This is a genomic window from Acinetobacter sp. YH01020 (genome assembly GCF_013420275.1).
GTDB classification, from domain to species: Bacteria; Pseudomonadota; Gammaproteobacteria; order Pseudomonadales; family Moraxellaceae; genus Acinetobacter; species Acinetobacter amyesii.
The window spans coordinates 1-42466 of record NZ_VOYN01000030.1 but is presented as its reverse complement, the minus strand read 5'-3'; the positions used below and the strand labels follow the sequence as shown (position 1 = coordinate 42466).

Sequence of the window (42466 nt, the reverse complement as noted above, 5' to 3'; positions counted from 1 at the left end):
CTGATGCTAGTTGGTCTAACACCTTGCAATGTTTGTCTTTTATACGTAATTTAAGGGTTTTCATGTACTTATATTAACAATCAAAACTCAAGGAAAATAGTCCTTAGTTAAATCAAACGACACTTCAGGTCGTGTCGCTTATATCTCTGACCTGAAGGACAGAGTTTTAAGCTCCATTTGATAAAATTTAACGGTTGTCTTTAAAGAGAAAACTCCATAATATTTTTATAAAATTATTTTTATTTTTTTCAATTTTATAAAAACTTTTATTAAATCAATATTTATAAGACACTTTAAAGATGAAACAGATCTTCATCCTGCTCACTTTAGCCTTAAGCTCTCAGAGTTTTGCCCAACTGGTTCAACTCAATACCAGCCAATTTGAAATAGAATTTAACCTCTTACAGAAACAAAAAGGCTATAACAGCCAGATTAAGAGTAATGGCTACATCCACGAAAAATTTTTAGTCACTGGCAAATCGATCATTGATGAACGTGAGTCGTTCAAGATGACAGGCTATTACAAAGCAGATGATGGCCGTGATAACATGTATTCAATTTCAGAATATCGTGTGTATTGTGATGACCAAAGCTTTGGTTTTGCACTCATGGACTTTGAAGCAGACGGTCAAAGACTGTACTAACCAATGAGAGTGATTATGCCTTTGACTATGAAGATCCCACTCCACGAGACCGTGAGTTTAGTAAAGTCCTCAAAAATGCCTGCAAACACGCCTCACTTAAATGATCAGAGCCATGCAGCATTGGATCAGTTAAGCACTGCGAAACACGAAATAGACACATCCAAAAAGGCATAAACCTGCCCACAAATAGTCCAACTTAAAGGGTTGTTTAAAAAGGAAAATCATAAATGGAACGAAGACCAATAGCGTCACGACTTCTTGTGTGATTTTCATTTGACCCAAAGACCACCCATGTTTGGCCAACAGTCGCGTTGCTGGGATCATAAAACTATATTCGAGTAATGCTATAGCCCATCCAAATAAAATCGCTTGCCAGAGCGGCGCATCATGTAGAAATTTCAGATGTCCATACCAGGCCAAAGTCATAAAACAGTTGGAGATAATCAATAAAAATAGGGCAAGTGACATAAGCAATCAAGATCGCAAAAAATTGCGCTTATTGTACGTTTTTCATCATGATTTCGCGCCTATTTTCCGTGTTTTTATCCTCAAGAAAATTGCGTACATTTGATCAGTTACGTGCTCAATCTTTTTGCACGATCTCATACAAAAAAATCTATCTTTTCGCTAAGACCCTTGCTATGGTTGCTCTCAAATGAAATTAACCTTTTCAACCAAATCTATAATGACAACACCACAATAACAAAGTGATGTGTCGATAAAAGCAGTGGAGTTAGAACGAATGCATCTGCATATCTTGGGTATTTGTGGCACCTTTATGGGTTCATTGGCGCTCTTGGCGCGTGATTTAGGACATAAGGTGACGGGTTCAGACCAAAACGTTTACCCACCAATGTCTACCCAATTGGAAAATGCAGGCATTACCTTAATGCAAGGCTATGACCGTAGCCACCTTCAACCACACCCAGATCTCGTGATTGTCGGCAATGCAATGAAACGTGGCATTGATGCAGTGGAATACATGCTGAACGAAGGCCTGCCTTATATTTCTGGCCCACAGTTCCTTGCAGACCACGTGCTACAAGGTAAACATGTCTTAGGTGTTGCAGGCACCCATGGTAAAACGACAACAACGACCATGCTCGCTTGGGTCCTCGATCAAGCAGGTTTAGAACCAGGCTTTTTGATTGGCGGTGTGCCATTGGGTTTCACTGAGAGTGCACGTTTAGGCGGTGGAAAATACTTCTGTGTAGAAGCCGATGAATACGATTCTGCATTCTTCGACAAACGTTCGAAGTTCGTGCATTATCATCCAAAAACTGCGATTTTAAATAACCTTGAATTTGACCATGCCGATATCTTCGACAACTTGGCGGCGATTCAAAAACAATTCCATCATCTAGTGCGTACTATTCCAAGTGAAGGCCGTATCATTGCGCCCATCACAGAGACAAATATTGATGAAGTCTTGGAAATGGGCTGCTGGACACCTGTAGTGCGTACATCTTTAGATGCCAATGAAAAGTCTGAACTGTACGCAGAACAACTATCGAACGATGGTTCTCACTTCAAAGTATTACAACACGGTGTGGTAAAAGGCGAAGTCAAATGGAATATGACTGGGCAACACAGTGTAGCCAATGCTTTGGCAACCATTGCTGCGGCTGAACATGTCGGTGTTTCGATTGAAACGGCGTGCGAAGCACTTTCAAACTTTGGCGGTGTAAAACGTCGTATGGAGCTTTTGGGCACAATCCGTGGCATTGAAGTGTATGACGACTTTGCACATCACCCAACGGCGATTGATACCACGTTAGAAGGTGCGCGTAAGCGTCTGGGTCAACGTAAGCTTTGGGCGGTAATCGAACCACGTTCTAACACCATGCGCATGGGTAGCCATAAAGATGGCCTTGCACATTCTGCACGCTTAGCGGATGAAGTGATTTGGTATCAACCTGAAGGTTTGGATTGGGATCTACAGCCTGTGATTGAAGCTGCTACGAATAAAGCTGTGGTGGCTCGTTCACTGGATGACATCATTCAAACCATCGTAAGCGAGGCAGGCGAGGGCGATGCTGTGGTGATTATGTCGAATGGCGGTTTTGGTGGTTTACATCAGAAGTTGATCAGTGCATTAAAAGCCTAAACCCACTAGATAAAATAAAAAAAAGCCCGCTGCGCGGGCTTTTTTTTATTCACACTCAGCTTAAAAATAATGCTGATAGCCTCGGTTTTTATAGCCTAAATCCAGCTTAACCGGCTGTTCAACATTCTCTAATCTTAACAATGTCGTTAAAAACGCCTGAATTTGTTCTAGATTGAGCACGTCGGGTTGAAAGCTTGAATATCCAAAGCGCTGAAACAAACTAGCAATTTCACTATGTCGGTTGACATATTTCATCGACCATTTTGAAAAATCGATTTGATCAATATTTTGATCAGGATAACGCACAATATCCCTATGGCGAGTATCTTTCGCAATATGCTGAAAAAGCTGTTCGAGAGCCGCTTGCTCACCTTGCAGGCATTGGAAGAACCGGCCTTCGGCATAGTACAGCACGCCAAAAATACGCTGTTCGTTATTGAAGCTGCGGGCTCTTACCAAAATATCACTTAAATCTTGTATTAAATCAAATTGTTGTTCTACACGTGTACTGGCATAACAGAGTTGTATCATTGTGTTTATTCTTAAAGTATTTGCACGATTTTAACGTAGAAAGCGCTACAGGATGAGTAAATATTTGTATATTTTTTAATCAAATGTGCTTTTTAACTTACAACACAAAACCAAGATCACGTATACCGATATCACCTTCATTTTTTTAAACTTATACATATTAAAACAATGAAATTATTTCCATTTGAAGATGAATAAAGAGGCCGACCATGCTTAAAAATTTACTCATTTTTTTATCGATCACTTGTGTATATTTTGCTGCCTTGATCATACTGAATAATTTTGGCGTTTCAGATTTTTTTAATGTCGTTATTTGCTCATTTATTTTAGGAATAACACTGCGCACCGTGATTCCTCACTATCTTATTTATTTACTAATGATGATGACCATTGGCAGTATTTATTTCGTGCTGAATGATTTTGCTTTATTAAATATCATGTGTTTAAGCTTGGTTTTAGGAATATTGATCTGCTCGATTTTGTTACAATTGTGGCCACATATCGTCAAAACACCATCAACGGTGTTGAAACTCAAGCTCAATTGAGCACAAAGCAGTTTTTAAATTTTCATACTGATAAAACGCCCGCATCGCGGGCTTTTTTAGGCTTGAACATCGGCTAATGTCTTGTCTCGGCGAAACATCACCTCTACATAAGAACAGGTTGGAATAATTATTAAGTGTTTCTCACGAGCGAATTCCACCAAATGATCCAATAGTACACGAGCAACCCCTTGCCCACGTAAGGAATCATCTACCCACGTGTGATTTGCCACAATGGTATGTTCATCACGCCATAGATAACTCATTTCTGCAAGGCGTACACCCTCAGCATTTAACTGAAAAAATTCACCTTTTTGACCATTATCTTGATGTTGCATAGTCACTGTTTTTTCTTCCTTTTTATGAAAAAATACACCGTGTAACAAACGAGAAAGTGATTGGTACAGAACTTAAACGACCTATATTCAACTGTAGGTGATAATAAATCCGTACACCTTTCACATTAATTAAAAAACAATTAAATCACATTTGCCGGATATTTTTATTATGGACCTTTATATCATCGCCATCTTTGTATTACTGATTGCTGCAGCATGCTTGGTTGTATCGCTGTATAAATCACGATCTTAATTCAACTTCACAACTAGATTTCAAATAAAAACAGCCTGATTGCAATACCATCAGGCTGTTTTTATTTATCCAAATGATTAATCCACATCACGCTGAACAATTTAGCGTAGAACATCACGAATCGATTCATCTTTATCAAATACAGATTTTGCAAAAGGGCAGAGTGGAATAATTTTCACGTTCTTTTCCCGAGCAAAATTCACTGCTGCATCGAGGAGATGTCGTCCAACACCTTGGCCTCGCAAGCTATCACTGACATCGGTATGATCAATAATAAATTTATCATCGCCTGCCCATGAGTAAGTCATCTCTGCCAAACGCTCCCCATCTTGCTCAACAAAGAAAGCTCCTTTTTTTTGATCATCATCTTGTTGTACAAACATCTTAAATTTCCTCCATTTTTTTATAAATTGGCATGTAATGCAGGTCAACTCTGTTGTTTTTGTATTAATTTAAACCGCATGTACAGGGCTTAAATCGGTTCCTGCTTGTGTATAGAGCATAGTAAAATATGCCACTTTTTTTATTTGAAGACACTCATGTCTGCCTCTCCCTCCGAAACGGCTTCTTCTGGCTCTTGGACGGCTGTGATTGCTTTGGCTTTCGCAGCATTTATTTTTAATACCACTGAATTTGTACCTGTCGCATTGCTCAGCGATATTGGCAAAACCTTTAATTTAGCCGCGACCGATGTCGGCATCATGATTACGCTCTATGCATGGGTGGTTGCGCCGATTTCTTTGCCGATCATGTTATTGACCAAAAATATTGAACGTCGCTCGCTCCTGATTTGCTTATTTATGGTGTTTATTGTCAGCCATATTCTGTCGTATTTCGCATGGAGCTTTAATACTTTATTGCTCAGTCGAATTGGCATTGCTTTCTCGCATGCACTTTTTTGGTCCATTACTACGTCGCTGGCAGTTCGTGTTGCGCCGAAAGGCAAAGAATTTCAGGCCTTGGGTCTTTTGGCCACAGGCACAGCTTTGGCAATGGTTCTCGGTATTCCGTTTGGGCGGATGGTTGGAGAAGCCTATGGTTGGCGAAATACCTTTGCTCTGATTGGCATTGGCGCCAGTATCGTTTGCCTGATTTTAGCCAAAACGCTGCCAATACTGCCGAGTTTGAACTCTGGCTCGCTGAGCAGCCTAAAACAGTTTATTCGCCGTCCAAGCTTAATGATGGTCTTTGCATTAACCATTATCGTCATTAGCGCGCAATTTACCGCATATAGCTATATCGAACCGTTCTCACTCAACATTGCTGCATTCAGTTCCATGCAAACCACCACGTTGCTATTAATCTTTGGTGCAGCAGGCTTTCTAGGTTCTTATCTGTTCGGGAAATTTGGTGGAAAATATCCTAAAGTTACGATTCCTTTGAGTACAGCCACACTGGCTTTATCCATGCTGCTGTTGCTTCCTGTTTCTTTGAGCTTTGCAGGTGTAAGTGCAGTGTGCTTATTGTGGGGCATGAGTATCATTGGATTTAGTCTCGCATTACAGTCAAAGACACTACATCTCGCATCCGACGCCACCGATGTCGCCATGGCTATCTATTCAGGACTTTATAATGTCGGGATTGGCGGTGGTGCACTCTTGGGCGGTATCGTCAGCGTTCATTTCGGTTTGAGTTATATTGGTGTGATCGGAGGAATCATCGCCGTGATCGGCACACTTTTAGCCTTAGCGTTAGTACACCGTGGTGATTTTAACCCTCCTGTGGCACATTAAATGAATTCACAAATTGCCGATTGCACTTTGTACTAAAAACTGTCATGCTTTGCCGCATATTTGGACAGTGTCCAAAACAAAATTTGAACAAGGGGAGTAGCCTCCTCCAAACGTAAACCTTGTTTTACGTGTCAGAATATCGTCATTACACTTTGCAAAAAGTCGGTATCTGAGCATCGCTGCTGCAAATCATTACAGTACGATGTAGGCAAGACCTTGATCATGTTGTCTCAGGCGTTTTATTTCGTCTGGCAACTGGTCGAGGTTTTTTTATGGCTGGTTGTTAGATGTGGAGAATACACATGGAAACGATTGGCTCATTATGGCTATATCTGGCATTTTTCGGTTTAGTCACCATCATGCTACTCATCGACTTTTTAGGCTTTAAAAATAACAAAGGCCAAAAAATCAAAGTCAAAACCGCTGCCTATTGGAGTATTGCATGGGTCTCTGTGGCTACCTTATTCGGTGGTGCACTGTGGCTCTACTTACAGCAAACCGCTGGTGTCGCTGTTGCAAACACCAAAGTCATGGAATATTTCGCTGGTTATCTGCTCGAAAAATCACTCGCAATTGATAACGTTTTTGTCTGGCTCATGATCTTTGCTGCCTTTGCCATTCCACCTGCTTTGCAGCGTAAACTGTTACTCTACGGTGTCCTTGGTGCAATTGTGCTGCGTACCATCTTTATTTTTATTGGGGCATGGTTCGTTCAAGAATTCTCTTGGGTGCTGTACTTCTTCGGTGCGTTCTTGGTGTATACCGGCTTTAAATTCCTTAAGGGTTCAGACGAAGACGACAAAGATATCGAAGATATGGCAATTTTGAAGTGGCTACGTAAACACATGCGTATTACCCCTCAAATGCATGAAGATAAATTCTTCGTTCGTCAAAATGGTGTCTTGTGGGCAACGCCGCTCTTTTTAGTGTTGATCTTGGTTGAAGCATCGGACGTGATTTTTGCGGTGGACTCAATCCCAGCAATCTTTGCGGTTACCTCTGACCCGTTCATTGTACTGACGGCAAACTTGATGGCGATTTTGGGTCTACGTGCTATGTTCTTCCTCTTGTCTGGTGCTGCATCGAAAATGCATTACTTACCGTATGGTCTGGGCATTATCCTCGTGTTTATTGGCGCTAAAATGCTGTTGCTCGATGTGTTCCACATGCCAATTTGGATTTCACTCGGCTTTATTGTAGTGACCTTAGCCATCACTGCGTGGTTATCGATCCGACACAGCAAGAAGTACCATGAAACCACACTATAAAACGCTTAGATAAATAAAAGCCTTCTTTTCGAGAAGGCTTTTTATTCTGACACGAAGCCATGAACTAAGCTTTAGGCGTCATCAAGAGTTTGAGTTTCGGCCAGCGTTGTAAAAATTTTTTTTGCTGCACACGCTGCAAAAAAGTCGCCTGACTGACTAAACGTGGGTTCCAGCGGACATTTAACTCAAATAAATCATCTAAACCCAAAGGAGCAATCAGCTGTATTTGTTGTTGATGTCGCTGTGACCAAATCAAATTACGAACCACGCCTGCAGCCAAATAAGCCTGTGTATCTATGGCATACAGGGCATGTAAAATCTGCATGATGCCTTGATGCTGAAATAGGTCATGTTTTAATTGGTCTGAATAGCTCATGTTCACTAAAGGGTTCATTATCGTTTTTTAAAGGGCGCTCTTGAGATCAATATAGCAAGCGTTGCGACTCATGGTCTTTATTCATTCATCGATGCAATGTATACAGCTCAATGCTTTTGTATTATTCAAATCAAATACAATGAACAAAAAAACAGAATCACTTATAAACAACTGTTCTATTTTTTAGAACACATTTTCACAAATACTCTAACGGTATTTTGAACCAAATTGGGCTACAATCAACCGAAAAAATTCTAAACTGCAGGTATGTCATGTCTTCTGTTATCGCATCTACAGCGATCCGTGGTCGCTTTCTAGATATTCAGAATACAGTTGCCCAAGCACGTGAAATTCACGACCAAGTGCGCTATTTCGAAGATGGTTTGCTAATTACGCAAGCCGGAAAAATTCAATGGTTCGGTCCATGGTCTGAGGGCCAACACCATCTCCCAGATCAGGTTGAAGTACAGCATTATCCTGATCAATTGATTGTTCCGGGTTTCATCGATACCCATATTCATTATCCACAAACGGAAATGATGGGGGCTTATGGTGAACAGCTATTGGAATGGCTCGATACCTATACCTTTCCAACTGAAATCCAATTTGAAGATCCGGCTTATGCAGAGCAAATTGCACAGTTCTTTGTAAACGAGTTACTCAAAAACGGAACTACAACAGCTCTTGTTTTTTGTACCGTTCATCCACAATCGGTCGATGCTTTATTTAAAGCTGCAGAACAGCATCAGATGCGCTTAATTGCCGGTAAGGTCATGATGGATCGACATGCCCCTGAAGCATTATGTGACACTGCAGAGAGTGGCTATAACGACTCCAAAGCACTCATCAAAAAGTGGCATGGCAAGGGCCGTAACCTGTATGCCATCACGCCTCGCTTTGCCCCAACCTCAACGCCTGAACAATTGGCACGGGCAGGGGAGCTAAAAGCCGAGTATCCTGATGTCTATGTACATACGCATTTAAGTGAAAATAAAAATGAAATCGCGTGGGTCAAATCATTATTCCCTGAGCAAAACGGCTATTTGGACGTTTATCATCATTATGGTCTGACCGGATCACGTTCCGTGTTTGCGCACTGCGTGCATTTGGAAGATGCCGAGTGGGAGTGTATGCATCAGACCAACTCTGCAATCGCGTTTTGTCCAACCTCGAACTTGTTCCTAGGCAGTGGTTTATTTCCATTAAAGAAAACATGGGAAAAACAGGTGAAAGTCGGCTTAGGCACAGACATTGGCGCAGGCACCTCATTTAACCAACTACAAACCATCAATGAAGCCTACAAAGTTCAACAACTTCAAGGCGATAAACTGTCCGCATTTGAAGCGCTGTACCATGCCACTTTAGGGGGAGCAAAAGCCTTAGATCTAGAGGACAAACTTGGAAACTTTGATTTGGGCAAAGAAGCAGATTTTGTGGTGCTCGATTTAAATGCCACGGCTTTACAAGCCTTACGTCAACAACGTGCCAAAAATCTGGAAGATGCTTTATTTGCCCTCATGCTGATGGGTGATGATCGTAATATCCATGCCACCTATGTGTTTGGACAATGTGCGTATGTCAAAGCATAAAACGGCTCGACCGAGACGAAAAACAGCGTTGAAAATTGGACTGATTACCGTCGCTTGTCTGTGCTTACTCAAGCGTGACAGCACTTCCAAGAAAAACTGATTACATTTTCAACGGCAAAAAAGATGCATCTGCGAGCCAGATGTATTAAAATTGGTTCATCTTTAGAGGTGTTGCAAGTCAACACCTTTTTTATTTTTTTGATTTGCTTTTTTAGGTATCTACCCATGTCTGTTCAAATGAGCGTACTGATTTCCACTGAAGAAATTCAAGCTAAAGTGAAAGAGCTTGGCGCAAAAATTGATGCACACTATGCTAACAGCGACAAAGAGTTGGTGTTAATCGGTCTTTTACGCGGTTCTGTTATTTTTATGGCTGACCTTTGCCGCGCAATTTCAAAACCGCATGAACTCGACTTCATGACCGTTTCAAGTTATGGCGGTGGGACCGTATCTACTCGTGATGTAAAAATCTTAAAAGACTTAGACGGCGACATTAAAGATAAAGATGTCTTGGTGGTTGAAGATATTATCGATTCAGGAAATACCTTAAGCAAAGTTTTAGAAATTTTACAGACGCGCAATCCAAATTCAATCGAGCTTTGTACTTTGGTTAGCAAGCCTTCACGTCGTGAGATTGAACTCGAAGTGAAATTTTTAGGTTTTGAAGTCGAAGATAAATTTATCGTAGGTTATGGTCTGGACTATGATCAAAAATATCGTCACATTCCATTTATTGGCGAAATTGGTCTCTAAGCAAGATCAGATACTTAAGAGTGGCCTAAGGCCACTTTTTTTTTACTTTTCTGGCTATTTCAGAACAAAAAAACAACAGTTTTTTGCATGTTTAGGCTGTAGCTCAGCTTAGTTTTGATTAAAGATAAAGATTGAACATGTCGTAAAAAACAAATACATGATAACAAAAGGAGAGTTACTATGTGGTCACTCATTGTTGCGATTGTTGTTGGTTTTATTGCTGGTTTAATTGCACGTGCGATCCATCCTGGAGATGACAAAGCGGGTTTCATTATGACCACCCTTCTCGGGATAGCAGGTTCCTTACTTGCGACCTATGGCGGACGTTTATTAGGTCTATATGGAGAAAATTCTGCCGCTGGATTTATCGCATCCGTTATTGGTGCGATTATCGTGTTGTTTATCTATAATCTCGTTACGAAAAAAACCCGTGTCTAGTTTTTTTTATAACGCCATTAAAATACCCGCCTATAGACGGGTATTTTTTTAATTGTACTTTATTCATCGTACAGCTTGAAATTATTTAATCTCTTTTAAAATTGATTCTAATTCAGCAGTCGGGTATGCACCTGTTAAAATCGAACCATTAGCAAACACAATTCCCGGTGTACCATTTAATTTTAAGCTTTTTGCTAATTTTAAATTTCGCTCAATCGGGTTTGCACAGCTTTTCGCTGACTTCGGTTGAATTCCCTTATTGATTAAATTATTCCAGGCCATAGCAGGGTTTGACTCACAAAAAATCTGCTTCGATGGCGCCAACGACTGTGGTTTTATCGCTGTGACAAAAGTATAAATGGTCACATCATTGAGTTTTGCCAGTTCTACTTCAAGCTTCTTACAATATGGGCAATTTGGGTCAGAAAAGATCGCGATTTGGCGCTTCCCATTCCCCCTGACTGTTTTAATCGCATCTTGTAATGGAAGTTTATTCCACTCAGTTTTTTGCTGACTGAGGATCAATTGTTTGGTCAGATTTTTTTGATCTTTTAAACGAATCATAGAACCTGCGATCACATAATCCGCATTTTCACTCAAATACAAAACTTGATCTTCAACAAAGCCACTATATATGCCCGGCATTTCGGTACTTTGAATATTCTCAATTTTTAAACCGGGGTGCTTTTCTGCCAAGAGCTTTTGAACGTGTGCCGCATCTGCCAAAGCAAAAGTCGAAAGGGTGGTACTCAACGCCAACGCACATATTTTTTTCAACATAGACCGAACTTCAACATTTAATTGATTCAGCATTCTAAGCCTTAACACGTGAAAGTCTTGGGCTTTTTTCAGTTCATTACGCAATAGCTACATGCCGTTTCACGTGGAACATATTAAGCTGCATCAGGTGAATTAATTTCAACAGACACATGTACAATTTCTTCATGAATCGACAGCGCTTGACGCACTTCATCTGCGCTCAATGCCTGACTGGTTTCTAAAGCCACAATACATGAAAACTGACCTTTACCCACTTTCCACACATGTAAATCGGTCACATCGACGTCGACAGGCAATTGCATTAAAACCTCTCGGATCTCATCAACGACAGGGTGATCCATTTCCGCATCCAGTAATGTTTGTCCTGTTTCTTTCATCAAGCCAATGGCCCACTTACCGACCAGCACTGCACCAACAATCCCCAATAGCGCATCTAAAAATCCCCAACCCATCCATTTTCCGGCAAATAAAGCCACAATCGCCAATACCGAAGTCACCGCATCAGCAACCACATGCATGAAGGCTGCTTTCTGATTGAGATCGTGATGATGATCATGCTGCTCCTCATGGCTATGCTCATGATGGTGATGGTGATGGTGATGGTGATGGTGATGGTCATCATGCAATAACCAAGCACAGATCAAGTTCACCACCAGACCTAAAATCGCAATAGGGATTGCTTCGTTATAATGAATTTGGACCGGGTTGAATAAGCGTTCCACCGAATGAAAAGCCATAAATGCAGCAACAACCATCAATAATATCGCGCTGCTATAGCCCGCTAAAATTTCAATTTTCCAAGTTCCAAAGCTAAAACGAGCGTCTTGAGCATAGTGGCGTGCCGCACGATAGGCAAAATAGGCCAAGCCTAATGCCAACATATGTGAACTCATATGCCAGCCATCTGCCAATAATGCCATCGAATTAAAAATCCAACCGCCAATGACTTCTAACAACATCATGACTGCCGTTAAAATAGTGGCAATTAAGATCCGTTTTTGTGCGAGTGGATTACCTTCATCAAATTGATGATGATGAATTCGGATGGATGGGGAAGTTTTCATTAGGTTCTATGCTTAAATATACTCCCCCATAGTATATTTATTTTCGGGAGAAAGTGTTGAGTCATTTACATCAGGACAAAAAGATTTTAAATCGGGTTAAACGTCTACAAGGTCAGGTCAATGCGGTTGAACTGGCTTTACAGCAACCCGAAGCAGGGTGTATTGAGGTATTACAACAGGTTGCGGCCATCAAAGGTGCTGTAAATGGATTAATGAATGAATTAATCGAAGCACATTTACGCCATCATGTATTGCCTCAAGATGTTGAAATCAATGAAGCAGAACTGGAAGAATTTGTAAAACTGCTTAAACGCTATGGATAACGTTACAACTGTGATTTGACCATGGAAAACAATCGGCATTAAACTGAGTCCATATATTCTTCTTTCTCATACAGCACAATATTGACCCTATTGGCTGTACCTCTGCGACTTTAAAATGACCACATCTCCCTCTTGGCGACCGTTTATCATGGTGAGCCTTGCACTCTGTATGGGCACTATTGGTACAGCGCTAGCTAGTCCTCTGTATCCCATTTATCAACAACTTTGGGGACTGCTGCCGAGTCATATCACCTATATCTTTGTTGCCTACATGTTTGGTTGCCTAGCGACCTTGCTGTTTTTAGGTCGTACCAGTAACAGTTTTGGTTTTTTAAGAACCCTGCAAATCGGTATGGCGTGCATCATCTTAGGTTTAAGCTTATCAGTGTTTGCCAGTAATGCACTGTGGTTATCTATCGGGCGCTTTATTATCGGGATTGCCTCGGGTTTAATTAGCACCTCAGCCATGCTTGGCTTGGTCTATACCATTCCTGAACAGCATAAAAATAATGCACCGCAGCTGAGTTCAATCATTACCGTGATTGGTTTTGGTCTTGGCCCATTTATTGGTGGGGTGATTGCCCAATTTTCGGAACAGCCTTTAGTCACCCCTTATATCCCTGTGATCTTTGGGGGTTTGGCATGTCTAATTGGGTTGTTTTTTATTCGCACACCGAACTTTGAGCCACAGCCTTTTTCAGTGGCACCACATTTGGAATTGCCTGAAAAGCGTGATCATTCACGATTTTATATCGCCGGACTGACTGCCTTTTGTGCCTTTGGCTCTTTTAGCTTATTTGCATCACTCGCACCCTCTTTCGTCAAAGATGCGATCCCATGGCATGGCCCTTTGGTCAGTGGTAGTGCCATTGCAAGTATCTTGCTGGTTTCCGCTGTCGTGCAATTTATGGCGAAATCGATTCCTTCTGAAAAATGTGTCAATGCCGGCTTAATGGTGTTAATACTGAGCTATGCACTTCTTGCCCTATGTATGACCCAACACTGGAGTGCATTGTTTTTTATTAGCGATATTTTAGTGGGTGTCGGTCATGGTCTGGGGCTTTTAGGCGCATTTGGCTTAGTTCATCAAATGACCAACAATCAAAACCGTGCTGCGGTGATCTCGACCTATTTATTTATTGGATATCTAGGCACCATTATTCCAATTATTGCGGCCGGTTATTTATCTGATCATTTTGGCTTGATGGTCGGTGTTTTAGGTTTTTGTATTGGCGTAGGTTTATTGTGTATCGGCTTATTGCTTTGGCACCGCAGTCTGAACACCAATTAACCACTAAACTTATTCAAGAAGCATCTTGTATTGGGTGCTTCTTAAACCCAAAAACAATTAAGAAACCCTATAAAAATCAATCAAATTAAATTAAGATCTTGTGTGATGTGATTCAAAAATTTTAAAAAATGCTAAAAATTCAATGTCAAATTAACACTGCAGAAAATCAAATCATCGCCAACAGCGAATACGGGAATATTCACTATATTTTACCCTTTGAATCCTTACCGCAATTAGAAACCTATGATTTTATCGTTTGGGGCTTTTTACCCATTGCTATGCGCCTTGGCATCCCGCTGCATGTAGAAGGACCTATTTCAATACAAACCCTCCACTCCGCACGTGAGGTTTCAACGGTCTGGGCCGCTTGGTTACCTGATTTATATCAACCAGTCATGCTCAGTGCTGCATCAATCATTCAAACACCACCAGCAAACCAACCCACTCAAAATTTAAGCTTTTTTAGCGGTGGGATTGACTCCACATATAGTACATACAAAGCTTTTCTTGAAAATGGACAAGACTCTGATTGTCTCACTGTGCATGGAATGGATTATAAATTTGATGACCATGAAAAATTTCAGGCCTTAATGGATCAGACCCATAGTTTTAGAAGCCAAGTTTTTAAGCAAAGTCGCGTGGTAAAAACTGATGCTTACGCGCTGTACAGTAAATATGGCTGTAACCCTAAAGGTTCGCATGTCACACATATCTTTTCGCTGTTTTCCTGCGCTTCGATTTTTGAACATTACCAGCAATATCGAATTTCAGCCGATTACCGTTTAGATCAACAATTATTCGTTCATCCCTATGGCTCAAATACGGCATCCAACCGATTGATGAAGAACCGATCTGGGGGTCTTAATCACCCTCGACGATGATGTCACGCGATCACAAAAAACCGCATTTTTAAGCCAATCGAACTTAGATTTACAAACCCTGTCGATCTGTGTGAACTATACGGCTCGACCTAAAAATTGTGGTCAATGCAGCAAATGTATGCGCACCAAAGCCATGTTTTATGCCACTAGCCCCGAAATTCCCGATATCTTTTTAGATCGTCGCTTTGAAAAACAGTGGTATCAATCCATTCCATTAAGTTCAAAAATCAATCGTGCTTTTTTAATTGATATTTTGTCAGCGGTCGAAAAATCTTCGCAACAGCAACAATTTCCAGACTATGCAACACTCAAAGTCAAAGTTGAAGCCGCATCGAAAAGAGCAGCAATCAATCCTTTTTATGGGATGAAAATGAAAGATGTGCTGAGAACGATCTTTAAAATCATTTTGGGCTCAAACCCTCGCTAAACGATGTAAAAAAAGCACGATGTTTTCGAACATCGTGCTTTGGATGGATCTATCCATAGGTGAAATGAGGAGCTCAATCGTTTTATTACTTTCCGATACAGAACGATCCAAAAATCTTCCCGAGTAAATCATCTGCACTGAAATCACCCGTAATTTCACCTAAGGCATTTTGCGCCAAACGTAGAGACTCGGCTACCAACTCACCCGCATGATAAACCACCAACTGCTCACGTGCTTCTGCAAGATAGCGCTGAGTGCGCTTCATTGCATCTAAATGACGTGTTCGAGCAATAAAGGTATCTTCCTCTGGTTGAAAGCCTGCATGCGCTGTAATCGCATCAATAAGCGCTTGAACGCCGGTTTCTTGTTTAGCCGAAACACGAATATGTCGAAAACCGTTTAAATCGGTAATTTCTGCGGTAGATCCCGTCAAATCGCATTTATTACCAATCAGCATCAAACGCTTCGGTTCAATATGATCCGCGAAGTACGCTTGAGCCAATTGCAGTGGATCTTCGCCCTGACTTAAGTCATAGACCAAAAGTAACAAGTCAGCTTGCTCAATTTCTTTAATTGCGCGGCGAATCCCTTCTTTTTCGACGATATCACCGGTTTCACGTAAACCAGCGGTATCGGTCAAAGTAATCGGCAAACCATTGAGGCTTATTTTTTCATGTAAAACATCACGTGTCGTACCTGCAATATCCGTCACAATCGCACGTTCCACACCCGCCAAAGCATTGAGTAGAGATGACTTACCTGCATTAGGTTTACCGGCAATCACCACTTGTAAACCCTCACGTAGTAACTGACCTTGACGAGCAGACTGCTGTACAGCATGGACCGAGCTTGCCACTTCATCCAATAAGCCCAAAATCTTACCATCCGCCAAAAAGTCGATTTCTTCTTCAGGAAAATCAATCGCTGCTTCCACATGCAAACGCAAATGGATAAGTTTTTCTAGCACCGTATTAACCTTGCTCGAAAAGGCACCTTGTAATGAACGTACCGCAGAACGTGCCGCTGCTTGTGAGGTGGCATCAATCAGGTCGGCAATCGCCTCGGCTTGCACCAAGTCCATTTTGCCATTTTCAAAGGCGCGCATTGAAAATTCGCCCGCTTTTGCAGCAATAGCACCCAATTCAAGTAACCGTGCCAATAATGCATTTTGAATAACGGGGCCGCCATGACCTTGAAGCTCCACCACATCCTCGCCCGTAAAAGAGTGCGGATTTGGAAAGCAAATCACCAAACCTTCATCCATGATTTCATTCGATGCATCATAAAACTTACGGAAACCAGCAAAACGAGCTTGAGGTAGGGATTGCTGCGTTAATGCTTCTGCAATGGCATAAGATTTGGGACCAGACAGGCGAATCACGCCGACACCACCACGACCCGGCGGTGTGGCAATTGCTGCGATGGTGGTTCGGTTTAACATAAAATTCACCTAAAAATTTTCAAACGACAGATAAAGAAAAATCCGCCTAAGATTACCATCTTAAGCGGATTTATTCAGCCCATCAGCAATGCTTAGTTTGCTGAGTCAGCCGCTTCACGTTTTAAACGGTCTTTTTCAACTGATTTGTTAATCAAACCTTGTTGAAGAATAGTAATACTGTTGTTACAGATCCAGTAAAGCACAAGGCCCGCAGGGAAGAACAACATAAATACCGTAAAGATCACTGGCATGATTTTGAAGACTTTCGCCTGCATTGGATCAGCCGGTTGTGGGTTCAAACTTTGCTGAATGAACATGGTCAAGCCCATTAATAGCGGCAAAATAAACCATGGATCCATCGCAGATAAATCTTGAATCCAACCTAACCACGGCGCATGACGTAGTTCAACAGACTCCATCAATACCCAGTACAAAGCAAGGAAGATCGGCATTTGGAGCAATAACGGCAAGCAACCCGACAGTGGATTCACTTGTTCACGTTTATACAATGCCATCATTTCTTGCGAGAAGCGCATACGGTCTTCACCGAACTCTTCTTTCATGCGTTGCATTTCAGGTGCAATCACACGCATTTTCGCCATAGAGCGGTAGCTCTTCGACGACAATGGCCATAAGATCAGTTTCACCAGAATCGTCAATAGAATAATTGACCAACCCCAGTTACCCACTAAACCGTGGAAAAACTCAAGACCGACAAACAATAATTTCGCAATAGGCCACAACCAACCGTAGTCTACAGTTTGGTTTAAACCAACCGCCAATTCTTTTAATTCAGATTGGATTTTTGGACCTGAATAGAACGTTGCATCTACTTCTGCCACAGTTCCTGCAGGAACATTGATTGCAGGTGAAGTGAACTGAATAATGTTCATATCATCAGTAGATTTACGTGACTCAAGTTTCGCAGCATAAGGCTGACCATTGGCTTGCGTTAATTTGATCTGTCCAGGAATCCACGCACTCACGAAGTAATGCTGAACCATTGCAACCCAACCGCCAGTTGCTTCAACATTCAATTTTTCTTCATTGAAGTTGGCAAATTTAAGTTTGTTGTAATGTTCTTCAGGCGTACCCCATGCACCACCAAGGAATGTACCTAAAGTGAAAATACCTTGATCAGATTTACCTGGATCTTCAGAGTTGTCGCGTTTAAGCTGACCAAACATCTGACCTTGCCAGTTCTGAGCACTGCGGTTCACGATTTTATGATTCACAACAACAGGGTATTCACCTTCAGTGAAGTTAAAGGTTTTAATAACCTCTACACCATCTGCTGTTTTATAAACCATTGGTACTGACAAAACTTTTGCTGTTTGGCCATCTTTACCCTTCACAGCTTTTGCGTCATTTAACGTATATGAAGATTTTTCAATCTCATAGGTCGGACGTCCTTTCGGATTGCTGTCAGGGCCATTAAGACCAATTAAGCCAGACTGAGCAACATAAGTCCGTTTTGCATCGCTTTCAAGCATTACAAACGGTTCATCGCTGTCTTTATTTTTGTCATGATTGAGTAATTCAATACGAACAATATCGCCACCCTTTGGATTAATCCAAAGATGGTAAAGGTCAGTTTGTACTGAAATTAACTGTTGACTAACAGGTGCAGTGGCATCTGTTGTTTGTTGTGTAGCAGCATTATTTGCTTGCGGCACATCAGTAGCAGCCGTAGCTGTCTGGCCATTTGGTAAATCGGCAGATACTTCATGCGTTACTACCGCAGCATTTTGCTGAGGTTTTTGTTCCGCATTTCCATAATCTTTCTGCCAAGCCAAAATGAGCAAATATGCGACAACAAACATGGCCCCTAGAATTGCAATCCTGGCCCATTGTTGCATAGGTATTACCCCAAGTGGTTAGAGTGATTTTGGTTCAATAAACGTTCACGAAAGGGTACAGCAACGTGAAGCGTTTGAGAATCTATTTGCTGAAATGAAATAAAACGAATTGCTTTTGATGGAACAGGATCATAGCCTGAACCGCCCCAAGGATGACAACGGCAAATACGCTGAACAGCTAGACACACTCCACGTACAGCACCATGTTGATGGACTGCTTCCAAAGAATATTGAGAACATGTTGGAATATAACGACAGCGTGGTCCCAATAAAGGACTAATCGCAATCTGATAGAAACGAATGAGCCAATGCAGTAAACGAACCATTGGTCATCTCTACGCTTGTGGGGAGGTAGCTATTTTTTTATGCTTATTTGCAAGGCGCTGCAATTTTTGCCAAGCAAATTGTAATTGCTGATGCAACTCTGCATTCGGTACCGCCTCTATGCCCATTTTTGGCATAACGACAATATCTAATACATTAGACTGCTGTTGATGCAGGCGAAAACTTTCGCGTGCAAGTCGCTTTACTCGATTTCTTTCATGTGCGCGGCGCACTTTTTTCTTAGCAACAACAATACCCAAACGGCTATTCGGCTGTTCGGAGATTTTTGCTAGAAATAAGAAATGGGGTTGATGCACTTTAAAAAGCGCACCATCGAACACACTTTTATAATCGGCAGCACAGTGTATTCGCACATCTGTGCTAAAGCCGTAAAGTGTTGTCATAACACCCAAGTCTTGACAGTCTTAACTGAAATTAAACAGTTAAGCTGTGACGACCTTTCGCACGACGACGCGCTAATACTTGACGGCCAGCTTTAGTAGCCATGCGAGCACGGAAACCATGAACGCGTTTACGTTTCAACTCAGAAGGTTGGAAAGTACGTTTCATATCGAAACTCCAAAAATGATCTTTCAGTAAAGGTTCGCGATTTTAGTGCTCATTGCTTGAGCTGTCAATGAAAAACACGCTTTCTTTCAAAATCTAGGCTGTGATATATCAAGATAATATAAGGATTAGAAATCAGTTATAAAGGTTTAAATTAAAATACTCACAAACTAAATCATTGTATATGTTAATTATTTAAATTATCTTCAAGTTTACTCACAGATTTATCCACAGTCTCGAATTTGTGAATTGGTTTTTATGAATTTAAATTTGAATTTAAACCAACCCTCGAGTTATCCCCAGAATGGGTCGATCTTATAAATAAATTCAAATTTTAAAATTTAAATTTATTACTATTAGTGTTGATATTTTCTGTGGAAAACGCATTTTTAGATTTAAAAAACAAATAATTATATTGTGGATAACGATGTTTTTATAATTTTGATAGTTTGTGGATAACTTTGTGCTACAATTTATCCACAGCTTGCGGATAAACTTATCCACACGTGATTTAAATTTAAATTTAAACTCAATTTGCGTTTTTTTGATCGATTTCGACTGATTTGTTCATGACAGATGTGGATAAGATGGTTAGAATGGCTGCCCGCTTAGGCGGGGTTGAATTATTTTTTTACGTACAATGGACTGAAATAGGGGTTTCACATGCTTTGGACAGACTGCTTAACTCGCTTGCGACAAGAGCTTTCAGGAAATGTCTATACAATGTGGATACGCCCACTGGTGGCAGAAGATGCAGGTGATAGTCTAAAACTCTATGCACCGAATCCGTATTGGACGCGCTATATTCAAGAGCACCATTTAGAACTGATTTCAATTTTAGCGGAACAGTTGTCTGAAGGTCGGGTACGTAAAGTTGAGATTTTGGTTGATTCACGGCCTGGTGCAATTTTATCTGCAGCTGAACAACCAGCAACAACCACCGCAGCATTAGAGTCAACACCACAAGTATCGGCACCGACTCGTCCTAAAAAAGAAAAAGAAGAGACGTCTTCAAAAAATAACCGTAAGCGTCAGCTTAACCCATTATTTACCTTTTCCTTGTTTGTTGAAGGCCGTTCCAATCAGATGGCGGCAGAAACCTGTCGTAAAGTCTTGACGCAGCCCGGTGCTTCGCAGCATAACCCGTTATTTTTATATGGACCGACTGGTTTAGGTAAAACCCATTTAATGCAAGCCGTAGGTAATGCATTATTGCAAGCGAAGCCGAATGCACGTGTGATGTACATGACGGCTGAAAGTTTTGTACAAGACTTTGTGAGCTCGCTACAGCAAGGTAAGGTCGAAGAATTCAAGAAAAACTGTCGTTCGCTAGATTTGTTATTGGTGGATGATATTCATTTGTTGGCGGGTAAAGAGGCCAGCTTAGTTGAGTTTTTCTATACCTTCAACGCGTTATTGGATGAATCTAAACAAATCATTTTAACCTCAGATCGTTATCCAAAAGAACTGACTGAGCTAGATCCACGTTTGGTTTCACGTTTTTCATGGGGCTTATCGGTGGGTGTTGAACCGCCTGATATTGAAACCCGTATTGAAATTTTACTGAAAAAAGCGGAAAGCAATGGGGTGGAACTTCCACGGAATTGTGCGCTGTTTATTGCTCAACAAGTGGTTGCTAATGTCCGTGAACTAGAAGGTGCGCTGAATAAAGTCGTAGCCATTTCTCGTTTTAAAGGCACCCCAATCGATCTAGATGTGGTGCGTGAATCGTTAAAAGATGTGTTGGCAATTCGTGCGCGCACCATCAGTACTGAAAACATTCAGCGTGTGGTGAGTGAATATTTCCGTATTCCATTGAAAGAATTGGTTGGTCCAAAACGTACACGTATTTATGCACGTCCACGTCAGTTGGCTATGGGGCTAGCACGTGAACTGACAGGGGATAGTTTCCCTGAAATTGGTATGGCTTTTGGTAATCGTGACCACAGTACTGTGATGCATGCCTGTGAAAAAGTACAAAGCCTGCGTGAAGAAGATCCAATCTTCAATGAGGACTATAAAAACTTGCAACGTCTGCTGCAAAGTTAAGTCTTTTCGTTCAAATTCTGTTCTTGCAATGCGGTATATTCTGCCGCATAGTACACTGCTAAAAAATTAATTTATTTTGTCTATCTTCAGTTTTTAGAGGAATGTATCGTGCGTTTAAAAATCGCGAAAGAAAGCTTACTGAATGTTCTATCACATGTCGTAGGAGCGGTTGAACGTCGCCATACCTTAAATATTTTATCCAATGTAAAAGTACAGGTAACTGAGCAAGCTTTGACCATTACCGGTTCAGATCTTGAAGTTGAACTGGTTGCAAGCACACCACTTACTGAAGGTGCATGTTTACAAGCAGGAGTGACGACTGTTCCTGCACGTAAATTGATGGATATCTGTAAATCATTACCGTCAGCGGCATTGATTGATTTGCAAATTACTGAAGATCAACGTTGTATTTTAAAATCGGGCAACAGTCGTTTTGTATTGGGTACTTTGCCTGCAGAAGACTATCCATTATTAACCACTGAAAATACTCAAGGCACTCAAGTCGGTGTGACTCAACGTGAGTTAAAGCGTTTATTTGAAAAAACGTCTTTTGCCATGGCGGTTCAAGATGTGCGTTTTTATTTGACGGGTACTTTGCTTGAAATTGATGAAAATCAATTGCGTGCAGTAACGACCGATGGTCACCGTTTAGCGATGTGTGAAACAGTGGCAAGCTCGAATGCGACACAAGCAATGCAAGCGATTGTTCCACGTAAAGCTGTAGGTGAATTGCAGCGTCTATTGAGTGTTGAAGACGAGCAATTATCGTTGTTAATTGGTCGTGAATTATTAAATGTAACGATTACCATTGCCAGCCGTGATAAAGAGCAGGGTGATATTACCGTACGTTTCACCACAAAATTGATCGATGGTAAATTCCCTGACTACCGCCGTGTGATTCCACGTGGTGGTGATAAAAATGTGCGCATTGCACATGATGTATTTAAACAATCACTACAACGTGTGGCGATTTTAAGTAATGAAAAATTGCGCGGCGTATTCTTGAAGTTTGATGCGGACACTTTACAACTTCGTGCCAATAACCCTGAGCAAGATGAAGCTATCGAAGATCTCGCAATTCAATATGCTGATGCACCGATGGAAATGTCATTCAATGCACAGTACTTATTGGAAGTTCTGAATGTATTGGATGGTGATGATGTTGCAATGACCATGACAGAAGCCAACCAATCTGTATTGGTACAAGATCCACAACAACAAGATCAAACCTATGTTGTGATGCCAATGCGTGTTTAATTCGGACTGACGTCTCAATTATTATGCATATCACGCGTTTACATGTAGAACGTGTTCGAAATTTAAAGACGGTTGCACTCTCTGGGTTGCAACCGTTTAATGTCTTTTATGGGCAAAATGGTTCAGGCAAAACTTCTGTATTAGAAGCAGTACATTTGCTGGCAACTGGACGTTCTTTTCGAACCCATATTCCGAAAAATTATATTCAAAATAACAGCCCTGACGCTGTCGTCTTTGCGCAGTCTGCAACAGACCGCATTGGTATGCAAAAAATGCAGTCGGGCGAGCAAGTGATAAAAATCAATGGCGACCTTGTGGGGACACAAGGGCAGTTGGCCAAGATTTTACCGCTACAACTCATCGATCCACAAAGTACCGATATTATTGATCATGGTGCGAAGCCACGACGTCAACTTTTAGATTGGTTGATGTTCCACGTGGAACCGGAGTTTTACCATGCATGGCAATATTATGCACGGGCATTAAAACAGCGGAATAGTTTGCTGAAATCACGACGTCATTTGAGTCTGTCTGACTTAGAACCGTGGAACAAAATGCTCAGTGATTATGGTGAGATATTACATAGTCTGCGCAGTAATGTGGTGGAACAGTGGACTCGATATTTCCAACAAGATCTCCAAGCCTTATTGCCGCATTTAACAGTGACGTTGGAATATAGTGCAGGCTTTCATGCCGAAACAGGGCTGTTGAATGATCTGACCAATCAGCACTTTAAAGACTGCGAACGTGGCTATACTGAGTATGGTCCGCACCGTGCAGATTTAAGGTTAAAAACCGCTATGGGGGATGCAGATGTTGTGCTCTCTCGTGGGCAAAAAAAGTTATTGATCATGGCGTTAAAACTGTCACAGATTGCAATGCTACATGCTTGTAATAAGGAAACTGTGGTATTATTAGATGATCTGACAGCAGAATTAGATTTAACCGCACAACAGCGTTTAATTGAGCGTTTAAGCCATCTTGGTAGTCAAGTTTTTATTACCACTTTAGACCATGATTCAGTGCAAAAACACTTACATGATTTATCTATTTCTTATCAATTATTCAAAGTTGAAAATGGTACGGTGCAGGCTGTTGTGCAATGAAATACCACCTTTGGATAGACCTATTTTTCACTAGGGAGAAACCATGAGTTCAGAAGATCAAGCTGCTTCTCAAACAGAACAAACCATAGAAAAAGCTTATGATTCCTCTAGCATCAAAGTATTACGTGGTCTAGACGCTGTACGTAAGCGTCCGGGCATGTATATTGGTGATACTGACGATGGTACTGGCCTACACCACATGGTGTTTGAAGTTGTCGATAACTCAATTGATGAAGCGTTGGCAGGTCATTGTGACGAAATTCAAGTCACCATCCATGAAGATGAATCTGTGAGCGTATCGGATAACGGCCGTGGTATTCCTACCGATATTCACCCAGAAGAAGGTGTTTCTGCAGCAGAAGTGATTTTAACGATTCTGCATGCGGGCGGTAAATTTGATGATAATAGCTATAAAGTTTCAGGCGGTCTACACGGTGTAGGTGTATCCGTGGTGAATGCGCTTTCAAGCAAGCTCGAATTAACTATTCATCGTGCGGGTCAAATCCACCAGCAAGAATATAAACACGGTGATTCTGTGTATCCATTAAAAGTGGTGGGTGAGACAGATCGTACCGGTACACGTGTACATTTTTGGCCAAGTTCTGAAACCTTCAGTCAAACGATTTTTAATGTCGATATTTTGGCGCGTCGTTTACGTGAATTATCTTTCCTGAATGCAGGTGTGCGAATTGTGCTACGTGACGAACGTATCAATTTAGAGCACGTTTATGACTATGAAGGTGGTTTGTCTGAGTTTGTAAAATATATTAACCAAGGCAAAACCCATCTGAATGATATCTTCCACTTTACTACTCAAGCGGATAATGGCATTGGTGTAGAAGTTGCATTGCAGTGGAATGATTCTTATCAGGAAAATGTTCGTTGCTTTACCAACAACATTCCACAAAAAGATGGTGGTACGCATTTAGCGGGTTTCCGTGCTGCATTAACTCGTGGCTTAAACAGCTACATGGAAAGCGAAAACTTACTCAAAAAAGAGAAAGTAGCAGTTTCTGGTGATGATGCGCGTGAAGGTTTAACTGCGATTGTTTCGGTGAAAGTGCCTGATCCAAAATTTTCTTCGCAAACCAAAGAAAAATTGGTGTCGAGCGAAGTGAAAACTGCGGTAGAGCAAGCCATGAATAAATCGTTCTCTGAATATCTTTTAGAGAATCCACAAGCTGCTAAATCGATTGCAGGCAAAATTATTGATGCGGCACGTGCGCGTGATGCAGCACGTAAAGCACGTGAAATGACACGTCGTAAGAGTGCGCTTGATATTGCAGGCCTGCCAGGTAAATTGGCCGATTGTCAGGAAAAAGATCCTGCATTATCTGAACTTTACTTAGTCGAAGGTGACTCTGCGGGCGGTTCTGCAAAACAGGGCCGTAACCGTAAGATGCAAGCGATTTTGCCACTTAAAGGTAAAATCCTCAACGTGGAACGTGCACGTTTTGACAAGATGATTTCTTCTCAAGAAGTGGGAACATTGATTACCGCTTTAGGCTGTGGTATTGGCCGTGAGGAATATAACCCAGACAAACTGCGTTATCACAAAATCATCATCATGACCGATGCCGACGTCGATGGTTCGCACATTCGTACGTTACTGTTGACCTTCTTCTTCCGTCAAATGCCAGAACTTGTGGAACGTGGATATATTTATATTGCACAGCCACCATTGTATAAGCTGAAAAAAGGTAAGCAAGAACAGTACATCAAAGATAATGATGCGCTTGAGACTTACCTGATTTCAAATGCAATTGATGAGCTTGAATTACACATCAGTGCAGAAGCACCTGCCATTCGTGGTGAGGCTTTAGCGGGTGTGATTGCGGATTATCAAACCTCTCAAAAGAGTTTGCATCGTCTGACTGTACGTTATCCTGCAAGTGTGTTGGATGGCTTATTGGCAGTAGAAGGCTTTAAGTTAGATCAAGCAAATAACCAAGACTATGTACAGACTTGGGGTGAGCAACTACGTGCCAATATTGAGAAAACTCAACCTAGCCTACGTCCTGAATTAAGCTTAGAAACTTTTGAGCATGAAGATACTGAAGGCAATAAGTCAGCGACCTATTTCCCGCGTATTACCATCTATGTTCATAATTTACCGCACCAATACTTGTTAGATTCAGGTCTATTGGGTTCAGGTGAATATGCGCGTTTACTCAAAAATTCGAAGAGTTGGTTCACCTTATTGGAAGAAGGTGCTTACCTACAAAAAGGCGAGCGCAAAATTCCAGTGAGCAGCTTCCATCAGGTTTGGCAAAACATCTTACAAGACTCACGCCGTGGCATGATGATTCAGCGCTATAAAGGTTTGGGTGAGATGAATGCTGAGCAGCTTTGGGAAACCACGATGGATCCTGAGAACCGTAACATGCTGCAAGTAACGGTACAGGATGCGATTGAAGCTGATCGTATGTTCTCTTGCTTGATGGGTGATGATGTGGAACCACGTCGTGCCTTCATTGAAGAAAATGCGTTAAATGCGGATATTGATGCCTAAATTCTGATTACAGAATCATTCAAAAAAGCACTCTTGGGAGTGCTTTTTTTTTATGCTATCTTAAATAAAATTGAATATTAAATCGCCAATTTGTGTTTTATAAAATTGACTTATTCTGATGCTAAGCTCAAATCTATTTGAACTTAGCAGCTAAAAATAAGAGGTCTATATATGATGGACAATCAACTTGAACACATTCGTGACATCTGGGTAAATGCATTTTTTACCGGAAATTATACCGTTCTTGCCAAATACGAAGATGAGCACTTTAAGGTGGTTTATGAGCAAGACGGGCGTGTCGAAAGTAATTATGTCCGCTATGAACGTATTGCACATGCAGTGAAGAATGGGGTTTGGAAACCACAAAAACCAGACGTAGAATTTGAAGAATATGAGTTTAATCGTGACCAAACTGAGTGCAAAATTTTAATTGGTTTAGCCGAAACACAGCAGCAAATACAGGAAATCTGGCATTTTGATCAGACCTGGAAAATACAAGAATTACGTTTTTTAAAGGCAAAAAAAGCCCATCCTTCTGCCTTATCTTAAACAATAAAAAGTTTAAATTGATGTCGTGAATGGAGATAAAATGCATCCATCTTGCAAATGTGGATAAGTTTTGTGAATTTTCACATTTAATAGTGTTCAACATCAAAGTCATTTATAATTGTGGATAACATCATTTAAAAATATTTATCCATAAAAAAGGTGGTTCGATATTTTGAATTTAAAAAATAAAAAATGAATTTAAAACTAAGATTTGAATTTAAAAATGGCTTTTGTGGATAACTGTGGTAATGAGTTTGATGTGAAGTATATTTTTTTGAATTCATTTACAAAATTAGGGTAAAAGCGATCGCTGAATTTTTAGATTCTTTCCGAATAGAAATGCCTTAACGATGCAATAACCAGTTGGATATGAACATTCGATTTTTTAAATATTTTTTAGATTTATAGTGTGATTATTATTGTGAAGTTTAAATAAAAAATCGCCGTGGAACATTTAAATTTCACGGCGATTGATTTTTTGAGCTTAAGTTAGGTTTTCTTAATAATGCAAATCTAGGGTTTTGCTTTTTAAATTAAGCTTCAAAACTACTTTCCATTTCTTCTAATTCCATCATTAATTCAAGCATTTGCTCTTCGACAGATTCAAGTTTGGCTTTTAATTCTGTTTGCTCATTCATTAGTTTGAGTAAGTCATCTTTACGACTGGCTTCATATAAAGCACTGTCTGCTAATAATTCCTCGATTTCGTTTAAGCGTGGCTGAATTTTGCTGATTTGCGCTTCATTTTTTTCAATGTTTTTACGAATCGGGCGGGTCAATTCACGCTGACGTGCAGCTTCTTTACGTTGCGCTTCTTTATCGACTTTGGAAATCGTCGGTTTAGTTTCAACTTGAGATTTGATGGGAGTCGGGGCTTGTTGACTATTTTTCATCATGTCGATCCGTGCTTGACGCAGCCAATCGGCATAAGCCACGAGGTCACCATCAAATTCGCGACATTTCCCATGATGTACCAATAATAATTCGTCACAAACACTGGCAATCAATTGACGTTCATGCGAAACCAAAACCACAGCGCCTTCAAAGTCTTGTAATGCCATAGTTAGCGCATGACGCATATCAAGGTCTAAATGGTTGGTCGGTTCATCTAGAATTAAAACATTGGGGCGCTGCCAAACAATCAAAGCTAAAGCCAATCGTGCTCGTTCACCGCCTGAAAATCCTTCACTTGGCGTATCCATGCGTTCGCCACTAAAACCAAAGCTACCTAAGAATGAACGTAATACCGCTTCACTGATTTTTTTGTCAGCGATTCGAGATAATTGCAACATTGGGCTGGCATTGCCATCTAGAGCATCCATTTGATGCTGTGCAAAATAGCCAATATTTAACAGTTCCGAGGCTTTGCGCGTCCCTTGTAATAAGGGAAGGTCACCAACCAAGGATTTAATTAAGGTTGATTTACCCGCACCATTCATTCCCAGTAAACCAATACGACTGTTTGGGGTAATCTGTAAATTCACATTGGTGGCAATCAGTTTGTCACCATAGCCAATATCGACATGTTCCATTTGTAACAGCGGCGAGCTCATTTTGGTTGGCTCACGGAAACTAAAGGTAAATGGCGTATCGACATGCGCGGCAGAAAGTTCCTGCATACGTTCTAATTGTTTAATACGGCTTTGAGCCTGCTTAGCTTTAGTCGCTTTGGCTTTAAAACGGTCAATAAATTTTTGGAGATGCGCACGAGTTTCGAGTTGTTTTTCATAGGCTTGTTGTTGTTGTGCCAAGCGCTCAGAACGGGTGCGTTCAAAGGTTGAATAGTTACCGGTGTAAAGCGTCAGCTCTTGATTTTCGATGTGTAAAATATGATCAGTCACCGCATCTAAGAAATCACGGTCATGTGAAATTAAGATCAGTGTGCCTTCGTAAGCTTTTAACCAATCTTCTAACCACAAAATCGCATCTAAGTCTAAGTGGTTGGTTGGCTCATCGAGTAATAACAGGTCAGAACGGCTCATCAGGGTACGCGCAAGGTTTAAACGCATACGCCAACCACCTGAAAAGCTTGAAACATTGAGCTGGGACTGATGTTCAAAGAATCCCAGGCCAGCCATCAGCTGTGAGGCTTTGGATGGAGCTGTATAGCCATGGATTTCATCAAATCGGCCATATAAGTGTGCCAATGCTTCATTGTCTAATTGTTCTGGATGTTCAAGTTTATGTTGTATATCCCAATATTCCTCATCGCCTGAAAGAACGAAATCAATCGCTTTCATATCGAGTGCTTTGATTTCTTGTGCCATATGAGCGACGGTCCATACTGCAGGACGAGTTAAGGATCCGCCATCAGATTCCATTCCACCTAAAAGCGCAGAAAAAAGAGTCGATTTACCCGCACCATTTACACCGGTTAAGCCGATTTTCCAGCCTGGATGCAATTGCATAGATGCTTTTTGAAATAAAACACGCCCACCGCGACGAATGGAAAGTTGGTCTAACTGAATCATGGAACTAACTAAACAAGAAGAATGTGGGGCTATTCTAATGGATGGCTTTGCAAAAGAAAAAACAAAGCATCGCAACCATCTGAAAAAATGTGACAGATTCCACGTATTTAGGTGTATTGAACGGGCTTTAGTATTAAAAAAATATTTCAAGTTATTGTTTTAAATGGATTAATAAAACATATTGGGAATATAAGAAATGAGAAAAGGAATTTTAATTTTATCGCTTCTTTCAGGTGTGATGTCTGCACAAAGCTATGCCAATCAGAAGGTTTGTGTGTTCGATTTACTTGGAAAAGCGGGGGAATCTTATAAGCTGATGGAAGAGTGGTCTCTGGCCAGTAAGGCATGGGGAGCACAAGTTCAACTGATTTCATATCAAGATGAATCCAAAGTCGATAAAGATTTTAAAGAAGGGAAATGTGACGCATTTTATATGACCTCGATGCGGGCACGTGCGTATAACAAATTTGCCGGTTCGATTGATGCCATTGGCGGTGTACCGAACAATACTATCGCACAAAAAGCCATTACCTATGTCTTAGATAAGCGGAACAGTAAGCGACTGATTACCAATTCAGGTAAAGATAGTTATGAAGTGGCAGGGATTGGGCAAATTGGTTCAGCCTATATTTTTGTCCGTGATCGCAATATCAATAATTTAGAAAAAGCTGAAGGTAAAAAATTTGCCATTTTGCATTATGACTATGCGCAAAAAGAGATGGTCGACCGTGTCGGCGCTGTGCCAGTCATGTCGGAAATTTCCAATTTTATTCGCAAATTTAATCAGGCCGAAGTTGAAATTGTGGCTGCGCCGGCTTATGCCTTTAAGCCACTCGAAATTTCAAAAGGCTTAGGCACTACCGGGGCGATGGTGAATTTTCCTGTGGTGAATGTCACGGCAGACCTGATTATTCGTAACAATAAATTCCCAGATGGTTTTGCTGAACCCTCTCGGCAATGGTTCGTTAAACAATTACCGAAAAGTTTTGCCATGGTAAAACGCATGGAAGCTGAAATTCCTGCCAAATATAAGATGAATCTCAGCAAATATGATCAGTTGAAATATCAGAAAATTTTGCGTGAAGGACGGATGGATTTAACCAAACAAGGAATCTACGACTCCACCATGATGACGGTACTGAAAAAAGCACGTTGTACGATTGAGCGAACCAATTTTGAGTGTTCAGTGGCGGGTGAATAAGCTTTTTTCTGTATTTCTTTGTAAAGTTTCATAAAAAGGCTGTAAATGCAAAAAGCCTTTTTTGCATACAACATGATGATTATATTTATAATTTTGCCTTAAATAAAAAAGTGATATTAATCACAAAAAAACAGAATGTGCCAAAATGACATAAATAAATGGAGTAAATGCTCTATTTTTTTTAAATTAACTTGCTTAATATCGGCGTTGTGTAAGGACACCTCTGAACCATAAAAAGATTTGAAAGGAAAATAGAATGAAAAAAACGCTCCTATCATTGGCTACATTTGCTGCAATTGGCTTTGCTGGTTCAGCTCAGGCAGCAAAAGTAGATATCTGTGTATTTGACTTACTGGGTAAGTCAGGCGAGTCATATCAAATGGCTCAGGAATGGGCGCTTGCAGCAAAAGGCTGGGGTGCTGAAATTAACTTAATTCCGCGTCAAGACGAAGCAGTAGCCGACAATGACTTTAAAGCAGGTAAATGTGACGGCGTATTTATGACGGCGATGCGTGCCCGTCAGTACAATAAATTTGCAGGCTCTATTGATGCGGTGGGTGGCGCACCGAGCAATGCGATTGCGCAACGTGCGATTACCTTTGCATTAGACCAACGTAATGCTGCAAAAATGGTTAGTAACCTAGGTGGTAAAAAATACGAAGTGGCGGGTATTGCCCCACTGGGTTCAGCATTCATCTTTGTCAAAGACAAGAAAATTGACTCAATTGAAAAAGCAGCAGGTAAAAAGTTTGCAGTATTAGGCTATGACGAAGCACAAAAAATTATGGTGCAACGTGTCGGCGCTCAAGCTGTGATTTCAGATGTATCTAACTTTGTGGCGAAGTTTAATAATGGTCAGGTGGATATGGTGGGTGCGCCTGCATATGCCTACAAACCATTAGAGATCTATAAAGGTTTAGGTACCAATGGTGCGATGTTTAACTTCCCAGTTCTACAAGTGACTGCGGACTTTATTATTCGTCCTGATCAGTTCCCAGCTGGCTTTGGTCAAAAATCTCGTGATTGGTTTGTGAAACACTTACCGAAGAGTATCGCGATGATTAACCGTCTAGAAGCGGGTATTCCTGCGAAATATAAACTTAACCTAAGTGCAGAAGATAAAACCAAATATCAAAAATTACTGCGTGAAGGTCGTATGGATATGACGAAACGTGGCATTTATGATGCAGGAATGATGTCTGTATTGAAAAAGGCACGTTGTTCTGTCGATAAAGCCAATTTTGAATGTTCACTTGGCGGCGAATAAGCTGATATTTAAAGAAAAAAGTCTGGATTTATCCAGGCTTTTTTTTGCAAATTTATAGGTCATTCTCGCCATTGAGTCAGCAAAATATTCAGGTAATCTAAATTAAAATCGAGGGCTGTGAGTCAATTGAATCGAACTCAGCATGACCCAAAATTAAAAAATGGTTAAAAACAAAAACAGTAAAAAAACAAGGAAAGTCAGTATGAAACAATGGACAAAGGCATTGAGCGTTGCTGCTGCATTAATGGCGGTGACTGGCGTAGCTCAAGCGAAGCAAGTGGTGTGTGTATTTGATTTGGTGGGTAAAAATGGTGATGTTTTTACCCTGATGAAGGATTATCAATTGGCAGCAAAAAACTGGGGCGCAGACATTGAGCTCCGCGTCGGTCAAAATGAAGCGGTGATTGCAGAAGATTTTAAAGCAGGGAAATGTGATGGGATCAGCGTCACCGGTATGCGTGGCCGCCAATTCAACAATTTTACCGGTTCTTTAGATGCGATTGGTGCAATTCCAGATTTGAAATTGGCCGTAAAAATTATGCAAGGTCTTGCGAGTCCAACGTTTGCTAAAAGCATGGTCAATAGTAAATATGAAGTGGCAGGTGTGATACCTGTTGGTGATGCCTACCTGTTGGTGAATGATCGTAGTATCAATACTGTCGCTAAAGCCGCAGGTAAAAAAATTGCGGTGCTTGATTATGATGAAGCGCAGAAAATTATGGTGCAGCAGGTCGGGGCTCAAGCGGTCAGTGCCGATGTAACCAATTTTGGCGCTAAATTTAACAATGGTCAGGTGGATATTATTGGTGCTCCTGCAGCTGTGTTCAAACCATTAGAATTACACAAAGGTTTAGGCAGCAAAGGCGCAATCGTCAATTATCCAATTTTACAAGTGACGGGAAATATCATTATTCGCCCAGATAAATTCCCAGCAGGTTATGGGCAAAAATCACGTGATTGGGTCAAAACACAATTACCTCGTGCATTCACGATTTTAGGCAAAATGAAGTCAGAAATTCCAGCCAAATATTGGATGGATGTTCCAACTGCAGACAAAGCTGGTTATCAAAAAATGATGCGTGAAGCGCGTATCGATTTGACTAAACGTGGTATCTACGACAAGCGAATGATGAAACTATTATGGCAATTCCGCTGTAAACAAGACCCTAAAAACTTCGAATGCGCATTACAGGAAGAAAACTATAAATAAGTTTTAAATGAATCTTGAGAAAAATACTCTGATTTAACTTTAAACTGTTAAGACTGACCATATATTGAGTATGTTATACTTGAAATATGGTCTTTTCTTTTTAAAGACACCCCAATGACTCAGAGGAATCCATCATGAATGCTCAAGCACTTGTGCTGACTGACAATGCTGCCAATAAAGTACGCCAATTGCGTGAGAGTGAAGGTAATCAAGACCTTATGTTACGTGTATATGTGACTGGTGGTGGTTGTTCAGGTTTCTCATATGGATTTAATTTTGCTGAAAGCCAAAACGAAGATGATGCTGAATTTATCAATGGTGATGTGAAGATGTTGGTTGATTCACTGAGCTATCAATATTTAGTTGGTTCAACAGTCGACTATATTGAAGGTCTTGAAGGTTCTCGATTTGTGGTTCAAAACCCGAATGCGACAACCACGTGTGGATGTGGATCTTCATTCTCGATCTAATCGCGATGATGAATTGAGCCATAAAAAAGCCCTCATTTAGAGGGCTTTTTTAATGTTTAAAATCGATATTAGGCTTCAAATTTTAGTGCTTCTAATAGATCTAAAATTACGGTAGTCACGTCTTGAGTCAATTGATAATTATTAAAAATTTCATATGCCGTAATGGTGACATCGGTATCACTCGGAAGCAGGCGTTGTTCTTCTTCGATGAGGTCACGGATCGGCAATAGGGTTTGTTTGACCTGTAAATGCAAGACATCTTTAAACTCAAGATTTTCGTCTTCGAGCTCAATTAATTGCTCATTAAAAAAGGGTAAAAGTACCGCATGGAGATAAGGTTGAATGTCTGTAATATCAAAAATCTCAATATCACGGGTTTGTTCAATCGTGCTGATGTGGTCATTCACTTCAATTAAGATATGGTAGTAACTCACATTGCTCTCCACGTAAGATGTCATTGATATAAGGGATTTATTGCAAATCAACAATAACATGAAATGCTAATTATTGTTGGTGAATCCTGAAATATCCTTATAAATTGTATGGTTTTTTATGCTCAGGGCACACTAGCGATAATACAGTAAGCTTTGGTCTGCTGGCATCAGTTTAAAGTTTTCTAATTGTTGCGCGCCCAAGATTGGGTACATTAATGCAGCAGGGTCATTATGGTGAGATAAGCCGAGAGCATGTCCGAGTTCGTGGGCAAGGGTGAGGCGTAAATCATCTTCGGCATCAAATTGATAAATCTGAATCTGATCTCCCATAAAGACACCTTTATGAAACTCTCGTGCAGGAAAGCGCTGACTGGCTTGTATCACGCCTGCATTATATTGATCAATTTGCTGGTTATAGCTTGAGACTTGTTGGTTAAATTGATCATTTTGCTGATTAAATCGATCTATTTCTTGGTCTAATAGCATTGCTTGTGCTTTGACTTGCGCAAGTTCTCTTTCAACGCGTTGCATGTTGGGGCCTTGCGCATGCTCGATTCGGCTCCAACCCATACGTTCTTGCGACAGTTGTACTATTTCAGCACGGATCATGGCTTGTTTTGATCGGAGCTGTTGCTCATTCATCTCCAGACCTTTTCTCGAATTTGCTAAGTTCTCGGCATATAAATCATTACGGGCTTTATCTGCGGCTAAGGTCTTTTGGACTTGCTTATAGGCATTGTATTGTTCTTGGCGGTCATCATAAATTAGATGGATCGCCAGTTGTGCATCTGGGTCATAGATAAATAACGGTTTGAGCGTCCCTTTATGCCATATCTCTGCAGCCTCTTGGCTAAGTTGGATCACCTGTTGCTGGGTTAAACCAAAGCGTGGGTCGACGTCTGCAACACGAAAGCGTAATCGTGTGTCAAAAGGATGGGAAATTCGATCCCACGCAGAATTAAAGCGAAGCTGTGGATGGGATTTAACTTGAAACTGTAAATAAGCTAAATACAGTATCCCCACTGTTATGAGTGCTGAGACAAAGCGCATAGTAAATGAACACAATAATAGGGGTTTAATTTAGCTTGAATTTTGTCCACGTCATAGTCAAATATATACCATCTTGAAATTTTAGCGTTGTCTTAACAATAGCATTACGCTTTTTTTCCAGTTAATTTGGCTGGTAAATTGGATTTATAAATAAGAATGAATCCTATAGAGATAAATATGAAAAAAACCAATTCAATGAGATATTTGAAATTAAATCCATATTCTTTAACGTGTTCCAAACTATAGATCGATATTTCGAGTTTAAAACATTGAGCTAATGTATAAAAAATAATGCCGATAAATAGTGAGATAAATCCTAAGCTCCATGTGTAGCGCTGCTGAATATTAAACATATATAAAATTAGGCAACTTATGAGGAGTCCAAGTGTGAAGGCCGCATCAAGCCCCAAAAATTGTAGATAATTGAGAGGGGATAATAGTATGTTTGAAGGCAGAATGATTAATAGATTACCCATCGGATAATGAAACATCACGGACATTCCCGCAGCTAAGAGCAAAAGCTTGATAAAATTTTTCATGTAAATTATGTTTTATTTTAAAGATAATGAAAAATAACATAAAAAACCGCGCTTTCGCGCGGTCTTTTTGAGCTTTGAAAAACTCGGTTAAAGCGACAAATTATTTTTTGTCATCTTTAACTTCAGTGAACTCAGCATCTACAACGCCGTCATCTGCTTTTTGAGCTTGACCTTCAGCGCCTTGGAAAGCGTTAGGATCAAAACCTTCAGCACCGCCTTGACCTTGTGCAGCTTCATAAGCACGTTGAGTGATCGGCATAATGATGTTTTGAAGTGCTTCAGTTTTCGCTTTGATTGCATCTACATCGTTTTCTTTAGTCGCTGCTTCGAGCTCAGCTACAGCAGCATCGATTGCAGATTTCTCATCAGCAGTTACCTGTTCACCAAGATCTTTTACTGCTTTTTGAGCAGAAGAAACAAGTGCATCAGCTTCGTTACGTGCTTTCGCTAATTCTTCAAATTTACGATCTTCTTCAGCATTCGCTTCAGCATCTTTGATCATCGCTTCAATTTCAGCATCGCTCAAACCAGAGTTAGCTTTAATTTGAATGGATTGCTCTTTACCTGTGCTCTTATCTTTTGCAGATACTTTCAAGATACCATCAGCGTTGATGTCGAAAGATACTTCAATTTGTGGCACACCACGTGGAGCAGGTGGGATATCGCCTAATTGGAAGTTACCTAACAATTTGTTTTGTTGAGCCATTTTACGTTCACCTTGGTAAACTGAAATGTCTACAGCAGGTTGGTTGTCAGCAGCAGTTGAGAACACTTGAGATTTCTTCGCAGGAATCGTGGTGTTTTTCTCGATGATTGCTGTTAACACGCCACCCATTGTTTCGATACCAAGAGTCAATGGAGTTACGTCAAGAAGAAGTACGTCAGTTTTATCACCTGAAAGTACTGCACCTTGAATCGCAGCACCCATCGCTACAGCTTCATCTGGGTTCACGTCTTTACGTGGCTCACGGCCGAAGAACTCTTGTACTTTTTGTTGTACAAGTGGCATACGAGACTGACCACCCACCAAGATTACGTCAGAGATGTCAGAGGTTGAAAGACCTGCATCTTTAAGTGCAATCTTACATGGTTCAATTGTACGAGCAACCAATTCAGCAACTAAACCTTCAAGTTTAGAGCGAGTCACGTTGATCACTAAGTGTTTAGGACCAGTCGCATCTGCTGTGATGTATGGAAGGTTGATTTCTGTTGCATTCGAAGAAGAAAGCTCGATTTTTGCTTTTTCAGCAGCTTCTTTTAAACGTTGAAGTGCAAGCGGATCTTGTTTCAAGTTTACGCTTTGTTCTTTCTTGAACTCTTCAACCAAGTATTCAATTAATGCATTATCGAAGTCTTCACCACCAAGGAATGTATCACCGTTTGTAGACAATACTTCGATTTGTTGGTCGCCATCAAGGTCAGCGATTTCAATGATTGATACGTCGAAAGTACCACCACCTAAGTCGTAAACCGCAACTTTACGGTCGCCTTCTTTTTTGTCCATACCGAACGCAAGTGCAGCAGCCGTTGGTTCGTTGATGATACGTTTAACATCTAAACCAGCAATTTTACCTGCATCTTTAGTCGCTTGACGTTGAGCATCGTTAAAGTACGCAGGAACAGTAATTACCGCTTCAGTTACTGTTTCACCAAGGTAGTCTTCAGCTGTTTTTTTCATCTTTTTCAAGATTTCAGCAGAGATTTGTTGTGGTGCAAGTTTCTTGTCGTTTACATCAACCCAAGCATCGCCATTGTCAGCTTTGATGATTTTGTAAGGTACAAGGCCGATATCTTTTTGCACAGCTTGGTCTTGGTACTTACGACCGATCAAACGTTTGATTGCAAATAATGTGTTTTTAGGGTTAGTCACTGCTTGACGCTTAGCAGATTGACCGACAAGGATCTCGCCATCTTTATACGCAATAATAGATGGGGTTGTACGAGCGCCTTCAGCGTTGTCGATTACTTTTACTTTGTCGCCTTCAAGTACTGCTACGCAAGAGTTTGTAGTACCTAAGTCAATACCAATGATTTTCGCCATTTGGATGTTTCCTCTAAAATTCTTTTATTCCCAAACTCTTCCCTTTCTCAAAGGGAAATAAAAAGGGATTTACTTGTTATCCGATATGAGAGCCAATCAAAAAATTTCAAGTAATATTGGTTAAAATTTTTAATTCGTCTCAGAAAATTTGGGTTTATGCACCAACCATAACCATAGCTGGACGTAATAGACGACCGTTTAAGCTATAGCCTTTTTGCAATACTGTCCCAATTTCATTCGATTTGGCATTTGGATCGATGCCCACAGCTTGGTGAAGATCTGCATTGAAACCATTTGCAGTATCCACAGCAACCACACCAAATTTTTCTAAAGTGCTGAGCAATGATTTCAGTGTAAGTTCTACACCTTCAGATAAACCTGATTTTTCATCACCTGCCGCAGCAATCGCGCGTTCAAGGTTATCAACTGACTCAAGCAATTGTTTTGCAAATTTTTCCAGCACAGTATCTTTATGCTTTTCAGATTCGCGTTGAATGCGTTCTACACTTTTTTGCGCTTCATATACGGCATTTGCAGTACGTGCTTTTTCAAGTTTTAAGCTTTCTTCTAAATTGGTGATTTGTGCTTGTAAATCTTCAACTGAAACTTCAGCTTGCTCGTTTTCAGCTTGAGTTTGCTGTTCTGCTTGCTCTTGTTGAAGATCTTGAGCGTCTTGGTTTTGCTCAGTCGCCATTGATTTACTCCGTTTAAATGGGTTCTTAAACATGTTCAGTCCTTATAGCTGTGCGTTCAAACGACATCGATGCGTAACTGCCATGCGTTTTGAATTCATGATTAATAAAAGAAATCGGGGCAGGGGATAAAAATTCAAGCGAAGTCAGCGATTAAATGCAGTTTTTTATTCAAATAAATGGTTTTTCAGCAAAATATCGACTGCAAAATTAAATTCTATGAAAATATAAATTATTGATTTGAATGTATAATCATATTTTGATCGGATTTATAGATTTTCATCATAAATTTTAACGGTTTCTCTTTGTGCCTGAAAATTTGCATAATTTATCTATCGGAAGTGACCATATCCACTGGAGAGAGGGATATGGTGACTACCTCTAGATTTTAGAAACACTTTTCCATGCTGATTTCCCAAGAATCAGCATTTTTTTTGCCTCAAAAAATAGTGGTTAATATTTATACATAAAAACTCTTAGTATCAGTTTTATTAAATATTTCACAAAAAATGATCAGCACAGTATTCTTTGTTTCAGATTCTATCGCTGTAGTTTCTTAATTTATTTCAAATGTGTTTTTCATGGCCTGCTTCTCTCATAAGCAGGCTTTTTTTTGCATGAAATTTATAAAAACAGCCACTTAAGTAACTGAGTTGCAAGTTTTGTTGAACTTTGTTGTATTCAAAAGCTGTGATCACGCTTTATTCAAAATCATTTATATTTATTTTTTTAATAAAAAACAAAGCACTTGAGTTAAAAAAATGATGTAAAGCATTAAAATGAAAGAAAACCGCCTAATTAATAAAACATTTCATAAGCTGTACCGTGCCTCGTACAAAGTACAACTCAGAAGGTGGGAACTTCACAGAATTATTTTCCATTATGACTCGGGCAAAGTTGAGCTTTGCTTTTAATGATTCAATGAAGGAAATAATGAAGATGAAAAAAATTGGTTTATTCGCTGTCGCAGTTTTAGGTTTTGGTTTAGCTGCGGTAGGTTGTACTTCTCAAGAAACTGTAGAATCTCCAGAAACCGCACAAGTAACGTCTGCAACTGAAGCATCTGTAACGCCAGAGCAATCGGGTGCTGTGGTTCAAGCAGATCCATCAGCTCAAGGTGCTGAAGTTCAATCTGCGCCTGCACCACAACCTACAGTTCAGCAATAAGATTGTTTAATGCTCTCTGACCTGTAACAACAGGCAGTCAAGAATAGACAGAAGATAGGATGCCTCTTCTGTCTATTTTCTTTTCTATTGCTTTTTTTTACCTTTTCTATTTTTAGTGAACGAAAAAAAGCCCATCATGTAGATGAGCTTTTTACTTTTAACCGATCTGCAAAAACAACAATTAACGGCGATTTTCCCACGCGCGACGACGTTCTTCAGCCGCTTTACGTTGTTGATCTGATGCCTTTCTTAAATCTTGAATATTTTTTTTGCGCTCTTGCTCAATTTGTTTTCTACGATCTTGACTGGCTTTACGGCGCTGTTCTTCTAAGCGCTGACGCTCTTTGCTGACTTTTTGACGATCTTGTTCAGCACGTTTACGACGTTCAGCTTCAGAGTATTTACGCTGTTGCTCTAGACGTTGACGTTCGAGTTCGTTTTTACGACGATCCCACTCTTGTTGATTTTTACGATTCTGTTCCCAGTTACGCTGGTCAAGTTGCTGCTTTCTACGTTCGAGCTCTAAACGATTACGTTGTTGTTGCTGACGTTCCCATGTACGGCGGTCTTGTTCATAACGACTGTCGTAACGGCGATCATAACGATTATCATAGCGTCGATCATTATTATCATAACGGCGGTCATAACGTTGATCATAACGTCCATCGTAGTAACCATTTTCAGGGAATGCTACGCAGCCTACAGCCAAAAAAGCAGTCGCAAAAGACAGAAGGATGATCTTTTTAGCCATGGTGAGTATCCTTTATCGAGAATGGGTTAGCATAATCAACCCATAAAACTTGGGTAAATTGTCAATGACAACTCTATAAAAGAAGATTAGCTTAACTAGGTCTGTACTATGTATGTCGATGTTGAGACTTATATGTGAATATGGTCACATTTGACCTAGATCATGTAGAAAGTATGAAGAGCATAATTCGAAGGATAGAGCATGTTTGCATTGAATGAATCACTTAAAAATATGAAAGATAAAGGCCAAGGTACGGCTGCTCGGTTACTTGATCGTCTTCCTAACTTTGCCAAAGAAAGCCTCGCAAAACGTCTCGATTATCCGTTTATTTTTCCAGAATTAGATCCGCTGGTGAAATGCATGATGGCGGCTCAACTCAAGCAAGGTAAGTCAGGCTTTGTGACCGAAGACTATGTGAAGTCTCGTAAATTATTTGATTTACAGATGGAGTCGATCAAGACCAAGCCGACCTTTGTGAAACAAGTGCAAGATATACGTCTACCTTTACAAAGTGCAACGCTGTTTGCGCGTCATTATCATCCTGCTCCAAATAAAAAATTACCGATGATCGTGTTTTATCATGGTGGTGGTTTTGTGGTGGGTGGTTTAGACACGCATGATGAAGTTTGTCGTTTATTGGCTGTGCATGCCAAAACACAAGTTTTAAGTATTGATTATCCTTTAACACCAGAAGCCAGCCCAGCTCAATTAATGCAAAGTTGTGAAGATGCATTGGCTTGGACTTATCAAAATAGTCGTCAGTTTAAAATTCTAAAAAATCGAATTGCGGTGGCAGGGGATAGTGCAGGCGGCAATATTGCTACTGCGGTTGCACAGCGCAGTGCTCAAAAAGTTTTTGCCCCGCAAGCTCAACTATTAATTTACCCAGTAGTGGATTTCAAGAGTCGCCACCCATCTTTCTATGCTTATAAAGATGGTCTAGTTCTGACTGAAAAAGATATTGATGTCGTAACGGCTTTATATGCAGAACAACATGCAGTGGCCTTAGATGATCCATTAATTTCACCAACCTATGGAAAATTGGCAGGTATCGCACCGGCGTATATCGTGACAGCAGGGCATGACGTTTTACATGACGAAGGTGAAATTTATTCGCATAAACTCCGTCAGCAAGGGGTGAAAGTGTTTTATCAAGAATATACCGATCAAACCCATGGCTTTATTAACTTAACCCCGGTTTCGCACCGAGCTAAAAAATACGTGATCGAGATCAGTACGAAGTTCCGTAAATTTTGGGATAAACGTAGCTAATCATTCCTTTATATAAAGTAAACCCAGTGTTTCACGTGAAACACTGGGTTTTTATTTATTGGGTTATTTATCTTGGATTTTTGCAGCAGGAAAAACGAGGCTAAATTCTGGGATATAAAAGCTTTGCAATAATCGTGCTTCAGAAAAATTTGGAAAAATGTCCTGTGTGTTGTGCCATTCTACCTGTTTCAGTTTAGAGAGCCGTCCACGAAACTTCGGTGAAAATTGATAACGCTTACCTTCCCACGCTTGTCTGATTTGCAACATCGCTGCAGGGATATGATGACTATTAATATAGAAAGAACGCTGTGAACGTGATTTTTTTAAACGGATCTGCATTTTGTGTTGTTCAACTTCTATAGTACAGACCACTTCATTGTCATGTTGTTGCCATTCAAACTTTGCCAACTCTTTAGGAATACCCCAGAGTTTTTGACCATGAATGACAGAGATATCTGTCGAAACATAAATCTTAGGAATCGAACTTAACCTTTTCTTACTCCATAAAGGGTGATCTAAAATTAGCAATTCGTCATAAGGGCCCACAGGTGAATCATGGTATCGGACCAATAACACCTGAACCACACGACCTAAAGGCGATGTCGCTAAACGGAACATCTGCGCTTGTTGGATAAAACTCGGAGAGATCCAATAATTCAAAATAAAAGCATCGCCACGCAGTTGCCAAGGCGGTAAATGTGTCAATGCAGTGTCCGACGGTATTATTTGCGTCATCATTGTTCTCGTTTTAATAATGGCAGAATAATTACTTTGGCTCTAGACTAGCAAAATGATTATGTTAGTCTAGAATCATGATAGAAAACAGTAAATTAAGTCACTACAAGATTAAAAAAATTATTCAATGCTTTTGTGTTGATATTCCTGCTTCCAAAACAGCC

Annotated in this window: 41 protein-coding genes and 1 pseudogene; 23 read left to right on the top strand and 19 right to left on the bottom strand. The window is 40.5% G+C overall.

Annotated features, from left to right (window positions below; genetic code table 11):
• The first annotated feature begins 299 nt into the window (after window positions 1-299).
• The gene (locus FTT85_RS11905) at window positions 300-644 is read left to right on the top strand and encodes a hypothetical protein (RefSeq protein WP_228157220.1); all 345 of its coding nucleotides are present in this window, start codon (window positions 300-302) and stop codon (window positions 642-644) included.
• 129 nt (window positions 645-773) lie between these two features.
• Here FTT85_RS11905 and FTT85_RS11900 read toward each other — a convergent pair whose 3' ends face one another.
• Window positions 774-1112, bottom strand: a complete 339-nt coding sequence (locus FTT85_RS11900) for a DMT family protein (RefSeq protein ID WP_078189529.1) — start codon at window positions 1110-1112, stop codon at window positions 774-776.
• A 274-nt stretch (window positions 1113-1386) separates the two neighbouring features.
• Between FTT85_RS11900 and mpl the strand changes: the two genes are divergently transcribed.
• Window positions 1387-2751, top strand: a complete 1365-nt coding sequence (gene mpl, locus FTT85_RS11895) for a UDP-N-acetylmuramate:L-alanyl-gamma-D-glutamyl-meso-diaminopimelate ligase (protein WP_180022934.1) — start codon at window positions 1387-1389, stop codon at window positions 2749-2751.
• Window positions 2752-2811: 60 nt separating this feature from the next.
• On the opposite strand, the gene FTT85_RS11890 is transcribed toward mpl, so the two are convergent.
• From FTT85_RS11890 to FTT85_RS11880, 3 genes are all read right to left on the bottom strand, one after another.
• Window positions 2812-3282: a BLUF domain-containing protein gene (locus FTT85_RS11890; protein WP_180050952.1), complete on the bottom strand. Its 471-nt coding sequence runs from the start codon at window positions 3280-3282 to the stop codon at window positions 2812-2814.
• 601 nt (window positions 3283-3883) lie between these two features.
• The gene (locus FTT85_RS11885) at window positions 3884-4210 is read right to left on the bottom strand and encodes a GNAT family N-acetyltransferase (RefSeq protein WP_257225408.1); all 327 of its coding nucleotides are present in this window, start codon (window positions 4208-4210) and stop codon (window positions 3884-3886) included.
• Between the two features lie 306 nt (window positions 4211-4516).
• On the bottom strand, window positions 4517-4822 hold the full coding sequence (locus FTT85_RS11880; RefSeq protein ID WP_347269446.1) for a GNAT family N-acetyltransferase: 306 nt from the start codon (window positions 4820-4822) through the stop codon (window positions 4517-4519).
• A 132-nt stretch (window positions 4823-4954) separates the two neighbouring features.
• Between FTT85_RS11880 and FTT85_RS11875 the strand changes: the two genes are divergently transcribed.
• Together FTT85_RS11875 and FTT85_RS11870 are read left to right on the top strand one after the other, a co-directional pair.
• A complete protein-coding gene (locus FTT85_RS11875; protein ID WP_180183618.1) occupies window positions 4955-6148 on the top strand; it encodes a sugar transporter in 1194 nt (397 codons plus the stop codon).
• A 302-nt stretch (window positions 6149-6450) separates the two neighbouring features.
• Window positions 6451-7416, top strand: a complete 966-nt coding sequence (locus FTT85_RS11870; protein ID WP_180183617.1) for a TerC family protein — start codon at window positions 6451-6453, stop codon at window positions 7414-7416.
• A gap of 64 nt (window positions 7417-7480) precedes the next feature.
• On the opposite strand, the gene FTT85_RS11865 is transcribed toward FTT85_RS11870, so the two are convergent.
• Window positions 7481-7792 carry a nucleotidyltransferase family protein gene (locus tag FTT85_RS11865; protein ID WP_180005554.1) on the bottom strand — a complete coding sequence of 104 codons (312 nt, stop codon included), beginning with the start codon at window positions 7790-7792 and terminating at the stop codon, window positions 7481-7483.
• Between the two features lie 272 nt (window positions 7793-8064).
• On the opposite strand from FTT85_RS11865, the gene guaD reads away from it, so the two are divergent.
• The 3 genes from guaD to FTT85_RS11850 all read left to right on the top strand — a co-directional run bounded on the left by guaD (window position 8065) and on the right by FTT85_RS11850 (window position 10572).
• The gene (gene guaD, locus FTT85_RS11860) at window positions 8065-9381 is read left to right on the top strand and encodes a guanine deaminase (RefSeq protein ID WP_180109496.1); all 1317 of its coding nucleotides are present in this window, start codon (window positions 8065-8067) and stop codon (window positions 9379-9381) included.
• A 225-nt stretch (window positions 9382-9606) separates the two neighbouring features.
• Complete coding sequence (gene hpt / locus FTT85_RS11855) at window positions 9607-10134, top strand: hypoxanthine phosphoribosyltransferase (protein WP_078194457.1); 528 nt, start codon at window positions 9607-9609, stop codon at window positions 10132-10134.
• Between the two features lie 180 nt (window positions 10135-10314).
• Window positions 10315-10572 carry a GlsB/YeaQ/YmgE family stress response membrane protein gene (locus FTT85_RS11850; RefSeq protein ID WP_180027157.1) on the top strand — a complete coding sequence of 86 codons (258 nt, stop codon included), beginning with the start codon at window positions 10315-10317 and terminating at the stop codon, window positions 10570-10572.
• Window positions 10573-10653: 81 nt separating this feature from the next.
• Here FTT85_RS11850 and FTT85_RS11845 read toward each other — a convergent pair whose 3' ends face one another.
• Together FTT85_RS11845 and dmeF are read right to left on the bottom strand one after the other, a co-directional pair.
• The gene (locus FTT85_RS11845; protein WP_180110255.1) at window positions 10654-11352 is read right to left on the bottom strand and encodes a DsbC family protein; all 699 of its coding nucleotides are present in this window, start codon (window positions 11350-11352) and stop codon (window positions 10654-10656) included.
• 113 nt (window positions 11353-11465) lie between these two features.
• Window positions 11466-12416 carry a CDF family Co(II)/Ni(II) efflux transporter DmeF gene (gene dmeF / locus FTT85_RS11840; RefSeq protein WP_180065698.1) on the bottom strand — a complete coding sequence of 317 codons (951 nt, stop codon included), beginning with the start codon at window positions 12414-12416 and terminating at the stop codon, window positions 11466-11468.
• Window positions 12417-12472: 56 nt separating this feature from the next.
• On the opposite strand from dmeF, the gene FTT85_RS11835 reads away from it, so the two are divergent.
• The 4 genes from FTT85_RS11835 to FTT85_RS11820 all read left to right on the top strand — a co-directional run bounded on the left by FTT85_RS11835 (window position 12473) and on the right by FTT85_RS11820 (window position 15338).
• Window positions 12473-12739, top strand: coding sequence for a metal/formaldehyde-sensitive transcriptional repressor (locus tag FTT85_RS11835; RefSeq protein ID WP_180009138.1), 267 nt, complete (start codon window positions 12473-12475; stop codon window positions 12737-12739).
• Between the two features lie 115 nt (window positions 12740-12854).
• The gene (locus FTT85_RS11830; RefSeq protein ID WP_257232156.1) at window positions 12855-14030 is read left to right on the top strand and encodes an MFS transporter; all 1176 of its coding nucleotides are present in this window, start codon (window positions 12855-12857) and stop codon (window positions 14028-14030) included.
• Window positions 14031-14158: 128 nt separating this feature from the next.
• On the top strand, window positions 14159-14911 hold the full coding sequence (locus FTT85_RS11825; RefSeq protein ID WP_180110249.1) for a hypothetical protein: 753 nt from the start codon (window positions 14159-14161) through the stop codon (window positions 14909-14911).
• A gap of 118 nt (window positions 14912-15029) precedes the next feature.
• On the top strand, window positions 15030-15338 hold the full coding sequence (locus FTT85_RS11820) for a hypothetical protein (RefSeq protein WP_180110248.1): 309 nt from the start codon (window positions 15030-15032) through the stop codon (window positions 15336-15338).
• Between the two features lie 85 nt (window positions 15339-15423).
• Here FTT85_RS11820 and mnmE read toward each other — a convergent pair whose 3' ends face one another.
• The 5 genes from mnmE to rpmH form a co-directional block, all read right to left on the bottom strand.
• Complete coding sequence (gene mnmE / locus FTT85_RS11815) at window positions 15424-16779, bottom strand: tRNA uridine-5-carboxymethylaminomethyl(34) synthesis GTPase MnmE (protein ID WP_180009134.1); 1356 nt, start codon at window positions 16777-16779, stop codon at window positions 15424-15426.
• Window positions 16780-16871: 92 nt separating this feature from the next.
• Window positions 16872-18638, bottom strand: coding sequence for a membrane protein insertase YidC (yidC, locus tag FTT85_RS11810; protein WP_180005505.1), 1767 nt, complete (start codon window positions 18636-18638; stop codon window positions 16872-16874).
• A gap of 5 nt (window positions 18639-18643) precedes the next feature.
• Complete coding sequence (yidD, locus tag FTT85_RS11805) at window positions 18644-18964, bottom strand: membrane protein insertion efficiency factor YidD (protein ID WP_078189510.1); 321 nt, start codon at window positions 18962-18964, stop codon at window positions 18644-18646.
• Window positions 18965-18973: 9 nt separating this feature from the next.
• The gene (rnpA, locus tag FTT85_RS11800) at window positions 18974-19366 is read right to left on the bottom strand and encodes a ribonuclease P protein component (RefSeq protein ID WP_078189509.1); all 393 of its coding nucleotides are present in this window, start codon (window positions 19364-19366) and stop codon (window positions 18974-18976) included.
• A 31-nt stretch (window positions 19367-19397) separates the two neighbouring features.
• A complete protein-coding gene (gene rpmH / locus FTT85_RS11795) occupies window positions 19398-19532 on the bottom strand; it encodes a 50S ribosomal protein L34 (protein WP_000831329.1) in 135 nt (44 codons plus the stop codon).
• 660 nt (window positions 19533-20192) lie between these two features.
• Between rpmH and dnaA the strand changes: the two genes are divergently transcribed.
• The 5 genes from dnaA to FTT85_RS11770 all read left to right on the top strand — a co-directional run bounded on the left by dnaA (window position 20193) and on the right by FTT85_RS11770 (window position 27002).
• Window positions 20193-21578 (top strand): chromosomal replication initiator protein DnaA, encoded by a 1386-nt coding sequence (dnaA, locus tag FTT85_RS11790; protein WP_180005504.1) that lies wholly within the window; start codon window positions 20193-20195, stop codon window positions 21576-21578.
• Window positions 21579-21686: 108 nt separating this feature from the next.
• The gene (gene dnaN, locus FTT85_RS11785; protein ID WP_180005503.1) at window positions 21687-22835 is read left to right on the top strand and encodes a DNA polymerase III subunit beta; all 1149 of its coding nucleotides are present in this window, start codon (window positions 21687-21689) and stop codon (window positions 22833-22835) included.
• A 23-nt stretch (window positions 22836-22858) separates the two neighbouring features.
• A complete protein-coding gene (gene recF, locus FTT85_RS11780; protein WP_180005502.1) occupies window positions 22859-23941 on the top strand; it encodes a DNA replication/repair protein RecF in 1083 nt (360 codons plus the stop codon).
• A gap of 43 nt (window positions 23942-23984) precedes the next feature.
• The gene (gene gyrB / locus FTT85_RS11775; protein WP_180183616.1) at window positions 23985-26453 is read left to right on the top strand and encodes a DNA topoisomerase (ATP-hydrolyzing) subunit B; all 2469 of its coding nucleotides are present in this window, start codon (window positions 23985-23987) and stop codon (window positions 26451-26453) included.
• Between the two features lie 171 nt (window positions 26454-26624).
• Entirely contained in the window at window positions 26625-27002 is a 378-nt protein-coding gene (locus tag FTT85_RS11770; protein WP_180009124.1) for a hypothetical protein, read from the top strand.
• A gap of 533 nt (window positions 27003-27535) precedes the next feature.
• Here the strand turns inward: FTT85_RS11770 and FTT85_RS11765 are convergent.
• Entirely contained in the window at window positions 27536-29473 is a 1938-nt protein-coding gene (locus tag FTT85_RS11765) for an ATP-binding cassette domain-containing protein (RefSeq protein WP_180050916.1), read from the bottom strand.
• A gap of 196 nt (window positions 29474-29669) precedes the next feature.
• Between FTT85_RS11765 and FTT85_RS11760 the strand changes: the two genes are divergently transcribed.
• The 4 genes from FTT85_RS11760 to erpA all read left to right on the top strand — a co-directional run bounded on the left by FTT85_RS11760 (window position 29670) and on the right by erpA (window position 33621).
• A complete protein-coding gene (locus tag FTT85_RS11760; RefSeq protein ID WP_180183615.1) occupies window positions 29670-30674 on the top strand; it encodes a putative solute-binding protein in 1005 nt (334 codons plus the stop codon).
• A gap of 256 nt (window positions 30675-30930) precedes the next feature.
• The gene (locus tag FTT85_RS11755) at window positions 30931-31941 is read left to right on the top strand and encodes a putative solute-binding protein (protein WP_180183614.1); all 1011 of its coding nucleotides are present in this window, start codon (window positions 30931-30933) and stop codon (window positions 31939-31941) included.
• Between the two features lie 202 nt (window positions 31942-32143).
• Complete coding sequence (locus tag FTT85_RS11750; protein WP_180109501.1) at window positions 32144-33151, top strand: putative solute-binding protein; 1008 nt, start codon at window positions 32144-32146, stop codon at window positions 33149-33151.
• A gap of 134 nt (window positions 33152-33285) precedes the next feature.
• Window positions 33286-33621, top strand: a complete 336-nt coding sequence (gene erpA / locus FTT85_RS11745) for an iron-sulfur cluster insertion protein ErpA (RefSeq protein ID WP_078194440.1) — start codon at window positions 33286-33288, stop codon at window positions 33619-33621.
• Between the two features lie 68 nt (window positions 33622-33689).
• Here erpA and FTT85_RS11740 read toward each other — a convergent pair whose 3' ends face one another.
• From FTT85_RS11740 to grpE, 4 genes are all read right to left on the bottom strand, one after another.
• Window positions 33690-34067 carry a hypothetical protein gene (locus FTT85_RS11740; RefSeq protein WP_171263823.1) on the bottom strand — a complete coding sequence of 126 codons (378 nt, stop codon included), beginning with the start codon at window positions 34065-34067 and terminating at the stop codon, window positions 33690-33692.
• A 120-nt stretch (window positions 34068-34187) separates the two neighbouring features.
• A complete protein-coding gene (locus FTT85_RS11735) occupies window positions 34188-35105 on the bottom strand; it encodes a matrixin family metalloprotease (protein WP_180183613.1) in 918 nt (305 codons plus the stop codon).
• Window positions 35106-35744: 639 nt separating this feature from the next.
• Window positions 35745-37685, bottom strand: coding sequence for a molecular chaperone DnaK (gene dnaK / locus FTT85_RS11730; protein WP_078194438.1), 1941 nt, complete (start codon window positions 37683-37685; stop codon window positions 35745-35747).
• A gap of 154 nt (window positions 37686-37839) precedes the next feature.
• Entirely contained in the window at window positions 37840-38379 is a 540-nt protein-coding gene (grpE, locus tag FTT85_RS11725; RefSeq protein ID WP_111885723.1) for a nucleotide exchange factor GrpE, read from the bottom strand.
• 937 nt (window positions 38380-39316) lie between these two features.
• Between grpE and FTT85_RS11720 the strand changes: the two genes are divergently transcribed.
• Entirely contained in the window at window positions 39317-39544 is a 228-nt protein-coding gene (locus FTT85_RS11720; protein ID WP_257232155.1) for a hypothetical protein, read from the top strand.
• Between the two features lie 181 nt (window positions 39545-39725).
• On the opposite strand, the gene FTT85_RS11715 is transcribed toward FTT85_RS11720, so the two are convergent.
• On the bottom strand, window positions 39726-40295 hold the full coding sequence (locus FTT85_RS11715; RefSeq protein ID WP_180183611.1) for a hypothetical protein: 570 nt from the start codon (window positions 40293-40295) through the stop codon (window positions 39726-39728).
• 201 nt (window positions 40296-40496) lie between these two features.
• Between FTT85_RS11715 and FTT85_RS11710 the strand changes: the two genes are divergently transcribed.
• The gene (locus tag FTT85_RS11710) at window positions 40497-41567 is read left to right on the top strand and encodes an alpha/beta hydrolase (protein WP_180027164.1); all 1071 of its coding nucleotides are present in this window, start codon (window positions 40497-40499) and stop codon (window positions 41565-41567) included.
• 63 nt (window positions 41568-41630) lie between these two features.
• Here FTT85_RS11710 and FTT85_RS11705 read toward each other — a convergent pair whose 3' ends face one another.
• Window positions 41631-42302, bottom strand: a complete 672-nt coding sequence (locus FTT85_RS11705) for an acetoacetate decarboxylase family protein (protein ID WP_180027167.1) — start codon at window positions 42300-42302, stop codon at window positions 41631-41633.
• 77 nt (window positions 42303-42379) lie between these two features.
• Between FTT85_RS11705 and FTT85_RS11700 the strand changes: the two are divergent.
• A pseudogene (locus FTT85_RS11700) lies at window positions 42380-42466 on the top strand (IS1595 family transposase); the annotation flags it as partial.

Excerpts from the sequence above, each read along its gene's own strand:
- FTT85_RS11905 (WP_228157220.1), top strand. The coding sequence starts at position 300 with ATGAAACAGATCTTCATCCTGCTCACTTTAGCCTTAAGCTCTCAGAGT.
- FTT85_RS11900 (WP_078189529.1), bottom strand. The coding sequence starts at position 1,112 with ATGTCACTTGCCCTATTTTTATTGATTATCTCCAACTGTTTTATGACT.
- mpl (WP_180022934.1), top strand. The coding sequence starts at position 1,387 with ATGCATCTGCATATCTTGGGTATTTGTGGCACCTTTATGGGTTCATTG.
- FTT85_RS11890 (WP_180050952.1), bottom strand. The coding sequence starts at position 3,282 with ATGATACAACTCTGTTATGCCAGTACACGTGTAGAACAACAATTTGAT.
- FTT85_RS11875 (WP_180183618.1), top strand. The coding sequence starts at position 4,955 with ATGTCTGCCTCTCCCTCCGAAACGGCTTCTTCTGGCTCTTGGACGGCT.
- FTT85_RS11870 (WP_180183617.1), top strand. The coding sequence starts at position 6,451 with ATGGAAACGATTGGCTCATTATGGCTATATCTGGCATTTTTCGGTTTA.
- FTT85_RS11865 (WP_180005554.1), bottom strand. The coding sequence starts at position 7,792 with ATGAGCTATTCAGACCAATTAAAACATGACCTATTTCAGCATCAAGGC.
- guaD (WP_180109496.1), top strand. The coding sequence starts at position 8,065 with ATGTCTTCTGTTATCGCATCTACAGCGATCCGTGGTCGCTTTCTAGAT.
- hpt (WP_078194457.1), top strand. The coding sequence starts at position 9,607 with ATGTCTGTTCAAATGAGCGTACTGATTTCCACTGAAGAAATTCAAGCT.
- FTT85_RS11850 (WP_180027157.1), top strand. The coding sequence starts at position 10,315 with ATGTGGTCACTCATTGTTGCGATTGTTGTTGGTTTTATTGCTGGTTTA.
- FTT85_RS11845 (WP_180110255.1), bottom strand. The coding sequence starts at position 11,352 with ATGTTGAAAAAAATATGTGCGTTGGCGTTGAGTACCACCCTTTCGACT.
- dmeF (WP_180065698.1), bottom strand. The coding sequence starts at position 12,416 with ATGAAAACTTCCCCATCCATCCGAATTCATCATCATCAATTTGATGAA.
- FTT85_RS11830 (WP_257232156.1), top strand. The coding sequence starts at position 12,855 with ATGACCACATCTCCCTCTTGGCGACCGTTTATCATGGTGAGCCTTGCA.
- FTT85_RS11825 (WP_180110249.1), top strand. The coding sequence starts at position 14,159 with ATGCTAAAAATTCAATGTCAAATTAACACTGCAGAAAATCAAATCATC.
- FTT85_RS11820 (WP_180110248.1), top strand. The coding sequence starts at position 15,030 with ATGCGCACCAAAGCCATGTTTTATGCCACTAGCCCCGAAATTCCCGAT.
- mnmE (WP_180009134.1), bottom strand. The coding sequence starts at position 16,779 with ATGTTAAACCGAACCACCATCGCAGCAATTGCCACACCGCCGGGTCGT.
- yidC (WP_180005505.1), bottom strand. The coding sequence starts at position 18,638 with ATGCAACAATGGGCCAGGATTGCAATTCTAGGGGCCATGTTTGTTGTC.
- yidD (WP_078189510.1), bottom strand. The coding sequence starts at position 18,964 with ATGGTTCGTTTACTGCATTGGCTCATTCGTTTCTATCAGATTGCGATT.
- rnpA (WP_078189509.1), bottom strand. The coding sequence starts at position 19,366 with ATGACAACACTTTACGGCTTTAGCACAGATGTGCGAATACACTGTGCT.
- rpmH (WP_000831329.1), bottom strand. The coding sequence starts at position 19,532 with ATGAAACGTACTTTCCAACCTTCTGAGTTGAAACGTAAACGCGTTCAT.
- dnaA (WP_180005504.1), top strand. The coding sequence starts at position 20,193 with ATGCTTTGGACAGACTGCTTAACTCGCTTGCGACAAGAGCTTTCAGGA.
- recF (WP_180005502.1), top strand. The coding sequence starts at position 22,859 with ATGCATATCACGCGTTTACATGTAGAACGTGTTCGAAATTTAAAGACG.
- gyrB (WP_180183616.1), top strand. The coding sequence starts at position 23,985 with ATGAGTTCAGAAGATCAAGCTGCTTCTCAAACAGAACAAACCATAGAA.
- FTT85_RS11770 (WP_180009124.1), top strand. The coding sequence starts at position 26,625 with ATGATGGACAATCAACTTGAACACATTCGTGACATCTGGGTAAATGCA.
- FTT85_RS11765 (WP_180050916.1), bottom strand. The coding sequence starts at position 29,473 with ATGATTCAGTTAGACCAACTTTCCATTCGTCGCGGTGGGCGTGTTTTA.
- FTT85_RS11760 (WP_180183615.1), top strand. The coding sequence starts at position 29,670 with ATGAGAAAAGGAATTTTAATTTTATCGCTTCTTTCAGGTGTGATGTCT.
- FTT85_RS11755 (WP_180183614.1), top strand. The coding sequence starts at position 30,931 with ATGAAAAAAACGCTCCTATCATTGGCTACATTTGCTGCAATTGGCTTT.
- FTT85_RS11750 (WP_180109501.1), top strand. The coding sequence starts at position 32,144 with ATGAAACAATGGACAAAGGCATTGAGCGTTGCTGCTGCATTAATGGCG.
- erpA (WP_078194440.1), top strand. The coding sequence starts at position 33,286 with ATGAATGCTCAAGCACTTGTGCTGACTGACAATGCTGCCAATAAAGTA.
- FTT85_RS11735 (WP_180183613.1), bottom strand. The coding sequence starts at position 35,105 with ATGCGCTTTGTCTCAGCACTCATAACAGTGGGGATACTGTATTTAGCT.
- dnaK (WP_078194438.1), bottom strand. The coding sequence starts at position 37,685 with ATGGCGAAAATCATTGGTATTGACTTAGGTACTACAAACTCTTGCGTA.
- grpE (WP_111885723.1), bottom strand. The coding sequence starts at position 38,379 with ATGGCGACTGAGCAAAACCAAGACGCTCAAGATCTTCAACAAGAGCAA.
- FTT85_RS11720 (WP_257232155.1), top strand. The coding sequence starts at position 39,317 with ATGAAAAAAATTGGTTTATTCGCTGTCGCAGTTTTAGGTTTTGGTTTA.
- FTT85_RS11715 (WP_180183611.1), bottom strand. The coding sequence starts at position 40,295 with ATGGCTAAAAAGATCATCCTTCTGTCTTTTGCGACTGCTTTTTTGGCT.
- FTT85_RS11710 (WP_180027164.1), top strand. The coding sequence starts at position 40,497 with ATGTTTGCATTGAATGAATCACTTAAAAATATGAAAGATAAAGGCCAA.
- FTT85_RS11705 (WP_180027167.1), bottom strand. The coding sequence starts at position 42,302 with ATGACGCAAATAATACCGTCGGACACTGCATTGACACATTTACCGCCT.